The sequence below is a fragment of the Nocardioides sp. genome (assembly GCF_964228225.1).
Taxonomy (GTDB): Bacteria; Actinomycetota; Actinomycetes; order Propionibacteriales; family Nocardioidaceae; genus Nocardioides.
In genome coordinates this window covers 1-53,241 of the sequence record NZ_CAXQZB010000001.1, presented here as the reverse complement: position 1 = coordinate 53,241, position 53,241 = coordinate 1, and the positions used below count along the sequence as shown (strand labels likewise).

At 72.5% G+C, this 53,241-nt stretch carries 61 protein-coding genes, 1 other RNA gene and 1 pseudogene (1 of these 63 only partly in view); 33 read left to right on the top strand and 30 right to left on the bottom strand.

Going from position 1 to position 53,241, the window contains the following annotated elements; genetic code table 11:
• Window positions 1-577, top strand: partial view of a glutamate 5-kinase gene (gene proB / locus ACERUJ_RS00315; RefSeq protein ID WP_370246438.1) — the 3' portion only. 542 nt of this gene lie to the left of the window's left edge; 577 of the gene's 1,119 nt are visible here — the last part of the coding sequence; its start codon lies beyond the left edge, outside the window; it ends in the stop codon at window positions 575-577.
• Window positions 574-1,593 (top strand): endonuclease/exonuclease/phosphatase family protein, encoded by a 1,020-nt coding sequence (locus tag ACERUJ_RS00310; protein WP_370246437.1) that lies wholly within the window; start codon window positions 574-576, stop codon window positions 1,591-1,593. The genes proB and ACERUJ_RS00310 overlap by 4 nt, the downstream gene beginning before the upstream one ends.
• On the opposite strand, the gene ACERUJ_RS00305 is transcribed toward ACERUJ_RS00310, so the two are convergent.
• Together ACERUJ_RS00305 and ACERUJ_RS00300 are read right to left on the bottom strand one after the other, a co-directional pair.
• Entirely contained in the window at window positions 1,568-2,464 is an 897-nt protein-coding gene (locus ACERUJ_RS00305; protein ID WP_370246436.1) for a DUF4394 domain-containing protein, read from the bottom strand. The genes ACERUJ_RS00310 and ACERUJ_RS00305 overlap by 26 nt on opposite strands.
• A 92-nt stretch (window positions 2,465-2,556) precedes the next feature.
• The gene (locus tag ACERUJ_RS00300; protein WP_370246435.1) at window positions 2,557-3,519 is read right to left on the bottom strand and encodes a Ku protein; all 963 of its coding nucleotides are present in this window, start codon (window positions 3,517-3,519) and stop codon (window positions 2,557-2,559) included.
• 100 nt (window positions 3,520-3,619) lie between these two features.
• Here ACERUJ_RS00300 and ligD (ACERUJ_RS00295) point away from each other — a divergent pair, with 100 nt between their 5' ends.
• The 4 genes from ligD (ACERUJ_RS00295) to ACERUJ_RS00280 all read left to right on the top strand — a co-directional run bounded on the left by ligD (ACERUJ_RS00295) (window position 3,620) and on the right by ACERUJ_RS00280 (window position 7,464).
• Complete coding sequence (gene ligD, locus ACERUJ_RS00295; RefSeq protein ID WP_370246434.1) at window positions 3,620-4,594, top strand: non-homologous end-joining DNA ligase; 975 nt, start codon at window positions 3,620-3,622, stop codon at window positions 4,592-4,594.
• Entirely contained in the window at window positions 4,587-5,501 is a 915-nt protein-coding gene (gene ligD / locus ACERUJ_RS00290; RefSeq protein ID WP_370246433.1) for a non-homologous end-joining DNA ligase, read from the top strand. The genes ligD (ACERUJ_RS00295) and ligD (ACERUJ_RS00290) overlap by 8 nt, the downstream gene beginning before the upstream one ends.
• A gap of 84 nt (window positions 5,502-5,585) precedes the next feature.
• Window positions 5,586-6,281: a response regulator transcription factor gene (locus ACERUJ_RS00285; protein ID WP_370246432.1), complete on the top strand. Its 696-nt coding sequence runs from the start codon at window positions 5,586-5,588 to the stop codon at window positions 6,279-6,281.
• Complete coding sequence (locus tag ACERUJ_RS00280) at window positions 6,274-7,464, top strand: sensor histidine kinase (RefSeq protein ID WP_370246431.1); 1,191 nt, start codon at window positions 6,274-6,276, stop codon at window positions 7,462-7,464. Before ACERUJ_RS00285 ends, ACERUJ_RS00280 begins: the two co-directional genes overlap by 8 nt.
• A 49-nt stretch (window positions 7,465-7,513) precedes the next feature.
• Here ACERUJ_RS00280 and ACERUJ_RS00275 read toward each other — a convergent pair whose 3' ends face one another.
• From ACERUJ_RS00275 to ACERUJ_RS00225, 11 genes are all read right to left on the bottom strand, one after another.
• Window positions 7,514-8,653, bottom strand: coding sequence for an MSMEG_0565 family glycosyltransferase (locus tag ACERUJ_RS00275; RefSeq protein WP_370246429.1), 1,140 nt, complete (start codon window positions 8,651-8,653; stop codon window positions 7,514-7,516).
• Window positions 8,650-9,501, bottom strand: coding sequence for a carbon-nitrogen hydrolase family protein (locus tag ACERUJ_RS00270; RefSeq protein WP_370246427.1), 852 nt, complete (start codon window positions 9,499-9,501; stop codon window positions 8,650-8,652). Before ACERUJ_RS00270 ends, ACERUJ_RS00275 begins: the two co-directional genes overlap by 4 nt.
• A gap of 40 nt (window positions 9,502-9,541) precedes the next feature.
• Window positions 9,542-10,891 (bottom strand): MSMEG_0569 family flavin-dependent oxidoreductase, encoded by a 1,350-nt coding sequence (locus ACERUJ_RS00265; RefSeq protein WP_370246426.1) that lies wholly within the window; start codon window positions 10,889-10,891, stop codon window positions 9,542-9,544.
• Complete coding sequence (locus ACERUJ_RS00260; protein ID WP_370246425.1) at window positions 10,888-11,187, bottom strand: MSMEG_0570 family nitrogen starvation response protein; 300 nt, start codon at window positions 11,185-11,187, stop codon at window positions 10,888-10,890. Before ACERUJ_RS00260 ends, ACERUJ_RS00265 begins: the two co-directional genes overlap by 4 nt.
• Entirely contained in the window at window positions 11,180-12,094 is a 915-nt protein-coding gene (locus ACERUJ_RS00255) for a carbon-nitrogen hydrolase family protein (RefSeq protein WP_370246424.1), read from the bottom strand. Before ACERUJ_RS00255 ends, ACERUJ_RS00260 begins: the two co-directional genes overlap by 8 nt.
• Complete coding sequence (locus ACERUJ_RS00250; RefSeq protein WP_370246423.1) at window positions 12,091-13,548, bottom strand: MSMEG_0567/sll0787 family protein; 1,458 nt, start codon at window positions 13,546-13,548, stop codon at window positions 12,091-12,093. The genes ACERUJ_RS00255 and ACERUJ_RS00250 overlap by 4 nt, the downstream gene beginning before the upstream one ends.
• A complete protein-coding gene (locus ACERUJ_RS00245; protein ID WP_370246422.1) occupies window positions 13,548-14,627 on the bottom strand; it encodes an MSMEG_0568 family radical SAM protein in 1,080 nt (359 codons plus the stop codon). Before ACERUJ_RS00245 ends, ACERUJ_RS00250 begins: the two co-directional genes overlap by 1 nt.
• A gap of 10 nt (window positions 14,628-14,637) precedes the next feature.
• On the bottom strand, window positions 14,638-15,162 hold the full coding sequence (locus ACERUJ_RS00240) for an MSMEG_0572/Sll0783 family nitrogen starvation response protein (protein WP_370246421.1): 525 nt from the start codon (window positions 15,160-15,162) through the stop codon (window positions 14,638-14,640).
• Window positions 15,163-15,261: 99 nt separating this feature from the next.
• On the bottom strand, window positions 15,262-16,089 hold the full coding sequence (locus ACERUJ_RS00235) for an amidohydrolase family protein (RefSeq protein ID WP_370246420.1): 828 nt from the start codon (window positions 16,087-16,089) through the stop codon (window positions 15,262-15,264).
• 118 nt (window positions 16,090-16,207) lie between these two features.
• On the bottom strand, window positions 16,208-17,494 hold the full coding sequence (locus tag ACERUJ_RS00230; protein WP_370246419.1) for a DUF222 domain-containing protein: 1,287 nt from the start codon (window positions 17,492-17,494) through the stop codon (window positions 16,208-16,210).
• Between the two features lie 186 nt (window positions 17,495-17,680).
• Entirely contained in the window at window positions 17,681-18,001 is a 321-nt protein-coding gene (locus ACERUJ_RS00225; protein WP_370246418.1) for a hypothetical protein, read from the bottom strand.
• A 193-nt stretch (window positions 18,002-18,194) separates the two neighbouring features.
• Between ACERUJ_RS00225 and ACERUJ_RS00220 the strand changes: the two genes are divergently transcribed.
• From ACERUJ_RS00220 to ACERUJ_RS00210, 3 genes are all read left to right on the top strand, one after another.
• Entirely contained in the window at window positions 18,195-18,656 is a 462-nt protein-coding gene (locus tag ACERUJ_RS00220; RefSeq protein ID WP_370246417.1) for an RDD family protein, read from the top strand.
• A 77-nt stretch (window positions 18,657-18,733) separates the two neighbouring features.
• Entirely contained in the window at window positions 18,734-19,897 is a 1,164-nt protein-coding gene (locus ACERUJ_RS00215) for an acyltransferase family protein (RefSeq protein ID WP_370246415.1), read from the top strand.
• A gap of 118 nt (window positions 19,898-20,015) precedes the next feature.
• A complete protein-coding gene (locus tag ACERUJ_RS00210; RefSeq protein WP_370246414.1) occupies window positions 20,016-20,675 on the top strand; it encodes an ATPase, T2SS/T4P/T4SS family in 660 nt (219 codons plus the stop codon).
• A 12-nt stretch (window positions 20,676-20,687) separates the two neighbouring features.
• On the opposite strand, the gene ACERUJ_RS00205 is transcribed toward ACERUJ_RS00210, so the two are convergent.
• Window positions 20,688-21,197 (bottom strand): hypothetical protein, encoded by a 510-nt coding sequence (locus tag ACERUJ_RS00205; RefSeq protein WP_370246413.1) that lies wholly within the window; start codon window positions 21,195-21,197, stop codon window positions 20,688-20,690.
• Between the two features lie 234 nt (window positions 21,198-21,431).
• On the opposite strand from ACERUJ_RS00205, the gene ACERUJ_RS00200 reads away from it, so the two are divergent.
• A complete protein-coding gene (locus tag ACERUJ_RS00200) occupies window positions 21,432-21,596 on the top strand; it encodes a YegP family protein (protein WP_370246412.1) in 165 nt (54 codons plus the stop codon).
• Here ACERUJ_RS00200 and ACERUJ_RS00195 read toward each other — a convergent pair.
• From ACERUJ_RS00195 to ACERUJ_RS00175, 5 genes are all read right to left on the bottom strand, one after another.
• The gene (locus ACERUJ_RS00195) at window positions 21,521-22,342 is read right to left on the bottom strand and encodes a hypothetical protein (RefSeq protein ID WP_370246411.1); all 822 of its coding nucleotides are present in this window, start codon (window positions 22,340-22,342) and stop codon (window positions 21,521-21,523) included. The two genes, ACERUJ_RS00200 and ACERUJ_RS00195, sit on opposite strands and share 76 nt — an antisense overlap.
• Window positions 22,300-22,551 (bottom strand): transposase, encoded by a 252-nt coding sequence (locus ACERUJ_RS00190; RefSeq protein ID WP_370246410.1) that lies wholly within the window; start codon window positions 22,549-22,551, stop codon window positions 22,300-22,302. The genes ACERUJ_RS00195 and ACERUJ_RS00190 overlap by 43 nt, the downstream gene beginning before the upstream one ends.
• Window positions 22,552-22,696: 145 nt before the next feature.
• A complete protein-coding gene (locus ACERUJ_RS00185; protein ID WP_370246409.1) occupies window positions 22,697-23,569 on the bottom strand; it encodes a hypothetical protein in 873 nt (290 codons plus the stop codon).
• Window positions 23,569-24,852, bottom strand: coding sequence for a DNA methyltransferase (locus ACERUJ_RS00180; protein WP_370246408.1), 1,284 nt, complete (start codon window positions 24,850-24,852; stop codon window positions 23,569-23,571). Before ACERUJ_RS00180 ends, ACERUJ_RS00185 begins: the two co-directional genes overlap by 1 nt.
• Window positions 24,853-24,955: 103 nt before the next feature.
• Window positions 24,956-25,150 carry a hypothetical protein gene (locus tag ACERUJ_RS00175; RefSeq protein WP_370246407.1) on the bottom strand — a complete coding sequence of 65 codons (195 nt, stop codon included), beginning with the start codon at window positions 25,148-25,150 and terminating at the stop codon, window positions 24,956-24,958.
• A 326-nt stretch (window positions 25,151-25,476) separates the two neighbouring features.
• Here ACERUJ_RS00175 and ACERUJ_RS00170 point away from each other — a divergent pair, with 326 nt between their 5' ends.
• The 7 genes from ACERUJ_RS00170 to ACERUJ_RS00140 all read left to right on the top strand — a co-directional run bounded on the left by ACERUJ_RS00170 (window position 25,477) and on the right by ACERUJ_RS00140 (window position 28,747).
• Window positions 25,477-25,626: a hypothetical protein gene (locus tag ACERUJ_RS00170; protein ID WP_370246406.1), complete on the top strand. Its 150-nt coding sequence runs from the start codon at window positions 25,477-25,479 to the stop codon at window positions 25,624-25,626.
• A gap of 26 nt (window positions 25,627-25,652) precedes the next feature.
• Window positions 25,653-25,934 (top strand): hypothetical protein, encoded by a 282-nt coding sequence (locus tag ACERUJ_RS00165; RefSeq protein WP_370246405.1) that lies wholly within the window; start codon window positions 25,653-25,655, stop codon window positions 25,932-25,934.
• Entirely contained in the window at window positions 25,931-26,329 is a 399-nt protein-coding gene (locus tag ACERUJ_RS00160; RefSeq protein ID WP_370246404.1) for a TadE/TadG family type IV pilus assembly protein, read from the top strand. The genes ACERUJ_RS00165 and ACERUJ_RS00160 overlap by 4 nt, the downstream gene beginning before the upstream one ends.
• Window positions 26,326-26,790 (top strand): hypothetical protein, encoded by a 465-nt coding sequence (locus tag ACERUJ_RS00155; RefSeq protein WP_370246403.1) that lies wholly within the window; start codon window positions 26,326-26,328, stop codon window positions 26,788-26,790. The genes ACERUJ_RS00160 and ACERUJ_RS00155 overlap by 4 nt, the downstream gene beginning before the upstream one ends.
• The gene (locus ACERUJ_RS00150) at window positions 26,787-27,236 is read left to right on the top strand and encodes a pilus assembly protein TadG-related protein (protein WP_370246402.1); all 450 of its coding nucleotides are present in this window, start codon (window positions 26,787-26,789) and stop codon (window positions 27,234-27,236) included. Before ACERUJ_RS00155 ends, ACERUJ_RS00150 begins: the two co-directional genes overlap by 4 nt.
• Before the next feature lie 495 nt (window positions 27,237-27,731).
• Window positions 27,732-28,232, top strand: coding sequence for a hypothetical protein (locus ACERUJ_RS00145; RefSeq protein WP_370246401.1), 501 nt, complete (start codon window positions 27,732-27,734; stop codon window positions 28,230-28,232).
• Window positions 28,233-28,384: 152 nt separating this feature from the next.
• On the top strand, window positions 28,385-28,747 hold the full coding sequence (locus tag ACERUJ_RS00140; protein ID WP_370246400.1) for a hypothetical protein: 363 nt from the start codon (window positions 28,385-28,387) through the stop codon (window positions 28,745-28,747).
• A 43-nt stretch (window positions 28,748-28,790) separates the two neighbouring features.
• On the opposite strand, the gene ACERUJ_RS00135 is transcribed toward ACERUJ_RS00140, so the two are convergent.
• Window positions 28,791-29,786: a 5'-3' exonuclease H3TH domain-containing protein gene (locus ACERUJ_RS00135; protein ID WP_370246399.1), complete on the bottom strand. Its 996-nt coding sequence runs from the start codon at window positions 29,784-29,786 to the stop codon at window positions 28,791-28,793.
• Window positions 29,787-29,853: 67 nt separating this feature from the next.
• On the opposite strand from ACERUJ_RS00135, the gene ACERUJ_RS00130 reads away from it, so the two are divergent.
• Window positions 29,854-30,345: a CAP domain-containing protein gene (locus ACERUJ_RS00130; protein WP_370246398.1), complete on the top strand. Its 492-nt coding sequence runs from the start codon at window positions 29,854-29,856 to the stop codon at window positions 30,343-30,345.
• Between the two features lie 38 nt (window positions 30,346-30,383).
• Here ACERUJ_RS00130 and ACERUJ_RS00125 read toward each other — a convergent pair whose 3' ends face one another.
• Together ACERUJ_RS00125 and ACERUJ_RS00120 are read right to left on the bottom strand one after the other, a co-directional pair.
• Entirely contained in the window at window positions 30,384-31,109 is a 726-nt protein-coding gene (locus ACERUJ_RS00125; RefSeq protein WP_370246397.1) for an SIMPL domain-containing protein, read from the bottom strand.
• Entirely contained in the window at window positions 31,106-31,828 is a 723-nt protein-coding gene (locus tag ACERUJ_RS00120; protein WP_370246396.1) for an SIMPL domain-containing protein, read from the bottom strand. The genes ACERUJ_RS00125 and ACERUJ_RS00120 overlap by 4 nt, the downstream gene beginning before the upstream one ends.
• 80 nt (window positions 31,829-31,908) lie before the next feature.
• On the opposite strand from ACERUJ_RS00120, the gene prfB reads away from it, so the two are divergent.
• Window positions 31,909-33,027, top strand: a complete 1,119-nt coding sequence (gene prfB, locus ACERUJ_RS00115) for a peptide chain release factor 2 (protein WP_370246395.1) — start codon at window positions 31,909-31,911, stop codon at window positions 33,025-33,027.
• Window positions 33,028-33,036: 9 nt separating this feature from the next.
• The gene (locus tag ACERUJ_RS00110; RefSeq protein ID WP_370246394.1) at window positions 33,037-34,950 is read left to right on the top strand and encodes an alpha-amylase family protein; all 1,914 of its coding nucleotides are present in this window, start codon (window positions 33,037-33,039) and stop codon (window positions 34,948-34,950) included.
• Window positions 34,951-35,144: 194 nt separating this feature from the next.
• Here the strand turns inward: ACERUJ_RS00110 and ACERUJ_RS00105 are convergent, their stop codons facing one another.
• Complete coding sequence (locus ACERUJ_RS00105) at window positions 35,145-35,792, bottom strand: hypothetical protein (protein WP_370246393.1); 648 nt, start codon at window positions 35,790-35,792, stop codon at window positions 35,145-35,147.
• A 141-nt stretch (window positions 35,793-35,933) separates the two neighbouring features.
• Between ACERUJ_RS00105 and ftsE the strand changes: the two genes are divergently transcribed.
• From ftsE to ssrA, 7 genes are all read left to right on the top strand, one after another.
• Window positions 35,934-36,623, top strand: coding sequence for a cell division ATP-binding protein FtsE (gene ftsE, locus ACERUJ_RS00100; protein WP_370246392.1), 690 nt, complete (start codon window positions 35,934-35,936; stop codon window positions 36,621-36,623).
• Between the two features lie 87 nt (window positions 36,624-36,710).
• Complete coding sequence (gene ftsX / locus ACERUJ_RS00095) at window positions 36,711-37,625, top strand: permease-like cell division protein FtsX (protein WP_370246391.1); 915 nt, start codon at window positions 36,711-36,713, stop codon at window positions 37,623-37,625.
• Between the two features lie 112 nt (window positions 37,626-37,737).
• Complete coding sequence (locus ACERUJ_RS00090) at window positions 37,738-38,997, top strand: peptidoglycan DD-metalloendopeptidase family protein (protein ID WP_370246390.1); 1,260 nt, start codon at window positions 37,738-37,740, stop codon at window positions 38,995-38,997.
• Window positions 38,998-39,082: 85 nt separating this feature from the next.
• Window positions 39,083-39,562 (top strand): SsrA-binding protein SmpB, encoded by a 480-nt coding sequence (gene smpB / locus ACERUJ_RS00085; RefSeq protein ID WP_370246389.1) that lies wholly within the window; start codon window positions 39,083-39,085, stop codon window positions 39,560-39,562.
• A 5-nt stretch (window positions 39,563-39,567) separates the two neighbouring features.
• On the top strand, window positions 39,568-40,506 hold the full coding sequence (locus ACERUJ_RS00080) for an amidohydrolase family protein (protein ID WP_370246388.1): 939 nt from the start codon (window positions 39,568-39,570) through the stop codon (window positions 40,504-40,506).
• A gap of 10 nt (window positions 40,507-40,516) precedes the next feature.
• Window positions 40,517-41,662, top strand: coding sequence for a serine hydrolase domain-containing protein (locus tag ACERUJ_RS00075; protein WP_370246387.1), 1,146 nt, complete (start codon window positions 40,517-40,519; stop codon window positions 41,660-41,662).
• Window positions 41,663-41,735: 73 nt separating this feature from the next.
• Window positions 41,736-42,106: a transfer-messenger RNA gene (gene ssrA / locus ACERUJ_RS00070) on the top strand.
• Window positions 42,107-42,275: 169 nt separating this feature from the next.
• Here the strand turns inward: ssrA and ACERUJ_RS00065 are convergent.
• Window positions 42,276-42,482 carry a hypothetical protein gene (locus ACERUJ_RS00065; protein WP_370246386.1) on the bottom strand — a complete coding sequence of 69 codons (207 nt, stop codon included), beginning with the start codon at window positions 42,480-42,482 and terminating at the stop codon, window positions 42,276-42,278.
• Window positions 42,483-42,545: 63 nt separating this feature from the next.
• Window positions 42,546-43,136 (bottom strand): hypothetical protein, encoded by a 591-nt coding sequence (locus tag ACERUJ_RS00060; protein ID WP_370246385.1) that lies wholly within the window; start codon window positions 43,134-43,136, stop codon window positions 42,546-42,548.
• Window positions 43,137-43,225: 89 nt separating this feature from the next.
• Here ACERUJ_RS00060 and ACERUJ_RS00055 point away from each other — a divergent pair, with 89 nt between their 5' ends.
• The gene (locus ACERUJ_RS00055; protein ID WP_370246384.1) at window positions 43,226-43,933 is read left to right on the top strand and encodes a hypothetical protein; all 708 of its coding nucleotides are present in this window, start codon (window positions 43,226-43,228) and stop codon (window positions 43,931-43,933) included.
• A 126-nt stretch (window positions 43,934-44,059) separates the two neighbouring features.
• Here ACERUJ_RS00055 and ACERUJ_RS00050 read toward each other — a convergent pair whose 3' ends face one another.
• On the bottom strand, window positions 44,060-45,139 hold the full coding sequence (locus ACERUJ_RS00050; protein ID WP_370246383.1) for a UvrD-helicase domain-containing protein: 1,080 nt from the start codon (window positions 45,137-45,139) through the stop codon (window positions 44,060-44,062).
• Window positions 45,136-46,734, bottom strand: coding sequence for an ATP-dependent endonuclease (locus ACERUJ_RS00045; protein ID WP_370246382.1), 1,599 nt, complete (start codon window positions 46,732-46,734; stop codon window positions 45,136-45,138). The genes ACERUJ_RS00050 and ACERUJ_RS00045 overlap by 4 nt, the downstream gene beginning before the upstream one ends.
• 716 nt (window positions 46,735-47,450) lie before the next feature.
• Between ACERUJ_RS00045 and ACERUJ_RS00040 the strand changes: the two genes are divergently transcribed.
• Window positions 47,451-48,053 carry a hypothetical protein gene (locus tag ACERUJ_RS00040; RefSeq protein WP_370246381.1) on the top strand — a complete coding sequence of 201 codons (603 nt, stop codon included), beginning with the start codon at window positions 47,451-47,453 and terminating at the stop codon, window positions 48,051-48,053.
• Window positions 48,050-48,247 carry a hypothetical protein gene (locus tag ACERUJ_RS00035; RefSeq protein ID WP_370246380.1) on the top strand — a complete coding sequence of 66 codons (198 nt, stop codon included), beginning with the start codon at window positions 48,050-48,052 and terminating at the stop codon, window positions 48,245-48,247. Before ACERUJ_RS00040 ends, ACERUJ_RS00035 begins: the two co-directional genes overlap by 4 nt.
• Window positions 48,248-48,256: 9 nt before the next feature.
• Here the strand turns inward: ACERUJ_RS00035 and ACERUJ_RS00030 are convergent, their stop codons facing one another.
• Window positions 48,257-48,616: a DUF4440 domain-containing protein gene (locus tag ACERUJ_RS00030; protein ID WP_370246379.1), complete on the bottom strand. Its 360-nt coding sequence runs from the start codon at window positions 48,614-48,616 to the stop codon at window positions 48,257-48,259.
• Between the two features lie 74 nt (window positions 48,617-48,690).
• On the opposite strand from ACERUJ_RS00030, the gene ACERUJ_RS00025 reads away from it, so the two are divergent.
• Complete coding sequence (locus ACERUJ_RS00025; RefSeq protein WP_370246378.1) at window positions 48,691-49,290, top strand: hypothetical protein; 600 nt, start codon at window positions 48,691-48,693, stop codon at window positions 49,288-49,290.
• Between the two features lie 261 nt (window positions 49,291-49,551).
• Window positions 49,552-50,682: a hypothetical protein gene (locus tag ACERUJ_RS00020; protein ID WP_370246377.1), complete on the top strand. Its 1,131-nt coding sequence runs from the start codon at window positions 49,552-49,554 to the stop codon at window positions 50,680-50,682.
• A gap of 46 nt (window positions 50,683-50,728) precedes the next feature.
• On the opposite strand, the gene ACERUJ_RS00015 is transcribed toward ACERUJ_RS00020, so the two are convergent.
• Both ACERUJ_RS00015 and ACERUJ_RS00010 read right to left on the bottom strand, forming a co-directional pair.
• Window positions 50,729-51,484: an ABC transporter permease gene (locus ACERUJ_RS00015; RefSeq protein ID WP_370246376.1), complete on the bottom strand. Its 756-nt coding sequence runs from the start codon at window positions 51,482-51,484 to the stop codon at window positions 50,729-50,731.
• Window positions 51,481-52,455: an ABC transporter ATP-binding protein gene (locus ACERUJ_RS00010; RefSeq protein WP_370246375.1), complete on the bottom strand. Its 975-nt coding sequence runs from the start codon at window positions 52,453-52,455 to the stop codon at window positions 51,481-51,483. Before ACERUJ_RS00010 ends, ACERUJ_RS00015 begins: the two co-directional genes overlap by 4 nt.
• A 209-nt stretch (window positions 52,456-52,664) precedes the next feature.
• On the opposite strand from ACERUJ_RS00010, the pseudogene ACERUJ_RS00005 reads away from it, so the two are divergent.
• Window positions 52,665-53,241, top strand: a pseudogene (locus tag ACERUJ_RS00005) (hypothetical protein); the annotation flags it as partial.

Below are 53,241 nucleotides of genomic sequence, written 5' to 3'. Positions count from 1 at the left end.
CTACGACGGCGACCCCGCCCGCCCGGGCACCTCGCTCATCCCCGAGGTGCGCGACGACGACGACCTCGCCGGGGTGAGCATCGGCTCCACCGGCGCCGCCGGGGTGGGCACCGGCGGGATGCGCACCAAGGTGCAGGCGGCACGGATCGCGACCGGCGGCGGCATCCCGGTGGTCCTCACGGCCGCCGCCCGCGCCGGGGAGGCCCTGCGCGGCGAGCCGGTCGGCACGCTCTTCCATCCCGCGGCCAAGCGCACGCGCGCCCGTCAGCTGTGGATCGCCCACGCCACCGAGGGCCTCGGCGAGCTGCAGCTCGACGCCGGCGCGGTGGCCGCGGTCGGGCAGCGCGGCGCCTCGCTGCTCGCGGCGGGGGTCACCGGGGTGACCGGTCGCTTCGTCGCCGGCGACCCCGTGGACCTCGTCGGCCCCGACGGCGTGTGCGTGGCCCGCGGGCTGGTGAACTTCGACGCCGAGGAGCTGCCCGACCTGCTCGGGCTGTCCTCGGCCGAGCTGGAGAAGCGGCTGGGCGCCGGCTACGCCCGCGAGGGCGTGCACCGCGACGACCTCGTGCTGCGGTGACCCCGGACGGCGCCGGCCCCGGGGCACGGCCGGGCCGGCTCGGGCGGGTCGGGAAGGTCGTGGGTGCCGTGGCACCGCCGGTGCTGCTCGCGGTGCTCGGGCTGCCGGCGCTGCTGCTCACGCTGCTGCGGGCGCTGCAGCCCGACACGACCCTGGCCGTGGAGGCGGTCGCGCTCACCCCGGTGGCGCTGCCGCTCTATGCCGCGATGCTGCTCGTGTGCGGCGCCGCGCTCGTGCGCGGGCGACGCCGGGTGCTCGAGCTGATCCTCACCCCGGTCGCGCTGGGCGGGGTGCTGGTGCACGTGTGGTGGCTCGGGCCGCTGGCCCTGGGGGAGGTCCCCCCGCCCGTGGCCGGCTCCACGCCGGTGGTGGTGATGATCGCCGCCGACCTCGGCCCGCAGGTCGACCCCGCCGTCGTGGTCGCGGAGGTGGCGGCGCTCGACGTCGACGTGCTCGCCGTCTCCGAGACCGACGTCGACACCCTGGCGCGCCTGGACGCGGCCGGGCTCGCGACGGCGCTGCCCTATCGCGCCGGCGCCCCCGGCCCCGGCAGCCTGGTGCTGAGCCGCACCCCGCTGCGGGAGGTCGCGGCCCCGGCCACGACCTTCCCCTCGGTGGTCGTCGACGCCGCCGGCCTGCGGGTGCTGGCGCTGCACGCCGCCCCGCCGAGCGACGTCGCCGCGTGGCGCGGCGACCTGGAGGCCGCCCGCGCCGCGGCGCAGGCCGAGGACGTCGACCTGGTGCTGGGCAACGCCAACGCCACGATCGACCACGACCCGCTGCGCGCGCTGGTCGCCGCCGGGTGGCGCGACGCCGCCGAGCTCGGCAACGCCGGCCTGCAGCCGACCTGGCCGGCCCACGACGGCCTGGGACCGTGGCCGTTCCCCGCGGTGGCGCTGGACCACATCATGGTCGGGGAACGGGCCACGGTCACCGAGGTCGAGACCCTCGACGTGCCGGGCAGCGAGCACCTGGCCGTCGTGGCCGCGATCAGTCCGCGATCGCCAGGTCGGTGACGGCGAAGCGGGCCGGGAAGTCGCCCACGCGGCTCAGGTCGCCGGTCTGCACGTCGAGCTGCCACAGGGTGCTGGTGCCGCCTGCGCGGGTCACCACGAGCGCCTCGTTCGTGCGGGTCGTGCCGCCGACCGTGCGGGTGCTGTGGATGTCGAACCCGACGTCGCCCTGGACCTTGCGGCTCAGGGCGCCCTGGCCGGTGATGATGCCGGCGTTCGCGGGCACCTGCAGGGCGACGTTGTCGGCCCCGGTGTTGATCACGTAGAGCGCGGTGCCGCTGGTCTCGGACGTGTCGTTGTTGGTGTAGGCCGCCCCGGTGATGCCCGTGACCCGCGGGTCGGTGTCGGGCACGTTGAGCTGGGCGTCGGCGAAGGTCTCGCGGTCGGCCGGCACGTGCCGCAGGTTCTGGCCGCGGTTCGACACGATCCGCAGCGCGTCGGCCGCCGGGTTCCAGTCGATGTCCCACGCACCGCCGCGCAGGCGGACGGTGAGGCGCTGCACCCGCTCGGCGCGCGCGTCGTCGGTGTCGATCACGTACAGCCCGCCGCGGCGGCCGACGCCGTAGAGGCGGCCGTTCGCGGGCCGGACGTCGACACCGACCAGTCGCTCGTCGCGCAGGCCGCGGATCTCGCCGACCACGCGGGCCGCCCCGGGGGCGCCGAGCCGGAACTCGACCAGGGTGTCGCCGGCCAGGCCGTAGGCCACCTGCAGCGGCTGGGCGGGGCGCGGGCTGAGGGCGGTGCGATCTGAGGGGGCGGCCGAGCCGGGGGCCACCACGGCGGTGGCGGCGGTGGCCGCGACCGCCAGCGCGGCCGCGGCACGGGCCGCACGGCGCGCGGGGCGGGAGGAGGGGCGCAGGGACGTCGTCGTCATGGGTGTGCTCCTGATCGGTGGGTGTGCGAGGTACCTCGGACACCCGGTGATACGGAGCCGCCGGCCGATCGGTTCATCCCGGGCGGGCCCGGTCAGGCGCTCTTGCGGGCCGTCTTCTTCGCCGGTGCCTTCGTCGCGGCCGTCTTCTTCGTCGCCGTCTTCTTCGCGGGGGACTTCTTGGCGGTGGTCTTCTTGGCGGTGGTCTTCTTCGCGGTGGTCTTCGTCGGGGGCGCGGTGTCCCCCGGGTCCCCGGCGTCCCCGGGGTCCTCGCCGCGGGCGGTGCGGGCGGCGGCGACCGAGCGCTGGAGGGCGGCGAGCAGGTCGACGACCTCACCGGAGGTCTTGGTGGAGGTGGGGGTGCGCTGGAGGTCGCCGCCCTCGATCTTGGCGGTCACCAGCGCCTGCACGGCCTCGGCGTAGTCGTCGGAGAACTCGGCGGGGTCGAAGTCGCCGGCGAGGGTCTCCACCAGCATCCGGGCCATCGCGACCTCGGCGTCCTTGACCTCCCCGACCTCCACCGAGAAGTCGGGGGTGCGGACCTCGTCGGGCCACATCAGGGTCTGCAGCACGATGACGTCGCCGGCCTCGGTGGGCCGGACCCGCAGCAGGGCGACGGTGGTGCGCTGGCGCAGCGCCACCGTCACCACCGCGACGCGGTCGGACTCCTGCAGCGCCTGGCGCAGCAGGGCGTAGGGCTTCGCGCCGCTGGCCTCGGGCTCGAGGTAGTAGGACTTCTCGAACAGCATCGGGTCGATCTGGTCGCTGGGCACGAACTTCTCCACCGCGATCTCGCGGGAGGAGGCCAGCGGCAGGGCGGCCATGTCGTCGTCGGTGAGCACGACCATCTCGCCGTCCTCGGTCTCGTACCCCTTGGCGATCGCGGCGTACGGCACCTCCTCGCCGTCCAGCGCGCACACCCGCTGGTAGCGGATGCGGCCGCCGTCGGTGACGTGCACCTGCCGGAAGCTGACGTCGTGGCTCTCGGTGGCGGAGTACAGCTTGACCGGCACGTTGACCAGCCCGAAGGACACCGCGCCCTTCCAGATCGCCCGCATGGTGCGTGGTCCCCTCGCTCGTGGTGCTGCCGTGGTGCTGCCGTGGTGCTGGAGGGACCAGTCTGCCCACAACCGGGCCCGGATGGGCAGGATGGGGCGGGTGAACCCCGCCGGCCGCGTCCTGCGCCCCATGCTGGCCACCAAGGCCGACCACGTCCCGCCCGGCGGGGAGTGGTGGCACGAGGTGAAGTGGGACGGCATGCGGATCCTCGCCGACGCCGTGCCCGGGGCCGACCGGGTGCGCCTGACCAGCCGCGCCGGCAACGACGTCACGGTGTCGTGGCCCGAGGTGGCGCAGCCGCCCCACTCCGGCGGCCGCGACCTGCTGGTGGACGGCGAGATCATCGCCCTCAACGACGCCGGCCGCCCCGACTTCCGTGCGCTGCAGGAGCGGATGCACGTGCGCTCGGCCGCCGCGGCCGCCCGGGGTCGGGTCCGCCGCCCGGTCACGTTCATGGCCTTCGACCTGCTGCGCCTGGACGGCCGCTGGCTGCTGGAGGAGCCGCTGGAACGACGTCGCACCCTGCTCGAGGACGCCCTGGCCGGCACGTCGTGGCAGACCCCCGACCCCTTCGACGACGGCGCGATGCTGCTCGAGGCCACGGCCGTGCAGGGGTTGGAGGGGATCGTGAGCAAGCGGCGCGACTCGCGCTACCGGCCGGGGGAGCGCAGTCCCGACTGGCTCAAGCGCGCCCACCGGCATCGCGCGAGCCTCGTCGTCGGCGGGTGGCGGGCACAGGAGGGGTCGCAGGACCGGTTGGCGGCGCTCCTGGTGGGGGAGCCGACGCCGGAGGGGCTGCGCTACCGCGGCCGGGTGGGCAGCGGCATCGGCCCGCGCCAGTCGCGGCAGCTGCGCGCCCTGGTGGCCGACCTGGCGCGCCCCGCCTCGCCGTTCGTCGACGACGTGCCGCGGATCGACGCCCGCGGCACGCACTGGCTGGAGCCGCTGCTGGTGGTCGAGGTCGACTCCCACCGGGTCGGGGGCGGGGACTACGACCGGCTGCGGCAGCCCTCGTTCGTGGGGGTGCGCCCCGACCTGGACCCGGCGGCGCTCGGGAGGGACGACGATGCCTGAGCCGGGCAGCGAGGTGCGGGTGGAGGTCGAGGGTCGCACCCTGCGGCTGACCAACCTGGAGAAGGTGCTCTACCCGGCCACCGGCACCACCAAGGCCGAGGTGCTCGACTACTACGCCCGGATCGCGCCGGTGCTGCTGCCGCAGCTGCGCGACCGCGCGGTCACCCGGATCCGGTGGCCCCACGGGGTGGACGGGGCGAGCTTCTACGAGAAGAACACCCCGCCCGGCACGCCGGCCTGGGTGCGCACCGCCCGCGTGCCGACCTCCGGGTCCCGCGGCGCCTCGCGCCACGGCGACCACCTGGTGTTCCCGGTGGTCGACGACCTCGCCACGCTCACCTGGCTGGCCAACCTCGCGGCGCTGGAGCTGCACGTGCACCAGTGGCGCGTCGGGCCCACCGGCCGGCCGCGGGACCCCGACCGGCTCGTGATCGACCTCGATCCCGGCGAGCCCGCCGGGCTGGGGGAGTGCGCCGAGGTCGCCCTCGCCGTCCGGGAGCGGCTCGGCGACGTCGGGCTCGCCGCGCGCCCGGTGCTCAGCGGGAGCAAGGGGCTGCACCTGTACGCCCTCCTGCCGCGGCCGCGGCCGGCGGTGGAGACCTCGGCGCTGGCCCAGGGGATCGCGGAGGCCCTGCAGCGCGACCGGCCCCGGCAGGTCACGGCCACCATGACGCGGGCCCGGCGCAGCGGCAAGGTGTTCCTCGACTGGTCGCAGAACGCCGCCTCGAAGACCACCGTGGCGCCCTACTCCCTGCGGGGGCGGGACCGGCCCACGGTCGCGATGCCGATCACCTGGGCCGAGGTCGTCGACCTCGCCGCCGACCCCCTCGCCCTCACCCCGCCCGACCCCGCCGCCGCCCTCGCCCGGGTGGCCGCCGCGGGGGACGCCTTCACGGCCGAGGAGTGACCCGCACCGACCGACCGGGCGCGGGCGCCTTCCATCCAGCGTGCGAGACCGCGGACCGGACCCCCTGACCCCTATGCTGCGCCTATGGCGCATCGGGTTCTCGTGGTCGAGGACGAGGAGGACATCGCGTTCCCCCTCGTGCGGACCCTGGAGCGCGAGGGCTACGAGGTGTCCTGGGTCGACAGCGGCGAGCAGGCGCTCGCCACGGTGGCCACGCGCAAGCCGGAGGTCGTCATCCTCGACCTCGGCCTGCCCGACATGGACGGTCTGGAGGTCTGCAAGCAGGCCCGGGCCGCCGGCTACGAGGGCGCCATCATGATCGTCACCGCCCGGGCCGGTGAGCTCGACCGCGTCGTCGGGCTCGACTACGGCGCCGACGACTACCTCGCCAAGCCCTTCGGCCTCGCCGAGCTGCAGGCCCGGGTGCGCGCCCTGCTGCGCCGCACCGGAGGCGCCTCGCTGGCGGGTCCGGCGGCGCCCGACGGCCTGCTGCGCATCGACGTCGACGCCCGCCGCGTGTACGCCGGCGACACCGAGGTCGCGCTCACCGGCAAGGAGTTCGACGTCCTGGCGATCCTGGCCGCGCACCGCGACAAGGTGGTCTCGCGCGGCCGGCTGATGGCCGACGTGTGGGACGAGAACTGGTATGGCTCCACCAAGACCCTCGATGTCACGATCGGGCGCCTGCGGCAGAAGCTCGAGGGCGTCGGCGTGACCGAGCGGGTGGTCGCGGTGCGGGGTGTGGGGTTCCGCCTGGAGGCTCCCGCGCCCGATGCGTGACCGCCTGGTCGTCGCGTTCATCGCCCTCGCCCTCCTGGTCGTCGCGGGTGCCGGCACCGTGCGTGCCATCACGCTGTCGGGGCAGCTGGAGGAGGTCGCCCAGGACTTCGTGGCCCTGGAGGCGCCGCGGCTGGCCCGCGCCCTGGCGCACGCCCGCGAGACTGGCGCCGTCGTGGACGAGGAGTACCTCGCCCCCTACGCCGGCCCGCGGGTCCGGCTGACCTACTCCCGGCCGGGCGCCGCGCCGGTCGTCCTGAGCGGCGCCGAGTTCGACGCGGGCCGCGGCGGCACGGCGAGCGCCACGGTCCTCGACGGCGACGCCACCCTGCTGGTGGAGCGCACGCCGCCGCCGATCAGCACCCAGTGGGGCGGTGACTGGCAGGTGACCGCACCCCTGCTGCTGGTGCTGGTCACCCTCGCAGCGCTGATCGGCTTCCTCATGGCGCGCTGGCTCAGCGCTCCCTTCCGGCGGCTCGCGGTCGCCGCCGCGGCGCTGGGACGCGGTCGGCTCGACCTGGACCTGCCCGCCACCACGATCCCCGAGGCGCGCGCGATCGCCGACGCGCTGGCCGGGAGCGCGCAGGAGCTGCGGTGCCGGCTCGAGCGGGAGCGCAAGTTCACCCAGACCGCCTCGCACCAGCTGCGCACGCCCCTCACCGGGCTCCGGCTCCGGCTGGAGGACACCCTGGCCGACCCGGCCTCCAGCCCCGACGCGCGGGAGGTGGCCCTGGAGGCGCTGCGCAGCGTGGGCCGCCTCAGCGAGGTCGTCGCCGAGCTGGTGGACCTCGCCGCCCGCGACCCGCTCGTCAGCGGCGCGGTGGTGCCGCTCACCCGGCTCGCCCAGGACGTGGGGGCGCGCTGGTCGACGACGTTGGCCGGCGACGGCCGCGGGTTCGGCTGGTCGGTGCAGGGGGAGGGCGGTGCGACCGTGACCCCGGGGCCGCTGGAGCAGGCGCTGGACCTCCTCCTGGCCCACGTGCGCGCGGCCTGCCAGGGTCCGGTCCGGATGGTGTGGCGCGGCGAGGAGACCTCGGTGGAGGTCGCGCTGCACTGCACCCGCGAGGCGGGCTGCCTCACCGAGGCCGTGGAGACCGTCGTCGCGCCGGTGCTGGAGGCCGTCGGAGGGCGCGCCGAGCTGCTGCCGGAGCAGGCGGCCCTGCGGTTGCGGGTGCCACGCCGCTGAGTCGGACGGCCGCAGGCCCCCTCAGCTCCCCTCAGCCCCCTCAGCCCCCTCAGCCCACGAGGTCGCGGTAGAGCCGCAGGTGGGCGGCGGCCGCGGCGTCCCAGGTGCAGCCGGCCGCCAGGGCCAGCCCGGGGGTGGGGTCCGGGGGCGAGTCCAGCACCGCGGCCAGGGCGTCGCGGATGCCGTCGGCGCCGAGGGCGGCGAAGGTGACCGCGCCGTCGAAGACCTCGCGCAGCACCGGGAGGTCGCGGGCGACCACGGGCACGCCCGCGGCCAGGGCCTCCATCGCGGCGAGTCCGAAGCCCTCCTGGGTGGAGACGAAGGCCAGCGCGTCGGCCTGCGCCACCAGGCTCGGCAGCTCGGCGTCGGGCACGACGCCGAGCAGCTCGGGGGTCACGCCGAGGGCGGCGGCGCGGGCGTCGAAGGCGGCCCGGTAGTCGCGGTAGTCGAACAGCGTCTCGCCCCCGGCGAGCACGAGCCGGCGCCCCCGCCCCTGCGGGCCGAGGCGGGCGTAGGCCTCCAGCAGGTCGATGGTGCCCTTGCGCGGCTCGATGCCGCCCAACGCGAGGACGTAGGGCCCCAGCCGCCGCGCCCAGCGGGCGCGGCCGGCGGCGTCGGCGGCACCGGCGGCGAAGCGGGCGGCGTCCACACCGTTGGGGATCACCACCGGGTCCAGGCCCCAGCCGGCGCGCACCTCGGCCGCCACCGACGCCGAGACGCACACCCGTACCCGCGGCTGCACGACGGCGCGCTCATGGCAGGCGGCGAGCTCGGGGGTGGTGAAGTGGTCGAGGTGGTGGATGGTGCGCACCAGGTGCACGTCCGGGAGCCCCGCGGTGACGGCGTTGGCGCTGATGCAGTCCTGGGCGTGCACGACGTCGTAGGCGCCGGGGTGGCGGGCCACGTGGGCGCGCAGGGCGGTGCCGAGGACCTCGATCGAGCGCAGGATCCGCGCCCCCACGGGCTCCTCCACGCCCTCCGGCGGGTCGGGGAACGGCACGGCGTGCACGCGCACCGCCGGATCGACCGGACGGAAGAAGGCGGCGTCGCCGCCGCGGCCCAGGGTCCACACGCTCACCCGGGCCCCGGCGCGGGCCAGCGCCTCGGCGAGGGCGAGCGTGTGCACCACCCCACCGCGGGGGCGGGTGGAGTAGGTGAGCAGGGCGATCCGCAGCCCGGGGCCAGTCATGCCGGGGCTCCCGGACGCCGGTAGGCCGGGGTCTCGAGCTCGGCCAGGTGGTGCAGCACGCGGCGGGCGCGGGCCACCTCGGCGGCGACGTCGAGGGTGGTCACCGCCAGTCCGCCGCGCTCGGTGGTGCGGGCCAGCACGTCGCCCCCGGGGCCCACGACCTTGGCCTGGCCGAGGAACCGCAGGCCGCCGGTGATGCCGGTCTGGTTGGCGCTGGCCCACACCACCTGGTTCTCCGCGGCCCGCGCGCAGTCGTAGAGGTCGAACAGGCGCGACTGGCGGTCCTGCGGCAGCCGGGACGCGCGGTCGGTGACCGAGGCGGGCCAGGCCGAGAGGCAGGTGAGCAGCGTGGCGCCGTCCAGGGCCAGGGTGCGGGCGGCCTCGGGGAAGGTCTTGTCGTAGTCGATGAGCATGCCCATCGGTCCCAGCGGGGTGTCGAAGGCCTCGAAGACCTCGCCGGGGGCGTAGACGGCGGCCTCGCCGGCGGGCAGGTGCACCTTGCGGTGGCGCCCGAGCAGGCCGTCGCCGCTGAGGCATACCGCAGCGTTGAACACCCGACCGCTGCCCTCGGGGCAGGCCTCGGCGAACCCCACGCACACCACCATCGCCCCCGCGGCCCGGCGTACGGCCGCCAGCTCGGGGCCGTGGGCGTCCAGGGCCGGCGGCACCGAGCCCGGGTCGGGGGAGCGCAGGTCGCCGAGGTAGCCGCCGAGCGTGCCGTCGGGCAGCACCAGCAGGTCGCAGCCGGCGGTGCGGGCGTCCTCGATGATCGCCACCACCTTGGCCACGCCCCGCTCGAGGTCGCGCCCGAAGTGGGCGGCCACCGCCCCGATCGTCACCTCGCCCACGCCGTCGCCCCTCCTGCCTCGCTCCCCGGGGTGGCCGGGGTCAGGACACCACCCGCACCCACGACGTCGCGCGGGTGCGGCCGCTGCGCAGGACCTGCGCGGCGAGGTGCTCGGCGTCGCGGGCCAGGCCGTGGAAGCGGCCCGAGCCCCAGGTGTGCTGCCAGGGCAGGCCCAGGAACATCAGCCCGGGCACCGGGCTGACCCCGCGGTTGTGCACGGGTCGGCCGTGGCCGTCGAAGACGCCGACCCCGATCCAGCGGTAGTCGGCGCGGTAGCCGATGGCCCAGATGATCGCGCTGACCCCGGCGTCGCTGAGGTCGAGCTCGCGCGGCTCCTCCGGCGGCGTCCAGACCGGGGTGTAGCGCGACGGCGGCGGCAGGTCCGGGCCGCCGGATCCTGAGGGCCGGCCGGGGGACAGGTGGGGGTGCTGCTCCAGGTAGCGGTCGATGTCGGCGCAGATGGAGTTGTACACCGCGTCGGCGTCGTCGAGGGCTTGGGTGAGGGTGGGGGCGAAGGTGAGGCGGTCGCCGCGACCCGACTCCAGCATCCCGTAGAGCCGCATCCCCTCGAGCGCGAAGGCGCGCAGGTCGATGTCGCGCCCGCCGTCGCGGCCGGTGACGTAGTGGTTGGTCTTCTCCCGCGCCGCGCGGCCGCCGGGGTACTCCGCGACGCCGATGTCGTACAGGCCCATCTCGGCCAGCCACGTCATCACGTCCTTGCCACGGTAGGTGCGCGCCACCCGCGGTGCGTCGCCGAGTGCGAGGTGCACCTGACGCCCGGCGAGGTGGAGGTCCTCCGCGATCTGGGTGCCGGACTGGCCGGTGCCCACCACCAGCACGGCACCGGGCGGGAGCGCGTCGGGGGAGCGGTAGTGCGCCGACTCCAGCTGCACCACGTCGGTGTCGAGCGCGTGCGCCCACGGCGGCATGATCGGCACCTGGTAGCCGCCGGTGGCGACGACGACGTGCTCGCAGTGCCACACCTCCTCGCCCTCGGGGCCCTGCGCGGTGAGCTCGAAGCCGCCGCCCTCGCGCTGGTACAGCGCGGTCGCGGAGGTGTGCTCGCGCAGCGGCGGGTCGAAGCTGGCGCGGTAGCCGGCCAGCCAGGCCACCACCTCGTCGCGCGTCATGAACCCGTCGGGCTCGGGGCCGGTGTAGGCGTAGCCCGGCAGCCGGCAGTGCCAGTTCGGCGTCACGAGGGTGAAGGCGTCCCAGCGGGTGTCGGCCCAGGAGTGGGCGGCGGTCTCGGCCTCCAGCACCACGTGGTCGACGCCGTCGCGGCCCAGGCACCAGCTCATCGCCAGACCGGCCTGCCCGCCACCGACGACGACGACGTCGGTGTGGCGCACCGGCGCAGGTCCGCCCGGGGGGCCGTTCCGGGGGCCGGTCATCGCGCGGCTCCCGGCAGCGGCGGCCAGAGCCGCACCACGGTGACGGCGTCGGCCGGGGCGTAGCGGGCCGCCGCGTGGCGGATCTGGGCGGCGGTGGCGGCCGCGGAGGTGCAGGCGAAGCCGAACTTCTCCTTCACCCGCGCGCTCGCCACCTCCAGGGCCTGCAGCGAGCGCCGCTCGAACTCCGCCACCGGGTAGCTCCCGGGGGCGAGGTAGTCGTGCAGCACCAGCGAGGGGGAGTAGCACTCCTGCTCGCGGCCGTCGGGCCAGCGCACGGTCATGGTCATCTCAGGCATGGGTCATCTCCCGGTAGACCTCGGGACGGCGGTCGCCGAGGTGGAACATCGCGCGGCGCGCGGCGTGCAGGGTCTCGGCGACGTCGACGCGTGCCCAGGCCACGCCGGGGCCGGTGCCGGTGGCGGCCAGCACGTCGCCGCCGGGGCCCACGACCTTGGCCGAGCCCACGAACCGCAGCGAGCCGAAGGTGCCGCACTGGTTGGAGGCCACCCACACCACCTGGTTCTCGAGGCCGCGGGCGCGGTCGAAGAGGTCGAAGCGGTGGCGCCAGCGGTCCTCGGCGACGTCCTCGGCGGTGGCGGTGCGTGACGCGGGCCAGGCCGAGATGCAGGCGATCACCTCCGCGCCGTCCAGCGCCAGGGCGCGGGCGGCCTCGGGGAAGGCCTTGTCGTAACAGATCAGCGCGCCGAGCCGACCGACCGGGGTGTCGATCGCACCGAGGTGGGAGCCGGCGTCGTAGTGCAGGCCCTCGCCGAGGGGTTGGTGCACCTTGCGGTGCACCCCGTGCACACCGTCGCCGCTCACCACGACCGCGCTGTTGTAGCGCTGGGTGCCGTCGGCCTCGCACATCCCGACCACCACGGTGATCTCGCGCGCCAGCGCGGCGATCCGGCGGACCTGCGGACCGTCGGCGTCGAGCACCGGGGGCAGCGACTCGGGGGCGTTGTCGTGGCTGCCGTCGCGGCCGCGGCCGAGCACCGAGAGGTAGCCGCCGAGGCTGGCCTCGGGCAGCACGAGCAGCCGGGCGCCACGGGCGCGGGCCTCGGTGAGCAGGGCTCCGATCTGGCCGAGGTTCTCCTCCAGGTCGCGGCCGAAGTTCGCGCACACCGCGCCGATCCCCAGGCCCGGGCCGCCCGGGCCGCCCGGGCCGCTCGTCGGCATGCTGATCGGGTCCGTCGTGCTCATGCCGCCCCCAGTCCGGTCACGGTGTCGACGGCCTCGGTGACGACGTCGTCGGGCCAGCGCAGGCCCACGCCGTGGCCGGCGGTGGTACGGCCGCACGCGGCGCTGGTGAGGAAGCCGGGCAGCGCGGTTCCGGCCCCGGCCGCCGTCTCGGTGGACACGATCGCGAAGCCGGGGAAGCAGGTGAGCCAGTCTCCGGCGCTGGCCGCCGAGGGGGTCGGCACGGCGGCGACGTCGAGCTCGGCGCGCACACCGCTGGCTTCGGCCAGCATCCCGACGGTGCCGATGATCCCGGCCATGCTCACGTCCTTCGCGGCGGTAGGGGCCAGCGTCGGGACGACGGCGGCCAGGGCACGCAGCTCGGGGCTGCGCCTGCGGGTGGTGGAGTCCCACTGGGTGCCGGTGTAGCCGGGGCGCCAGTCTCCGCCGAGGTCGGCGGTGAGCCGCAGCGTCTCGCCGGGGCGGGCGCCGCCGCCGGGTACCGGGGTGGAGGTGCGTCCCAGCGCGGTCACCGAGAGCGCGGCGGGCACGCCGAGCTGGGTGTGGCCACCGAGCACCGGCACGCCGTAGGCGGCGGCGGCCTCGGCGAGCCCGGCCAGGATGCGGCGGGCGAAGGAGGCGTCGCGGGCGGCGACGGCGTCGAGGATCCCGACCGGCCGGGCGCCCATCGCGTGCAGGTCGTTGAGGTTCACCAGCACCGCGCACCACCCGGCCCAGGTGGGGTCGCGCTCGACCATCGAGGGCAGGATCGCGTCGCACGCGGCGATGAGGTCGCTGCCCGGCACCGGGGCGCCGTCGTCGCCGACGAACCCGGCGGGGGCGCCGGTGGACACCCCGAGCAGCAGCTCGCCCAGCGCCGACTTCGTGTCGTGGGCCAGCCGGGCGGCGCGGTCGATGGGCCAGGTCATCTCCACGTGGGGGCGGCCGTGGGCGTGAACGAGCGCCCGGGAGGTCCAGCCCAGGCGCCGGAACAGCCCCTCGTTCGGGGCCTGCACGAGGGCGTCGAAGCGCAGCGCGCCGCGGGACTCGACCTCGGCGCACGCGGCGCGCACCAGGGCGGCGCCGACGCCGAGCAGCAGCCGCGACCCGGGTGCGACCACGAGCCGACTGCCGGTCCACCAGCCCAGGTCGCGGCTGGAGGTCGGCATCGCGGGGTGGTGCGACGGCGCCACCCGCACCCCGCCGAGCACCTCGCCGTCGGGGGTGCGGGCCACGAGCACGATCGTGCGCGGGTCGTCGTCGACGTCGTCGTGGTCGGACCCGGTGAACAGGCCCTGTTCGCTCACGAACACCGCGCGACGCAGGCGACGGTACGCGGCGAGGTCGCTCCCCTCGCCGGCCCCGTCGGCGGGGTCGGCGCGGCGCACGGTGAAGCCCGGCACCCGGGTGGGGCCGGGGCGACCGCCGGCGAGCACGACGTCGCTCACCAGGGGGCCGCCGGGATCGGGGAGCATCATCACGCCCCCTCGCACGACAGGGCGGAGCAGGCGCCGCAGGCGGCACAGCCCGCGGCCTGGTCCGCGCCGAGCATCCCGGCCTCGCGCAGCGCAGCGGCCACGGCGGTCGTGATGCGGGCGACGTGGGCGGGGTCGGGGGCGGCGGCGCCGTCGACGTCGGTGGCCAGGGTGCCGGCCAGCGGTCGGAACGGCACCACGAAGGGGTACACGCCGCGGGCGATGAGGCCGCGGGCGCCGGCGATCAGCTCGTCGGCGTCCTCGCCGAGGCCGACCAGCAGATAGGTGGACACCTGGTTCCAGCCGAACACCCGCACCGCCTCGTCCCAGGCGGCCTCGTACTCGGCCATCGGCACGCTGCCCTTGCCCGGCATCCAGCGCCGGCGGACGGCGTCGTCGAGGGCCTCGACGTGGATGCCGATCGAGCGGGCGCCGGCGTCGTACAGCTCCTGGATCGTGGCGAGGTCGCCGGGCGGCTCGCACTGCACCTGGATGGGCAGGTCGGGCAGCACGTCGCGCACCGCCCGCACGCAGCGGGCCAGGTGGGTGGCGCCGCGGTCGCGGCCGTTGCTGGTGCCGGTGGTCATCACCATCTGCGTGATGCCGTCGAGCCGGTGGGCCGCCAGCGCGACCTCGGCGATCTGCGCGGGGCTCTTCACCGCCACGGTGGAGCCCTGGGCCAGCGACTCCTCGATCGCGCAGAACCGGCAGCGCTGGTCCTCGGCGTAGCGCACGCAGGTCTGCACCACGGTCGTGGCGAGCACGCGGTCGGAGTGCAGCCGGGCGATCTGCTCGTACGGCACGCCGTCGGCGGTCACGAGGTCGTAGAAGCGTGGGCGCGAGATCGTCTCGACACCCAGGCCGGTGTCGGCGCCGTCGAGCAGCAGCTTGCCGCCGCGCACGCTGTAGGGGCTGCGGGGGTTGAGGGGGATGGCCGCGCCCACGGCCCCGTCGCCGAGGTCGAGCAGCACGTGGCCGTCGTCGGAGGGTCCCGCCCCGGCGCGGCGGGCCACCGGGGCGTCGGCCAGCCGGATGCCCCGGATGGCGACGTCGACGCGGGTCGAGGGCGTGGGCGCGGTCATCGTCCGGCCCTCAGAGGTTGTAGACGCTGTTGATGATGGCGCCCTTGTTGGCGAAGTGGATCACCGCGTCCTGCACGTCCAGCGGGTGGCTGGGGATCACGCCGGCGATCAGGTCCTCCTCGCGGCAGCCGTGCAGCGCCATGCCGAAGCGGCAGCAGAACACGGTGCCGCCCTCGCCGATGAAGGTCTTGATCGCGTCGTTGACGTTCTGGTTGCCCGGGAACGCGACGTCGCCGGTGGTGGGGAAGCCGCGGGTGTCCATGCAGGCCAGGGCGCCGGGGCCGTAGAAGTAGATGGCGGACTCGAAGCCCTTCCGCAGCGCGCGGGTGGCCTGCAGGATCGCCACGAACGTCACCGAGGACTCGTGCGGGATGCCGTGCACGAGGGTGAAGTAGCTCTGGCCCTCGCTGGCCTGGTAGTCGGGGAAGATCTTGGTCGAGCCGTAGAGGTTGGTGCCCTTGGCCTGTGAGGGGTGGGGCACCTCGCCCAGGGAGGTGGCGATGTTCGCCATGATCTCGTCGTCGAAGAGGGCCATGCTCTGCTCCTGGTGTGTGCTGCGGCGGGGTGAGGGGTGCTGCTGGGGTGGTGCTGCGGCGTCGTTGCCGGGTCCGTGGGGTGTCTCGGGGGGTGGGGCCTAGCGGCCGTAGAGGGCGGTGAAGTTCTCGGCGAACACCAGCCGGCCGAGCTCGCCGTCGCCGGCGGCCGCCGCGAGCCGGGCGTGCTCGCCCTCGAAGTCGCCCCAGGGGGTGTCGGTGGCGAACACGACGCGGTCGTGGCCGACGCCGCGGCGCTCGATCTCGGCCATCAGCCAGGTGGGGGCGAAGCCGATGGCCCACGAGCAGTCGGTGTAGACGCGCTTGCCGGCCTCGATCCAGTCGAAGAACCGGCCGCCGATGAGCTTGAGGTGTCCGCTCATCCCGCCGCCGAGGTGCACCAGGTGGATCGCGACGTCGTCGGCGTAGCGCTCCACGAGCTGCCCGACCTGGTCGACGTCGCTGGCCGCGCCGGGGCTGGTGTGCACGTGCACCACGAGGTCGTGGGTGCGGGCGGTGGCGAAGATGCGGTCGAGCTCGACCTGGCAGGTGGGGTCGTCCACTCCGCCGCCGAGCAGGAAGCTGGTCTTGAGCGCGCCGACGCCGGCCTCTCCGGCGAGGGCGAACGCGGCGTCGTTGCGGGCGGCGTCGGACTCCTTCGGCGAGACCCAGAGCCCGGCGGTGATGCGGTCGTCGCGCTGCGCGGCCTCGACCACCAGCGGGTTGAAGGCGTAGGAGACGTCGGGGTCCGGCACGCCGTAGTTCGGCAGCACCAGCGCCCGCTCGGTGCCCTCGGCGTCGAGGGCGGCGATCAGCTCGCCCACGCTCGCCACCGAGGCGGTGTCGGGACTGATCGGCGGGCCTCCGTAGAAGCCGTAGGCCGGCAGCCGACCGAGGTGCCGGTGGGCGTCGTGATGGGTGGCGGGCATGACTCCAGTCGACCCCCCGGATGTTTCAGGCTGGTTCCGAACAGAACACCGGTTCGGTCACCGCACGTAAGTTCCGTGTGACTCGGCCCCGTCGTCGAGACCAGGCGGGCCGCCGGACTCAGCAGCGCGGAGGGTCCTGGCCCTGCTGCCGATGTCGTGCCCGGTGGTGGAAGGGGCAGCGCGGCGCGCCGGTGAGGTCGGTGCCGCCGCCGTCGGCCCACGGCGGGTCGTGGTCGATCTCGCACCAGGTGGCGGGCACGTCGCAGCCACGGTCCACGCAGGTGCGGCGCATGGTCGCGATCGCGAGGCGCTGGGCCTTGGTGTGGAACCGTCTGGTGCGGCCCCAGTCGAGCACCATGCCGACGCCGTCGAGCACGGCCGGGATGATCCCGGCCCGCGCCGCCAGTCGTCGGGCCTCGGTGGCGCTGATCCGCTCGCCGGTGTCGAGCAGGCCGGCCTGCTCCAGCTGGCCGGTGAGGCTCTCGACCGTCATGGTGACGACCACGGTGGCCCCGCAGCCGCCGCGGTCGGGCAGGTCGCTGTCCGTCACCCGGTCGATGAGGTCGCAGAAGGACCGACCCGACCGGTGCGGCGAGCGCAGGGTGGGGTCGTAGCCGCCCCGGCCGTGGCGGGCCCGCTGCGCCTTGGGTGCTGCCAGGGCGATGAGCATCGTGCGCAGTGCGGCGCCGTGGCGCGTGGGGATGCGGAACCAGCCCTCCATGGTGCCGTCGCCGTGGTCGACCATCGAGAAGCGCAGCTTCCGTTCGGCCCGCTTCTCCTGCTCCTCCAGGGCGGCGCACTCGCGGGCGTCGGCGGCGACGGGGTCGACGATCTCCCAGAACCGGGAGGCGAGCCGGCGCAGCGCACCGGCGTCGTGGTGGCGCGCCTGGTCGAGCAGGTAGTCGGTGGCGAGGTGCCGTACCGGGACCGGGGTCGTCGGCGTGGCACCCGCGGCCGCCTCCTGCGCCGTGGGCGGTCCGATGCGTGGGACCACCGCCTCGTCCTCGCGCGGGATGTCGGTGACGGCGAGCGCGATCACCTCGGCCTGGTCGGGCATCAGCCGTCCCGCCGCGAGGCCGTGGGCGACGTCGGGGCACTCAGCGAGCGCCTGCGCCACCCGCACCGCCCGGTGGGAGGACCGCCGGGTCGTGCGGGTGGCCTCGGCCAGCCAGACCGCCACCGAGGGGCAGCCGGACTCCCGGTCCACGCCCGCCTGCTCGGCCTGCACCAGCAACTGGGCCTTCAGCGCCGCTGTCCGGGCCTCGAGGCCGGTCAGCTCGACCAGCGCCGCCGCCACCTCCGCCGTGCCGAGGCGCCACACGTCGCCGGGGTCGCGGAGTGCCGCGTCGGCGACGCTCAGCGACTCCCGGACGCCGTGGGGCTCGGATCGGGTGGCCATCTTCATGTGGCCATGCAATCCGGAGCCACCGACAGTCCGGATCCGCACCGCACCCGGCTGGGGACGACGGCGTCCGCCGGCCGGGCTGGGGACGATCCGCGGTCATCGGGACCGGGCGGTCCTCGCCCGACACGACAGGACGCCCTCGGAGCCGGGGCTCCGAGGGCGTCCGGTGCGGGCGCTCGCCGGGGGTCAGGCGTAGTAGTTGTACGACACGTAGTCGACGTTGGTGCCCGACGGGCAGCTCTTGCGCGACGTCCCGCCGGAGGCGATCACCTTCGGGCCCAGGGTGTTCAGCGAGTTGCCGGTGCAGCTGATGATCACCTGGATGTAGCCCGGGGTGCCGGCGGCGCAGCTGACGGTGCCGGTGGAGAGCGTCTTGGTGAGCCGGCAGTCGCCGGGGGCGGCCTGGGCCGGCGTGGAGCCGGGCCCGAGGAGCAGGCCGGCGGTGAGTGCGGTGGTCAGGCCCGCGGCGGCGAGCGTGGCGGCATGGCGGGTGAGGGTCGTCGTCATGGTGTCTCCCGAGTGAGATGTGAACGGACTCCACCGGTCTACCGTGCCGATCTCCGCGCGAAACCGAACGGCGGATGAACACGGGTCATCGCCGGGATGGCCAGGATCCGGTGCGGATTCCCGGGCACGGGGCGTGTCCGGATCCGCGCGCGGGGAAGGAGGCCGTGGCCCGGCCCGCCGACGAAGCACCACGATGCCCGCCACCAGCCCCGCCACCACGACCGTCCCCGTCTACGCCGGCTTCGGGCGCAGGGTGGCCGCCACGCTGCTCGACGCCGCGGGCCCGCTCCTGCTCGTGCTGCTCGCGCGGTTCGTGCTCTGGCTCTCGGCCTCGAACCGTCCCGAGGACGAGCCGACGATGCTCGCCGTGCTGATCGCCGCCGGCCTGGGCGGTCTCTCGGTGCTGTGCTGGGTGTGGAACCAGATCCTCGTGCAGGGCCCGACCGGCCAGAGCTTCGGCAAGGCCGTCCTGGGGATCACGCTGGTGCGGGTGGCCGACCTCCAGCCGCTCGGGGCGCCGCGGGCCGCCGGGCGCGCGCTGGCCCAGATGCTCAACAGCCTCACCCTGATGCTCGGCTGGCTGGCCGCCCTCGTCGACCCGCGGCGCCGGACCCTGGCGGACCACCTCGTCGACACCGTCGTCGTGACCCGCTGATGACCGTTCCCCGAGCGGTCCGCCGGCCCTAGGCTGCGCACGCGAGGGCCGTCCGGGCCCGGGACGACGGGCCGGTGATGGAGACGCGACAGCGGTTGGCCGCGCTCGAGGCGCTGCGGTTCGGCGCGGCGCTGGCGGTCGTGCTGTGGCACCACCAGCACTTCGCGCCGGCCGGGCGGCCGGCGGACCTGCTCGGGCAGCCGGGCGCGGCGCTGCTGCGGCCCGTCTACCTCTACGGGGCGATGGGAGTGCAGTTCTTCTGGCTGCTCTCGGGCTTCGTGTTCTTCACGCGGTACCTGGAGCCGGTCGCGGACGGCGTGGTCGGTGCGTGGCGGTTCGCGGTGCGGCGCTTCAGCCGGCTCTACCCGCTCCACCTGCTCACCCTGCTGATCGTGATCGCCCTGCAGCAGTGGGTGCAGGCGGTCGGGGCCGCCGCGCGCTACCACTACCGCGCGGGGGAGGAGCTGATCTATCCGACGCCGCCGCAGGGCCTACCCGACCAGCTCACGATGACGTCGGGCTGGCAGGTCCGGCAGACCGCCTTCGACTACAACGGTCCGATCTGGTCGGTCTCCCTCGAGCTGCTCGCCTACCTGCTGTTCTTCCTCCTCGCCGTCACCACCTTCCGTTGGTGTCGGCGCACGCCGGGGCGGCGTGGGGTGTGGTTCGCGACGCTCGCCGTCCTGGCGGTGTCGGCGCTGGTCGCGGTCGCCGACGACCTGCCCCACGTGACCCTCGTCGAGTGCGTGGCGCTCTTCCTCCTCGGCGGCGTCCTCACCGAGGTACGACGCCGGGCGACGCCGTCGCATCGGACCGGCCTGCACCTCGCCGCGGCGGCGACGGTGGGCCTCGCGGTCGCGGTGCTCCTCGGGCGCGATCCCGCGCGGGGCACCGACCTGCTCGGGGGGACGCGGCTGCTGGTCGTGGCCGCCTTCGCCGCACTGATCCTGAGCGCCTCGCTGGCACCGCGCGTGCGGCGGACGGGCTCGCTGCGCCGGTGGGCCGAGCGGGCCGGCGCCTGCACCTACGGCATGTACCTGCTCCACGTGCCGCTGCAGCTGGCGGTGATGGCGGCGTTCGCGACGTGGGACCGGACCGTCCCCGCGGGGAGCCCGCTCTTCCTCGCCGCGTTCCTCGTGGCGCTGGTCCTGCTGGCCGCGTGGGTGCACGCGCACGTGGAGGCCCCGGCGCAGCGCTGGTTGCGGGCGCGCCTGCTCCGTCCCTCCGCCTCGGCGGTCTGAGCCGGGTCGAGGGTTATCCCCAGTCCTCCGATCCGACTCTGGTCAGGTCGGTGACTCCGGATTTATCGTGGGCGCGCTGCGACGCCTCGCGACATCTCGGGAAGGGGGTGCGTCCGCGGTGACCTTGACGACGCCCGCCCCGGACACGGGGGAGAGTGCGGCACTGCTGCTGTTGGAGCAGCAGGTGCGGGAGTGGGTGCGGCGCGACGGCGTCGACCCGCAGCGTGAGGTCGAGGTGGTGCGCCGGTTGGCCGACGCCGCGGTGGCGCGCCACCAGGACCGCAGCCTGACGGGCGTGGTCGCGGGGCTGCCCGATCCCTCGGCCACGGTCGCGGAGCTGGTGTCGCGGGTCGCGGGGTTCGGTGCGTTGCAGCCGCTGCTGGACGATCCCGACGTCGAGGAGGTCTGGATCAACGAGCCCTCGCGGGTGTTCGTGGCGCGGCGGGGCCGTTACGAGCTGACGTCGGTGGTGCTCAGCGCCGAGCAGGTCGCCGAGCTCGTCGAGAGGATGCTGCAGGCCAGCGGGCGGCGGTTGGACCTGTCCACCCCGTCCGTCGATGCGATGCTGCCGGGCGGGCACCGGCTGCACGTCGTGCTCGACGGCATCCCGCGCGGGTTCAGCGCGGTCAACATCCGCAAGTTCGTGGCCCGCGCCCACCGGTTGGAGGACCTGGTGGGTCTGGGGAGCCTGAGCCCGCGCGCGGCCTCGTTCCTGGAGGCCTCGGTGCGGGCGGGTCCCAACATCCTGGTCGCCGGGTCCACCCAAGCCGCTACGTAACTAGGACGTTCGTCAGCAGATCCGAGCGGCCTGGTCGAGCTTCTCGATGCCGTGCGGCGAACGCTCCCAGTGGTTCCCGTATGCGTCGGTGAACACGAGACTCGCGCCGGAGGTGAGCTCGGCGAACGCGACGTCGGTCCGGTCGACCAGGTGCGTGTTTACGAGGCGATCTCCCGGCAGGAGAGTGCCGTAGACGATCTCCATCGGGTACTGCTCGTGGTCGGTGCACACCTTCAGCACCGCGCCGTCGATCGGGTACGGGCCGGTGTTCACTACCTCGACCTCGACGGGCATCTTGCCGTCGTAGCCGTCCGGCACGCCGCCCCGGTCGTTGGCCTGCCATTCCACCTTCACGCCGACGGCGCGGGCCATCGCCTGCTGGCGGTCGAGCTCGGCTTGCTGTTCCTGCTCGCGCGCCCGTTTCGAGTCGTTGTAGCTCAAGCGGAGTTGGAATAGAGCCCCGCCGAAACCGAGAACCGTCGCGATCGCGGCCACCCAGTCTGCCCAGCTGCCCGACTCCACCTACTCACAGTAACGGGCCGCGCGAGGCTTATGTGGGGCCAAAGTGACCGATGTGAGCTGGGACTGTGACATGGCTCACAATCGCTAGACACGGCGGCTAGCAATCCCTTGCACTCACCGGTTTCCCTCCTCACACTGGAGAGGACCAGGGGAAACTACAAACGTGTAGTTACCCACGGAAGCGGGCCTGAGGGGAAGTAGGCGCGCCGAGCAATTGGAGAGGAGGTGAATTCGATGACTTGTCAGATCCGTAAGGCCACCAACGGCCAGTTCTTCGTCCGCGTCGTCGCCAGCAACGGGCTCACGCTCGCGCACAGCGAGACCTACCCGGCGAAGGTGAACGCGATCAACTGCGCTCGGCTGATTGCCGGTGGCGGCACGATCGAGGACTGGGCCTGATCCAGTCTGCTCACTGAAGTGGGCCAACAAGAGAGACCCGCAGTTCCTGGTGTTTGAACGTCACCTGGAACTGCGGGTCTCGTCGTTCGACACCATACGGCTTGTGGCACGGGCCGATTCAGCGAGGAGCTACTACTGGACCCCGCGCACCCATTCAGAAGCACGAGCCTTCCGGAGGTGTTCCGCCCGAGGCAGGCCACCGAGAGGTTGACGCCCGACGTGAGCATGCTCCCCACCTCGTCGGTGCTGAGGTACTGGCTGATGTCCGGACTGGTGGCGAGCGGGTTGTTGCTCTGGCTGTAGCGCGAGCCGAGCGTGTAGAGCAGCGTGTACTCGCTGAGTGCCATCACCCTGTAGGAGTCGAAGGCGGTCCAGCTCGGCACCCACGACTTGCCCGCGTTGGCGGTGAGGAGCGCCTTCTCCTTGTCGTAGGCGGTTCGCGTCGGCTGAGCGACGGTGGCCCACTCGGTGCTGCTCGGGTCGATCAGCACCTTGTAGAGCACGCCCGTGACCTTGTGCTTGACGACGACAGACGGAGAGAGCACCGCCCAGAACTCGAACGTGCCAGCAGCCGAGTCGGCTGCGAGTACGTCGGCCCAGCCGAGCCCTTCGCCCTTGGTGCTCGTGCAGCTGGCGAGTACCAAGTTCGACGTGGGGTAGCCCGCTCCACACCGTTTGATTAGGGTGGTCCGGCAGCGGTCGATCATGGCCTTCGCGGCAGAGGCGTCGGCGTCAATTCCGGGCATGGTCTTCTCTTCGCTGCGAAGAGCTCGCCCTTCTCAGCCGTGGTCAGACCGGGTTGCTCGCCGCGGTCGATACGGTCCTGGCGACGCCAGGTGTAGATCGTCTGGTCGCTGATCTCGAGATCGTGCGCGATGCTGGCCACGCTCCTGCCGTCCGCGAGCAGGTCGAGAACCCTGCGTCGGAACTCCGCCGGGTAGCCCGGTCGTCCCATCTGAACCTCGTGGTGTCAGGCACCAGAATCCAGAAACCCAGACGCCGTGGAGCCCGGGACACACCATGATGGGGCCCGCCCAGACCCACCAGCGCCCGCCAGTGGCCCCGTCCCCAACGCACGGGGGGTGGGGCCGCATCTACATCTACATCTGAGCCTGAAGCCAGGTTGCGGCGTCACTCGCCTCGGTAAAGGCGCCTTCGATTCGGTCGCCATTCGAGAATCGGAGCTGAACCTCGACACGATGGAGTGTTCCAAGGTCCCCTGGCGTGCCCTGATGGTTCATTGTCATTAGCGCAGAGGCGGCCGACTCGGCGTCATCGAAGTAGAGCTCCGCACCGTAGAGCGGCAGAACAACGACTCGCGTGATCTTCCGCTCCAGATGGTTCACAAGTGCCTGCCTGAAGGCTGCGTAATCGTCGGCACACTGCGCCATGAGCGCCGTCGTCAACTCACGTCGGTCGGAATCGGAGAGAGCGTCCCATGCATCGACCTGCCGCTGCAGGTGGTCGAGCGGTGTCCCCTCGTCGAAGTTGACGTCGATGTCGAAGCGGGCGAAGGCTTGCACAATGTGCGTTAGCGGGACGTACAGAACCTCGATGCCTTGGGAACGCAGGTGTTGCAAGCCCCCTTCTGTCCACACCCCGGCCACGACGGCCGCCAGGAACGGACGTGTGCGGGCGTGGGTCTGGCGTAGCGGGATCAGGGCGTTGGCCATCTCGCCGGCCTTGTTGACCGAGTGCTTGGTGTATCGCCGCCACGCCGACTCGATGAAGGCGACCGGGATTCCGACGGATGCCCGACTGCCCCCTCGCTCGAGCACGAAGTCGAGGTTGTGACCGTTGCCCGCCTCGTCGATCCACTTGAGGTGCTTCCGCCCGTTCCGGGCTGGCCTCGGCTCCTGTACGTCGAGGTAGAGATCGAACGCGTCAGCGACGTCGCGCAGCAGCGGAAGGATGCTCTGCTCCAACGCATACCCGATGATTTGTCCAAGCGAGTGCGCCGGGGACTTAGCCATTAACCCTCAATCCAGAGTCGTCCCTCGTGTAGAGGGTGCGTGTGCTTGCGATTCTTCCACTTGGTGTTCCGGTCGCGGACCTTTTCGAAGGACCAGGACTTGAACCCAGCACTGACGGCCAGGTCGCCGAGCCAGCGCTCGACCGGTACATGGATGCCGTAAGGGGCTGAGTCACCAACGACGTAGCAGACCTTGACGCCGTCGCCCGAGGCACGGCGTAACGCATGCCAGATCTGCGCAGAGTCCAGGAAGTAGCCCGCGATCATAAGGTCATAGGCCTTGTTGCCGGCTTTCTCCTTCCGCATGGCGTTCAGCCTCCCGAACACCGCGGTCAGTTCGTCACGGATGGGTTCGACCAGGTCTGAGTCGAGGGACTCACTCGGGTCCCAGCCCCCCATGTGCTGTGTCGCCGACTTCATCAACTTCTTTCGCAGCGGCCGAAGGTCGCCCCAGCCATCGATCTCTCCCAGGAACGATTGCTCAAGTCTTGTCGCATCTGCATAGTCGAAGTTGTTGGCGTATGGGGGCGACGTGACGATCAGGTCAGCCCATCCGTCGGGGACGCCGTCCAGGGTCCGTGCATCCCCTTCGATGTAGACCCCCTCCGGAGAGGAATGAGCAGCCGACTGCATCGCTCGCATATCTGCCGCGAAGATCGCCGCACGAGCACTGAAGGCGCTGTATGGCTCTGCCACCCTGCTCTTCGTCTTGTTTGGCAGGACGTACTGCCACTGCGCGGTGCCAGCCGGAGAACACGCTCGAATGATGCTTACAAACGTGAGCCACAACAGCTCGTCGATGTCGTCGCCCACCCGCAGTTCCTCGATGGCATCGCGAACCCGAAGCAGGTCGGTCAGGGAGTGCTCGTCAGGAAAGCACTTCGCGATCAAGGGTGCCTTGGGAAGTGTCACCGGCCTCTCAAGCTCGACCCGAGCCAACACCGCGTTAGCGCGGGTGACGTAGCCGTCGACGTCCGCCCTCCATGCGAGTTTCGCGCGACCGATTCGACTGACGAACGGGTGCACATCTACCCCGATGCCACGAACACCGCACTCCTCAGCGGCTACCACCGTGGTGCCGGACCCTGCAAACGGGTCGAGAACTCGGCTCGCGTCACTCTCGCGGATTAGGTCGGCTGCCCACTGAGCGGAGAACCCAGCCGAGTACCGGAACCATCCGTGCACCGGCAACCGCATGTTGTCGACGAACGTGGTTGTCGATCGAGCCTTAGCCGCCGTCGGATGGAAGTCGAACAACGCAGGGTTGTTCTGAACGCCGCTCACGGCGTTCCAATCTGGAGGTTGGAGGGCGGGGAGTCGGCGTACGCGGTCAACACGCGCCGAGTCTAGGGCGAGCCGCCGACATCCCCGAGCCGCCGAACTGGCCTTAGTCCGCGGGCAGGGTTCTCGCGACTGTGCAACGAGCATCCGCCAGGGCGACCGCATGGGTCGTCGACATGTCCTCTAACCGCTCGATGCCGTTGAACACGTCCTCAGCCCAGTCGATCGACACCCGCACGCCGCCCACGTCCGACCGGATCGCCGAGACGGTCGCGAACACGGCTCCGTCCACGATCACCATGTCCGGCCCGCACGTCGCCACCTCGCTACCCGGGGCAACACTCCACGTCGACATCACTTCGCACCACTCTCGCGCTTCGCCTTCGCCGGCGCCTCGGTGCGCGTGTCACGGCATGACCGGCACTCCGCCACCCGCACACCCGCGGCCTTCGTCGTAGCGGACTTACGCACTGGCAGGCGCAGGCCGCACGTTTCCGAACACTTGTGCGTTTCGCCGTCGGTGCCCTTCGGCGTGAATGTCCCGAGCGACCCGCGCACATGCTGCTCGGGCATGGCCTTCGTTGCCGCCTGCTTATGGGGGAGGGCTTCCGCGCGGCGGGCGTCTTGGTGGCGACGGCCTTCTTAGGCGTCGTGATCATCGGTGCTCCTAGAAAAACCGCCGGGTCGAACATGGTCCCGATCGTGTTCCTGATCCTGCCCGTGACCGTGCTCTTCGCCTTCTACCCCGGCGTGTTCGGTCTCTCGCTCACCACCTGATGCACCCCTCTCGGAAAGGCACGACCATGCACCACGACCCCGTCCTGCGCGATCCCCTCCCCGCCGACGCCCCGGCGGCACGCCCCTCGCGGTTGCTCGCGCTCAGCGTCGCGCTCCACCTCGCGCTGATCGCCGGCCTCACCCGCGTGGTCGCGGGCGGCCGCCGCGGAGGCCGCGACGATCGCGGCGACGTGCCGGGCTGGGTGCTGGTCACCGCGATGAGCGCCGGTCTGGTCGTGGCCATCGGTCAGGTCGCCGAGGACGAGTTGAGGGCGCTGCTGCAGCGCGTGCTGCGCCAGGTCACGTGAGGTCGAGCGGTGGGAGGCGGCGCGACGACCGCGGCTCGGCGGTCGTCGACATCGTCCTCGTGCTGGTGATCCTGATCCCGCTCGTGCTCGGCATCGCCCAGACCGTGCTGGTCATGCACGTGCGCGCGACGCTGGCCTCCGCGGCCGCCGAGGGCGCCCGTGCAGCGGCGGTGCAGGGCGGCACGGCCGAGGGAGCGGTCGCCCGCACCCGCGACCAGGTCCGCGACGCGATCGCCGCCCGCTTCGCCCGCGACATCGCGGTGCGACGCGTGCAGGTCGGCGGGCAGCCGATGATCGAGATCACCGTGCGGGCCGAGGTCCCCGCCCTCGGGCTGGGCGGCCCGGCGTTCACCGTCGAGGCCGTGGGCCACGCCGTCGTCGAGCCGGCGCCGTGAGGTCGCGACCCGTGCCGCGGCCGCGCGACGACCGCGGCACCGCGGTGGTGGAGTTCGTGTGGCTGGGCCTGCTCCTGCTCGTGCCGCTGGTCTATCTTGCCGCCACCCTCATGCGGGTGCAGGCGGGTGCCTTCGCCGCCGACACCGCCGCCCGGGCCGCGGGACGCGCCTACGCCCTGGCCCCCGACGACGCCTCCGGTGAGCGTGCGGCCCGGGCCGCGGCGGCGCAGGCGCTGCGCGACCAGGGCCTGGCCGAGGTGCCGGTACGGGTCGCGATCAGCTGCACCCCCGACCCCGGGCAGTGCCACCAGGGTGCGTCGGTGATCACCGTCCGCATCGAGGCCGAGGTGGACCTGCCGCTCGTGCCGGTGCTCCTCGGCGACGGTGCGGCGGCGGTCGCCGTGAGCAGTCGACACACCGTGCCGATCGGGCGCTACGTCGCGGTCGGGAGCCCCGGATGAACCGGCTCCGGCGGCGCCCACGCGACGAGCGTGGGGCGACGACGGTCCTGGTGATCGGCTTCGCCGGGGTGCTGCTCGCCCTGGTCGTGGCGGTGGTGGACGGCAGCGCCGCGTACCGCCAACGGCAGTCGCTGACGACGCTGGCCGAGGGCGCCGCACTGTGGGCCGCCGACGCCGGCGCCCAGGGCCGCGAGGTCTACCTCCGCGGGGTCACCGACGCACCGCTGGAGCAGACCGCCTCCGCCGCGCGGGCCGGGGTGGCGCAGTACCTGCGCGCCACCGGTGCCGTCGCCGACCACCCCGGCCTCGCCTCCCAGGTGCGGGTCAGCGGCGACCGGGTCGAGGTCCGGCTCTCCGCCCCCGCCGACCTCCCGCTCACCTTCCCCGGCCTCGACGTCACCGGCCGCGTCGCGGCCACGGGTGTCGCGCTGGTGCGCCCGGAGTGAGATCCGACCGCGCGGGCCGGCGGACTCCGCCCTCGCGTGCGCGGGCACCGGCGATCCCGGTGCTGACTCGGACCCCGTCACTAGCCTCCGGCACCGGCCGGAGGCGGACGTCGCTCCCGGCCATACCTGACCGAGGAGACGACGGTGACCACACCTGATGACGAGGGGACGCACGAGGACCGCGGTGCGCCGCACGCGGGCGAGGGAGGTGTCGACGGCCCGATCGCGGCTGGTCCGCACACCGCTCCAACGGTGGACCCGGTGCCCCGGTTCGTTCCCGTCACCGGTGCCCCGCTGGGCGAGGACGGTCGCCCGATGCGGCCGCGGTTCGATCCGTACACCGGTGCGCCCCTGGCCGATGGTCCGGCTGTCGGAGAGGGTGACCGTGGTCAGCCGTCGACTCCGATCCCGCCACCTCCGCCTCCGCCCCACCCGTTCGTCCAGCCTCCCGGGAGATCCTCGACGCGTGCCCGATCGGCGCTGCGATCGCCCGCGGTGCTGGTGCCGATCGCGGCGGTCGTCCTCGTCGCCCTCGCCGTCGGGATCTGGGCGTACACCGGTCCGATTGCCGACGCGCGTGCCCGGGATCGGGCCGAGCGCGCTGAGGCGGCCGCGGAGGCCGCCGAGGCGACGCGGCTCGAGGTGTGCGAGGACGAGCTCCAGGAGTCCTACGACTCCCTGAGCGAGCTGGACTCCCGTCTCGACGTCGGGGTGACTCAGAGCGATTTCGGCGGCTTCGTCGGCGACGCGCAGGTGCTGTTCGACCAGATCGACTCCGACGTCGTCGAGGCGAACTCCTGCGCGGCCTACGAGGAGATGGAAGCCGCCATCGCCATCTACATCGCGACCAACAGTGCCTGGAACGACTGCATCTTCGACGACTACTGCGACCCGGACACCGACCTCTCTCTCGGCTCGGACTGGGTCACGGCGTCGGAGCACCTCGATCGGGCCGCTGACGGAGGACTCGGCCGAGCCGACGGGGAGCCCGCGTAGGGAAGGACGCCACGACCGTCGACTCCTCTGATCGGTCCCCTGGTGCCGCGGGCCGGTACCTGAGGCCGAGGTGCGGTGAGGTGCCGCGCTCCTACGGTCGAGTCGACACGGTGCCGAGTGAGCACGGTGTCGGAACTGGGAGGAGTGGGCGGATGTCGAAGGTGATGGCGTGGGGGTCGGGGGTGCTGGTGCTGGCACTGGTGCTGGCCGCGGTGGCGTTCGTGCGGGGGTGGACGCCGTCGTGGGTGGGGTCCGACACGGCGCGGCCGCCGTGCGAGTCGCTGCCGGTGCGGGCCGACGTCGTCGCCGCGCTGGAGGAGCACCAGGACGTGACGCGGCGGCTCGCCGAGGTCGCGCCGGGGACGTCGGTGGAGTTGCAGACGCCGTGCGAGGGCGCGGAGGCCGGCCGCGCGCTGCTGCGCGTCACGGTGCCCTCCGCCGGTCGGGCGGCGCTGGAGGAGTGGATCAACACCCACGACGGGTACGGCGTGCCGCTGGAGATCGTCACCGGCTGACGGCGGCGTCCGCTGCGCGTCCGGCCGGGGTCGGAGGCGCGCGTCAGCGGGTGGAGGCGGGGTCGGTGGAGAGCACCCGGACGGCGAGGTCGGTGGTGGCCTGCAGGTCGAGGTGGCCCACGACGCGCTGGACGCGCAGCGGGTCCAGCGGCAGCAGGCCGGGGGTGCCCGGGACGTCGGGGGTCAGGCCCAGCGGCAGGTCGGTGCGGGCGGTCATCAGGGTCAGGTTGAACTCGTAGCGCTCGCGGGCGCCGGGGGCGGCGAGCCGGTCGCGCACCGCGCTGCCGATCCGCCGTCCGCCGGTCTCGGCCGCCCAGGAGTCCAGCGCGGCCACGATCGAACGCCCCTCGTCGGCGTCGAGGTCGGCCCACACCGCCTCCATCGGCCCCACGTGGGAGAGCAGGGCGGCGGCGTACTTCTCCCCGATCCCGGCGACGCCGGGCAGGTTGTCGCTGGCGTCGCCGCGCAGTGCGGCGAACTCGAGGTAGCGCGCCGCCGGCACGCCGTACATCGCTTCGATCCGGGGCGGGGTGAGCAGCGGTGAGCCGTGGATGCCGCCGTCGATGAGGCGCAGCACCGAGGTGGCCTCGGAGATGTGGGCGAAGGAGTCGCGGTCGGAGGTGATGAGCACGCACCGCCAGCCGTGCTGCTCGGCCCACACGGCCGCCGAGGCGTTGACGTCGTCGGCCTCCAGGCCCGGTGGGGTCACCGTGGCGAGTCCGAGCGCGTCCAGCAGCGCACCGGTGCGCTCGAGCTGCTCCACCAGCTCGGGGTCCTTCTCGGCCCGGCCGGCCTTGTAGTCGGGGTAGAAGTCGCGGCGCAGCGAGGCGGTGCGATCGTCGAGGCCGAAGATCACCGCGTCGGGGGCGAAGGCGTCGATCGACTCCAGGATCTGGCGCACCATCCCGTGCAGCGCCCACGCCGGCCGCCCCGACCGGTCGCGGTGCCGGGTGTGCTTGCGCGCATGGTGGTGGCGGTGCAGCAGCGAGGGGGCGTCGACCGCGAGCAGCAGCCGCCGCCCGTCAGCCCGCCCGTCCATGCCCGCGAGGATAGGTGGATCGGCGATTCCGGTGCGCGCGGGCCGCGATGGTCATACCCTGTGGGGCATGCATGCGCGCCGCTTCCTCGCCTCCGTCGCCGTGCTGGCCTCGGCGCTGTCCCTGGCCGCCGGCCTCCCGCGCGCCGACGCCGCGCCCGCGGACCGGCCCGGCCCGGCCGCCGCCCGCAGCGCCGCGCTCGACTACGCCGCCGACGCCCACGTCGCCACCAACCGCCAGCGCACCACGCGCGGCGTCGCGGCCCTGGGCCGCCACCAGTGCCTCACCACCCTCGCGCTGCGCCAGGCCCAGGCCATGGCCGGCCGCGGCGAGCTGTTCCACCAGGACCTCGCCGGCGTCCAGCGCCGCTGCGGCATGGGCTGGGTGGGGGAGAACGTCGCCTACGGCTTCCCCGACGGCCTCGCGGTCGTGCGCGGCTGGATGGACTCCCCGGGACACCGCCGCAACCTGCTGCGCCCCCAGTTCCGGCTCGAGGGCATCGGCGCGGTGCAGCGCGACGGCGTCTGGTACGTCGCGCAGGTCTTCGGCACCCGCGCCTGATCCGGACCCGGCGCAGGTCCGAGCCGACGCGCCCCAGGTCAGCGGGCGGAGAACCGCGCGTCGACCGTGCCGGCGACCTCGATCTCGGCCGGGGTGAACACCAGCCCGCCGTCGGGGCCGTGGTCGGCGAAGCGCGCCTTGGCCAGCATCATCCCGCCCCCGCCGCCGGTGGGCCCCGCGCCGAGCAGCCCCTCGTCGGCCACCGCCACGCAGCGCACCTCGCCCAGCCCCAGCGCGGCGGCGTACCGCCCGGCGCGGGCGACGGCGTCGGCCACCGCCTCGGTGTGCACGGTGTCGAGCAGCGCGGTGTGCGTCGGGTCGCTGAGCTCCCAGGTGAGCCCCTGCACGCGGATGTCGCGATGGCGCAGCAGCGACTGCACCAGCGACCCGACGGCGGCGTCGGCGCGGAAGGTCGCGCGGGTCAGCGCGGAGGCGTGGTGCTGCTGCCGGATCGGCCGGTCGAGGGAGTCGACCGGGGTGCTGGACCACACCTGCACCTGATCGGCCGACCACGCCGTCACGACGTCGCCGAGCCGGCCGAGGTCCTGCGCCACCGCCGCGCAGGCCCGGGTGACCTGCGCCAGCACGGCGTCGCGGTCCTCGCCGTCGGCGGCGGCCTCGACCAGCACCGTGGCCAGCTCCGGTGCCTGACGACGGCGGGCGTGCCCGCGCACGGTGATCTCCACCGGTCCGGTCGCGGCACCGGTCGTGGAACCGGTTGCGGACCCGGTCGCGGGGTCGGGGGTGACGGGTGTCGAGGTCATGGCGCCGAGCCTGCCACCGCGACGAAGCGGGCCTCGACCGCCGCGGAGGCGCCGATGTCGGGCGGGGTGAACTCCAGCCGGCGTTCACCACCGCCCCCACCGGCCGGGGCACCCGCCGCCCGGCCCGCGAACGGCGGCGGCCCGCCCGAGCCGGCCGACGTGCCCGGCAGCAGCATGCCGGGGTCGGCGATCGCGGTGCACACGACGTCGACGAACCCGAGCGGCTCGACGTAGGCGCGCGCCTTGTCCACCGCGTCGGCCACCGCGGCCGCCCGGGCCACGCGCGTCAGCTCGGTGCGGGTGGGGGCGGTGAGGCTCCACGCGATGCCGTCGATCGACACCCCCGGATACCCCGCGGCGCCCTCCACCCACGCGGCGAGGGCCGCGACGTCACGGAACCGGGCGCGGGTGAGCGTGGAGGCGTGGTGCACGGGGTCGAGCCGGCGCCCGTCGCGGTCGGTGGGTCGGGTGACCCAGGTGCGCAGCCGGTCGGAGGAGAACCACGTGACCGGGCCGGCGGCGGGGTCCTCGGGGGAGTGGCGGTCGTGCAGCCCCGCCACCAGGGCGGCGGTGCCGCGGGTGGTGCGGCTGAGCACCGGCTCGCGGTCGGGCCCCTCGAAGCCGAGGGTGACGGTGACCGTGGCGCGCTCGGCGGTGCGGAACAGCTCGGCGGCCCCGCGCACGGTGACCTCCGGCGGCGTCGTGGCGGCGATGTCCATGACCGGTGCTGTTCCCCGTCCGCCCCCGCGCCGAACCAGGGTTCGCGGCACCCTCGGCCCGGGCCGTAGGCTGAGGGATTGTGGCTGGCCCCGATTACGACACGCAGATCAAGCAGCTCCAGGCGACGATGAGCACCATCGGCCAGGTGCTCGACCTGGAGCAGATGCGCACCGAGATCGCCGACCTCGGCGAGCAGGTGGCGGCGCCCGACCTCTGGGACGACCAGGCCAACGCCACGCGGGTGACCGGCCGCCTCTCCCTGTTGCAGGGTCAGCTGGAGCGCTACGAGGGCCTGCTGAGCCGCATCGACGACCTCGCGGTGCTCGTCGAGCTCGCCCAGGACGAGGCCGACGCCGACACCCTCGCCGAGGCCGACCGCGAGCTGGCCTCGCTGAAGAAGTCCATCGACGCCCTCGAGGTCCGCACCCTGCTGTCGGGGGAGTACGACGAGCGCGAGGCCATCGTCAGCATCCGCGCCGGCGCCGGTGGCGTCGACGCCGCCGACTTCGCCGAGATGCTCATGCGCATGTACACGCGCTGGGCCGAGCGCAACAAGTACCCCGTCGAGGTCTACGACGTCTCCTACGCCGAGGAGGCGGGCATCAAGTCCGCCGAGTTCGCGATCAAGGGCCCCTTCACCTACGGCACCCTCTCGGTCGAGGTCGGCACCCACCGGCTGGTGCGCATCAGCCCCTTCGACAACCAGGGCCGCCGCCAGACCTCCTTCGCTGCCGTCGAGGTCGTGCCCGTGCTCGAGCAGACCGACGAGGTCGAGGTGGACGAGAACGACATCCGCGTCGACGTCTTCCGCTCCGGCGGCCCGGGCGGCCAGTCGGTGAACACCACCGACTCCGCGGTGCGCCTCACGCACCTGCCCACCGGCATCGTCGTCAGCTGCCAGAACGAGAAGAGCCAGCTGCAGAACAAGGCCTCGGCGATGGTCGTGCTCAAGGCCAAGCTGCTCGCGCTGAAGAAGGCCGAGGAGGCGGCGCTGAAGAAGGACCTCAAGGGCGACGTCGCCGCCAGCTGGGGCGACCAGATGCGCAACTACGTGCTCAACCCCTACCAGATCGTGAAGGACCTGCGCACCGGCTTCGAGTCGGGCAACCCGCAGCCGGTCTTCGACGGCGAGATCGACGGCTTCCTCGAGGCTGGCATCCGCTGGCGCCGCAACGCCGAGAAGGACACCGAGAGCTAGGAGTGACCGGTGCCGCTCCCCGCCGGCGTCACCAGCGCTGCTGACGCCACCTTCGCCGACCACCCCGACCTGCCCACCCACCGGCGCGCGACCTTCGCCCGCCGTCTGGAGCGCTACGGACCCGACCTGCTGGCCGGGCTCGAGACGGTCTACCCCGGCCGGGCCGAGGAGGTCGCGGCGCGTGCCGTGGAGATCGCGGCCGCCGGGTTCGCCGCGCGCAGCGAGGAGCTGCACGACCTCGACGAGCGCCGGCTGCTCGAGCCGGACTGGATCCAGCAGCCGCGGATGTTCGGCTACGCCTGCTACGCCGACCGGTTCGGCGGCACGCTGCGCGGCGTCGAGGAGCGGCTGGAACACCTGCGCGACCTCGGCGTCACCTACCTGCACCTGATGCCGCTGCTGCAGCCCCGCGAGGGCGACAGCGACGGCGGGTACGCGGTGGCCGACTACCGGCGGGTGCGCGAGGACCTCGGCACCAACGACGACCTGGCGTCGCTCGCCACCACCCTGCGCGGCCACGGCATGAGCCTGGTGGTGGACCTGGTGCTCAACCACGTCGCCCGCGAGCACCCGTGGGCGGCGGCCGCGCGGGCGGGGGATCCCACCTACCGCGACTACTTCCTGGTCTTTCAGGACCGCACGGTGCCCGACGACTACGAGCGCACCCTGCCCGAGGTGTTCCCCGACTTCGCGCCCGGCTCCTTCACCCACGACCCCGACCTCGACGCCTGGGTGTGGACGACGTTCAACTCCTTCCAGTGGGACCTGAACTGGGCCAACCCGGCGGTGTTCGCCGAGTTCGCCGACATCGTGTGCCACCTGGCGAACCTCGGGGTCGAGGTGCTGCGCCTGGACGCTATCGCGTTCCTGTGGAAGCGGATGGGCACCGACTGCCAGAACCAGCCGGAGGTGCACGCCCTCACCCAGGCGCTGCGCGCGGTCGCCCGGCTCGCCGCGCCGGCCACGCTGTTCAAGGCCGAGGCGATCGTGGGCCCGCGCGACCTGGTGCCCTACCTCGGCGTCGGCGACCACACCGGCCGCGTGAGCGACCTCGCCTACCACAACAGCCTGATGGTGCAGATCTGGTCGATGCTGGCCACCCGCCGCACCGACCTCGCCCGCCACGCCCTCGCGGGGCTGCCCGCCACGCCGCCGGCCGGCACGTGGATCACCTACGTGCGCTGCCACGACGACATCGGCTGGGCCATCGACGACGCCGACGCCGCGGCGCTGGGCCTCACCGGCTCCGGCCACCGCCACTTCCTCGCCGAGTGGTACTCGGGGCTGTTCCCCGGCTCGTGGGCCGAGGGCCTGGTGTTCCAGCACAACCCCGCCACCGGCGACCGTCGCATCTCCGGCACCACCGCCTCCCTCACCGGTCTGGGCGCCCAGCGCCGCGACCCCGACGGCGCCCGGGCCCGCACGTTCCTGGCCCACGCGATCGCGGCCGGCTGGGGCGGCGTGCCGGTGGTGTGGAGCGGCGACGAGCTGGCGCTGCCCGACGACCCCGACTGGGACACCGAGCCCGGCCACGAGAGCGACAACCGCTGGGCCCACCGCCCGCGGCTCACCGACGCCGACCTCGCCCGGCGGCACGACCGCGACAGCGACGCCGGCCGCACCTTCGCCGCGCTCGCCCACCTCGCCCGGGTGCGCGCCGGCCTGCCGCAGCTGCACGCCTCGGCACCGGTCACGGTGCTGCCCGACGTCGCCGACGGCGTGCTGGCTGTCGCCCGCCACCACCCCAGCGGCCCGTTCCTCGGGCTCTACAACGTGACCCCCGACCCGCAGCCCTTCCTGGCCCACCGCGCCTATGGCGTCGGGCTGCGCCGGCTGCACAACGTGCTCGGCGGTCACGACCTCACCCACGGCCCCGACGGCGTGCTCTGGCTGCCGGGCTACGCGGCGTGGTGGCTGGTCTGAGCGGCGCGGACCGGCGGTCCGCGCCGTCCGACCGCTGCTCCGAGCGGCCCGAAACATCGTCGATTACCTGACGAATTGCACCGTCCGGGCCCCGCTTCACGGCGTGTCGGGTGAACAACGTCAGGTACCTGACGTTTGTCACCCGGGGCCGCCGGGAGGCCTCCGGGGCGCTTGACCCCATGGCGGGCCCGGCGTCAGCCGGCGGCGACCTGCACGACGGCGGCGCACCAGCGGTCGGCGCGGTCGGCGGCGCCGGCGTCGTCGCCGCGGGCCAGCAGGGTGCAGGTGAGCCAGGCGTCGCCGAACAGGCCGCGATAGGACCACTCGTAGAGCGCGCGGGCGGGGGCGCGGCGGGCGGCGGCGGGGTCGGTCGGGCACCGCAGGGCCACGCTGGGGGAGCCGAAGGCGGCGCCGCCGACGACGCGTCGGCAGCCCGGGCCGGCGGCGTCGTCGACGAGCTGCTCGGCGTTGCGCACCGTCACCGGCGGGGCGAACAGCCAGGCGCGCACCGTGCGGGGGCCGCGGGCGAAGGTGCAGCCGAACTCGTGGGAGACGTCGCGCACGTCCGCGGTGAGCACCGCGGTGTCGCCGTTGCCGTAGGCCACCACCCGGGTGGGGTCGCCGCCGAGCGCCGCCGCGACGGCGTCGGTGGGTACGCGCGTGCAGAGCTCGGCCCGCGGCACCGCGAGGGTGGTGGTGTCGAGCTCGGCCAGCGCGACGGGCGCGACCTCCACCGGGGCCGGGAGGGCGGGGGTGACCGGATCGCGCACGAGCACCCCGCCCAGCACCACGCCGAGGGTGAGACCCACGGCGATCAGCAGCAGGGTGACCGGACGAGACACGTCCGCCAGCCTAGGCACGCGGGGGCCGTCCGCGCGGGGGAGTCGCGAAGGTTCGGCGGCCGACGTGGTCTGCGCCACGACCCCGCCCCACGCCGGTCCGGCTGCCCGGGGGCCCGGTCGTCGTCGCGTAGCGTGGGGCCGGTGATTCGGTTCGAGAAGGTCACCAAGTCCTACCCGGGGCCGGGCCGACCCGCCCTGTCCCAGGTCTCGATCGACGTCGAGAAGGGGGAGTTCGTCTTCCTCGTCGGCACCTCGGGGTCGGGCAAGTCCACCGCGCTGCGCCTGATCCTGCGCGAGATGCGTCCCACCAGCGGCCGGCTCTACGTCGCGGGCAAGGAGATCAACCGGCTCGCCACGTGGAAGGTGCCGCGGCTGCGGCGTCAGATCGGCACGGTCTTCCAGGACTTCCGGCTGCTGCCGAGCAAGACCGTCAACGAGAACGTCGCCTTCGCCCTGCAGGTGATCGGCAAGTCCCAGCGCGAGATCTCCCGGCTGGTGCCCGAGACCCTCGACCTCGTGGGCCTGGCCGACAAGGGCAACCGGATGCCCGACGAGCTCTCCGGCGGTGAGCAGCAGCGGGTGGCGATCGCCCGCGCGATGGTGAACCGGCCGATGATCCTCATCGCGGATGAGCCCACCGGCAACCTCGACCCCGCCACGTCGCTGGACATCGTGGGGCTGCTCGACCGCATCAACGGCACCGGCACCACCGTGCTGATGGCCACCCACGACCACGGCATCGTCGACTCCATGCGCAAGCGGGTGATCGAGCTCGAGCACGGCCAGGTCGTGCGCGACGAGGCCACCGGCGTCTACGGCTTCTCCGGCTGACGCCGCCCCCTCGCCGGCCCGCCCACCGCCCGCCCTCACCGGCCGTCCAGGCCCCTTCGCCCCCTCAGCCAGGAGCACCCCCGCACCATGCAGCTGTCCCACCTGTTCACCAACCTGCGCCAGGGCCTGCGCCGCCATGCCTCGATGCACGCCGCCGTCGTGCTCACGCTGTTCGTCTCGCTCAGCCTCGCCGGCCTCGGCGCGCTGCTCGTGCAGCAGGCGACCCTGATCCGCGACGACATCGGCGACGAGCTCACCGTCGAGGTCTTCCTGTGCGTGGGCGGGGAGACCCGGTTCCCGCAGTGCACCGGCCCGGTCACCGACGAGCAGCGCTCCACGATCGAGTCCGCGATCACCGCCAACCCCGAGGTGGAGTCGTACCGGCGCATCACCCAGGCCGAGCAGTACGACATCCTGCGCAAGCTGGCCTCGCCCGACGTCTTCGAGGGCCCCAACCCGATCATCACGGTCGAGAACACCCCGGAGTCGTTGCGCATCACGCTCAAGGACGCCGACGAGTACGACGGCGTCGTGAGCGCGGTCAGCGACCTCGACGGCGTGCGCGACATCCGGCTGGCCAAGGACCTGGTGGACCAGGTGTTCCGCACGATCGGGGCGCTGCAGTACCTCGCCTGGGGTGCGGCCGCCGTGCTGCTCGTCGCCGCGGTGCTGCTGGTCGGCAACACGATCCGCCTGGCCGCGCTCGCGCGGCGCAAGGAGATCGAGATCATGCGGCTGGTGGGCGCCTCCCGCATCTTCATCGCCACCCCGTTCCTCCTCGAGGCGCTGTTCACCGGTCTGCTGGGTGCGGGCCTGGCGGTCGGGGCGCTCGCGGCGTTCACCGAGTTCGGCATCGTGCGCGGCCTGGACCCCGCCATCGAGGCCATCCCGCTCATCGGCTGGGACGAGTTCACCCTCTCCAGCATCGGCGTCGTGATCATCGGCCCCGCCCTCACGATCCTGCCGACACTCCTGCTGACCCGGAAATACCTGCGTCTGTGAGCTGACTGGCCTACCGTCGAGGAGGTCCCTCCAGCACCACGGGTACCGCCAGTCACACCCGCACCACCCGAATCACCGATCTGTCCATCCGTCACCGAGACGAAGGCTCACCGTGCGCTCCTTCCCCAGCGCCACGCGCCAGCGGCTCGCCGCCTGTGTGGTCGGCGCGCTCTCACTGGCCGCGCTCGCGTTCCCACTCGCCCATGCCGAGGACGACGACGACCTGCGTGATCAGCAGGACGCCGTCCAGGGCCGGATCGAGGAGGTGAGCGGCGACCTCGCCGAGGCCAGTGCGCAGGCGGCCCGCGCCGCCCGCCGGCTCTCCGCGGCCCAGACCCGGCTGGTCGACGCCCGTGCCGAGCTGGCCGCCGTCAAGGACCGGCTGGTGGACGCCCGCGAGGTGGAGGCCGCGCTGACCGCCGACCTCGAGGCCGCCCGGGGGCGGCTGGCCGAGGCCAACGACGACCTGCGCGAGGGCCGCGCGGCCGTGGACGCCCAGCGCCTCGCCGTGCGCGACCACACCCTGGGCCTGCTGAGCGGCAACGACCCCACGGTCTCGGCCGTCGAGGCGTTCATGTCGGGCGGGTCGCTGCAGGACGTGTCGGACCAGATGCTGGCCGACGAGCTCACCATCGGCAACGGCGCCGACCTCTACGACGTCCTGCTGGTGACCGAGGCCGACCTCGAGCAGCGCCGGACCCGGGTGAAGGAGGCCACCACCGAGGTGGCCGACAAGCAGGCCGCGGCCGAGGACCACCTGGCCACCGTGCGGGGGATCTACGAGGAGTCCCAGGCTGCCGCGGCCCGCGTGCGCGCCCTGGTGGCCGGGGCCCGCGAGGCCAACCGCAGCGCGGTGGCCGCCCGGCAGCGCGACCGCGCCATGCTCACCGCCCTGCGCGAGCGCGAGCAGCGCATCGAGCAGCGGCTGCGCGAGCTCGCGGCCCGCGACACCTCCGCCGGTTACACCGGCAGCTCCGACGGGTTCCTCACCTGGCCGGCCGACGCGCCCGTGACCTCGCCCTTCGGCTACCGCACCCACCCGATCTACGGGTACTACTCCCTGCACAACGGCACCGACTTCGGCGTCCCGTGCGGCACCCCGCTGCGTGCCGGCGCGGACGGCACCGTCATCGAGACCACCTACGACTCGGTGTACGGCAACCGGCTGTTCCTCGCCGTCGGCAACGTCAACGGCAAGAACCTGGTGCTGATCTACAACCACCTCACCTCGTTCTCGGTGAGCCGGGGGGCGCGCGTGGAGCGCGGGCAGACCGTCGCGCTGTCGGGCACCACCGGCTGGTCCACCGGCTGCCACCTGCACTTCACGGTGATGGCCGACGGCGTGGCCGTCGACCCGATGACCTACCTCTGAGGTTCGCGCCGCCCGGGCGCCGCTCAGGGCCGCTCGGCCTCGGAGGCGGCGAATCCCCGTTGCGCCGGTCTGGGAGGATGCCGGTATGGCCAGGGAGCAGGGGCGCAAGCTGATCGCGCAGAACAAGAAGGCGCGACACGACTACGCCATCGAGGACGTCTACGAGGCGGGCCTGGTGCTGCAGGGCACCGAGGTGAAGTCGCTGCGCCAGGGTCGGGCCTCGCTGGTGGACGGGTTCGTCGACATCGACCGCGGCGAGGCGTGGCTGCACGGCGTCCACATCCCCGAGTACTCCCAGGGCACCTGGACCAACCACGCCGCGCGCCGCAAGCGCAAGCTGCTGCTCAACCGCGCCGAGATCGAGAAGATCGAGCGCCGGGTGAGCGAGAAGGGCCTCACCGTCGTGCCGCTCTCGCTGTACTTCCTCAACGGGCGCGCGAAGATCGAGATCGGCCTGGCCAAGGGCAAGAAGACCTGGGACAAGCGGCAGACCATCGCCACCCGCACCGCCCAGCGCGAGGTCGAGCAGGCCATCGGGCGCCGGCTCAAGGGCATGAAGGACTGAGCCGGGTGGACGCCCCGGCGCCGACCCCGCTGGACGCCCCCGAACCGATCGCGCGAGCCCGCGCCTTCTGGGGCGACCTCGGCCTGCCGGGCCTGCTCGACGTGCACGTGCACTTCCTGCCGCCCCCGATCGAGCGGGCGGTCTGGCAGGTCTTCGACGACGCCGGCCCGCTGATCGGCCGGGAGTGGCCGATCCGCTACCGCCAGCCGGTGGCCGAGCGGGTGCAGTTGCTGCGCGACCTCGGCGTGCGCCGCTTCCCGACCCTGCCCTACGCCCACAAGCCCGGCGTGGCGACCTTCCTCAACGACTGGTCGCGCACCTTCGCTGCCGAGACCCCCGAGGTGTGGTGGTCGGGCACCGCCTACCCCGAGCCCGACGCCGTCGACTACCTCGCGCCGCTGGTGGAGCGTGGGCTGCGGCTGGTGAAGCTGCATCAGCAGGTGGGCGGCTACCTCCTCGACGACCGGCACTTCGACGCCGTCTGGGACCTGCTGGCCGCCACCGGCACGCCGGTGCTCGTGCACGCCGGCTCGGGGCCCGTGGGCACCGAGTTCACCGGCCCGGAGTCGTTGGGGCGCGTGCTGGAGCGCTGGCCCGACCTGACGGTGATCGTGGCCCACCTGGGGGCGCCGGAGTCGGTGGCGTTCGCCGAGATCGCGCGTCGCCACGAGTCGGTGTACCTCGACACCTCGATGGCGGTGAGCCCGTTCTTCGGCGAGCACTTCGACCCCGAGGTCGTGCCGCTGCTGGCCGACCTGCAGCCGCGGGTGCTCTTCGGCTCCGACTTCCCGACGCTGCCCTTCGCCTACGCCGACCAGCTCGACGCCCTGGCGGCGCTGGGGCTGGGGGAGGACTGGCTGCGCGACGTGTGCTGGCACAACGCCGCGGCGCTGTTCGACGAGCCGGAGCCGGTGCCCGCCCTGCAGGAGCAGACGGCGCAGTAGGTTCGGGGGCGTGGTCCACGGAACGCACGAGCCCCGCTTCGCCCCGCTGCGCGACCTGTTCGCGGCCCATCTCGCCGACGGCACCGACGTCGGCGCCTCGATCGCGGTGGTGCACGACGGCGCCGTCGTCGCCGACCTGTGGGGCGGCGAGGCCCGCCCCGGGGTGGCGTGGGAGCGCGACACGATCGTGCAGGTCTGGTCGGTCACCAAGACGATGGCCGCGCTGGCGGTGCTGGTGCTGGCCGAGCAGGGCGCGATCGACGTCGACGCCCCCGTGGCGCGCTACTGGCCGGCGTTCGCCGCGCACGGCAAGGACGACGTGCGGGTGCGGCAGGTGCTGGGCCACACCAGCGGGGTGCCGGGCTGGACGCGGCCGGTGTCGGTGGCCGACATGCTCGACCTGCCGCTGAGTGAGGAGTGGCTGGCCGCCGAGGAGTCCTGGTACGAGCCCGGCTCGGCGCCGGCGTACCAGATCCTCAACCACGGCCACCTGCTCGACGCGATCGTGCGCGGGGCCACCGGCCGCACGCTCGCGCAGGTGCTGCGCACCGAGATCACGGGGCCGCTGGGCGCGGACTTCCTGCTCGGGGTTCCGATGGAGCAGCAGCACCGCTGCGCCGACCTCATCAAGCCGCCGCCGATCTCCCCGGACTCCCCGCAGCTCGCGCTGCCGCCCGACCACTTCCTGTTCCGCACCCTGCTCAACCCCAACCTCAGCCCCCGGCTGTGCAACGGTGCGCAGTGGCGTGCCGGGGAGGTGGGTGCCGCGGGTGGGCACGGCGGCGCTCTCGGTGTCGCGCTGGCGCAGGCGCCGGTCTCCCACGGCGGAGCGTTCGACACGCCGTCCGGGCGGGTCCGGCTGCTGGGGGAGGAGCTGCTCGGGCGGCTGTTCGAGGTGCAGGCCAGCGGCACCGACCTGGTGCTCGACGTGCCGCTGACGTTCGGCATCGGCTACGGCCTGCCCACCTCGCAGGCACCGGCCGTCGGCAGCGGCCGGGTGCTGTGGTGGACCGGCTGGGGCGGGTCGGTCGTGGTCAACGACCTCGACCGCCGCGCCACGATCGCCTACACCCCCAACCGGCTGGTGGAGCACTTGGTGTCCTCCCCGCGCACCGACGCCGTGCTGAGCACCGCGTTCGCCTGCCTCGACGCCTGAGCCGCACCCGCGCCCGCGCCCGCGGGAAACCGTTGGACAGGGCGCGGTACGCTGGAGGGGTTACAACTCAAGAGGGGCTGATCGGTTTCGACTTGGGACGTGAGTTCCAGGGGAAGCGGGTCGAGAAGCCAGCGTCATCTCGTAAACGATCGCTGGGAACCAATAACTGCCAACGCTAAGCGCAGTTCCTTCGCTCTCGCCGCCTGAGCGGTGATCGAAGCGTCCACCCGGGTATCCGTCTCCGGCCCGGTGCTGGGCGTCGACTAGGAGACTTGCTGTCCCCCTGCTGTCGGGGTGGGGTGACGGGACTCAAACCCGACTGAGCCCGTCGGCGACGTGTCTGTGCGAGCGCCGGGGCCGAGAAAATCGACATCACTGACTGCACCCGGAGAAGACCTGGTTCCGCGCTCGAGGACGCGGGTTCGATTCCCGCCAGCTCCACCGCGAGGGCTTGACCGAATTCGGTCCAAACAGTTCACCGAATTCCGGCGGCTGTCCGGACCGGACTCGGCGGTCCGGTAAGCGGTAGACGAAGGGCCCCGACCAGGGTTGGTCGGGGCCCTTCGTCGTTGGCAGCGCCACGCCTGCACGCGTTAGGAGGTCACGCGGCTTCCTAACGGTACTTCTCGACGTACTCAGTGACCTCGTCGTCGCGCAGGAGCAGACCCTTGATGAGCTGGCCGCTGTGGGGGTGGTTCATGAGGGGGTGGTCGAGTGTCTGGCCTGACTCTCGGGCGTGCTTTTCGATGATGCGGATGTTGTAGCAGGCGGCCGCGGCGGCGACGGCGAGGGTAATGAGGGGGAGCCCGGTGATTTGCATCTAGCCGCGCCAGACGTCTTCGGTGCCGCGGTTCTTGATGTTGCCGAAGACTGCCTCGACCGCCTACCGGAGTGAGTAGAGGCCGGCCCACTCGGCGCTGCCCCAGTACTCGTCCTGGAGGTACTTCATCGACTTGTCGGGTCGGATTTGGATCGTCTCCTGGGTGCAACACTTCGGCAGCGTGCCATCGGGATCGGCGACGGGCGGGCGCGGGACGATTGGCAGACCGAGGTCGCGCGCGACGGTGACAGTCCCTTCACGCAGGGGACAGCCGACCTGACCGGCACTCGCGGGGCACTGCCAGCGGGTGATGCCGACCTTGGGGTCATTTTCGGCGTTAGCCGCCTTGGTGGGGGAGGCCAGCGGCCCCTTAACCATTCGGAGGACGAACTTCTGCCGGTGATCGATCTGATGGACGAACAGCGCCCGTTCGGTGGGGTCGTCGGTGAGGGTGAGGTTCTCCAGATGCGGGGCCAGACCGGGACAGTGAGGTCGACCGTCGATGACCTTGCTGCCGAACTGGTCGACGGGGCCGGGCTTGTCGGCGCGTAGGTCCAGGACCTGGTGGATGCGGCGCTCCCACAGCTGCATGGCCCACCGGTCGAACTTCTTGTAGCCGTAGTGGCGGTCACCGATCAGGCGCTGGTGCGGCACGCGGCACCGCTCTGGCGACGACCTGTACAGAGGAGTTGTCGGCGATGCGAGCGCCGCGCCTCCCGTCGCCCAACCGATAGCGTCGCGCCGTGGATCCGAACTGGTTCGACTGGCTCACGCTAGTCGTCACAGCGCTGGCCGCGGTCGTTCCGGCTTGGCTGGCGATCGCCCTTTGGCGATCTGATCGGACGGAGTCGATCAAGGCTCGCCGAGATGCGGCGACCAGAGAGTTCACGCACCTCTTGGCGACAGGCGACGGCGTTCTTGTCCGTTTCCGGGATTTCAGTCATTTCGCCGATGCGATGGGACCCGGATCCGCGGCACTACTGGGCCTGATCAACCAGTACCTCGAATGGGACCGCGATGACGAGATGAACGCAGCGCCCCAACTACCGCGCGAGCCTCGGATCGACCTCTCGGTCGACGTGACCGACGCGATTCGCCGCTGGAACCTGGACCCGAGGTACCGCGCTGACCTCACCGAGGTATGGCTAGCGAACGGGTGCGTGTTCCCTGAGCCAGAGGACAACCGGATCATCTCGCCGACCACCCGACGTGCTGCTGAAGACGAGATCCTGGGCGACCGCGCATACCGTCCGTGGCTCACGGGGACGAGGCTCGCGCGAGGTCGGATCCGATGGCGTCGGCTGCGTGGACGGCTGCCGATTCGCCAGGGGCCGGTCGATGAGCCGCTGAATCCGTTGGCTACGCAGACTTACCTCGAAGAAGAGGACCTGTCCGGTGACGAATGGCTGCGGGCCCGGACGACCGCCGTGCTAGAGGATGGCGACGAGTGAGCCTGAAGACGGCTGGGGCCTCACCGATCGGTCACCGGACACTGCGCACGAGGGGAGCGTCAACGTGCAATTTCGCGGCGGGGCCAGCTGAGCAGCCTGAGCTCGGGGATCTTGACGCTCCGGGGCCTATCGCCGGTCCGGGACGCGAGACCAAACAGTGAGGTTGGGAAGCTGCTGGTCGGTTATGAAGGCGACGCTGTGCTTGGCCCGGGTGACGCCCACGTAGAGGGCACAGGCGGCGAGGCCCTCAAGCGGTGCACCGTCGGCGAGGAACTGAAGGATCCTCGCCGTTGGATAGATCAGCACATGGTCGACGGTGCGTCCCTTGGCAACGCCGAAGGTGATGAACGGAAGGTCCAAGTGTTTGGCGACGGCCTTGCTGTGACGGAGGCAGAGGGCCTCCTGACTTCGGGCGTACTCGATCGCGTCGGACTCCCTTACGGTGAAGAGTCCCGTGTGCTTGTGGGTCTCCGTGGAAGCCGAAACAGTCGGCGCGTACCCGAGGCTCGGATCGAAGATTGAGTCAGACAGGGTGGCAATGATCTGATTCGATCTGTAGGTCGTTGGCGCCTGCTCGATCTCGAGGAGGTTGCGGCGCTCCATTAGTCGGAACCAATCGAAGATCTTCTCCTTGCGGTACTGCGCGTTCTTGGGGTCTCTGATGTTGGTGGAGAGCAGTGCCTGCCGCATGTCGCCGACCATCGTGATCTTGAGTCTTGCCCTGAGGAGGAGTTCGATGATGTCGAGGTCCCATCCGCCGAGGTCCTGCACCTCGTCGATGTAGATCTCGTCGTAGATGTGCTCGAGGCGGTTGATCGCACTGCCGTTGCTCGCGGTCGCCACGTCGTGGGCGAGCTTCGCGAGATGGAGCATGTATGCACGGTCGTCACTGTCGAGGAACCGCTCGGCGCCCTTCGTGTAGCGGCCCGGATCACCCTCGAAATTGAGGCCAGTCAGCCGACGGCCCTCGTAAAGGAGGGGGAGGTAGGGGCGGACGAGGTGCTGCAGGAGGAACGCGAACCAACCCATCACCTCCACCCGGTGGCCGTAGACGCCAGCCGCCCGAATCCGAGTCGCGAGCTCGTTCTGGCTTGCGATGGTGTACCCGAGCACAAGGATGCGGCGATCTTCCGGGCAAGACTTGCAGTCGTCGACGATCGACTGGGTCTTGCGTCCGCCGGCGACGGCCAGGATTACCCGGTTCATGCGAAGTGCTCGACGGCCTGCTTGATGTAGTCAGGCATCACCACGGTCTTGGGTGACTCAAGGATGCGCAGGGCGCCTTCGGTTTTGTGGTTCGGCATCCAGGTGTCCGGATTGTCCTGCGTGCGCAGCCCCAGCACTGTCCGCATGTGATCGACACCGTTGGCCTTGATCAGCTGTGGTTCAAGAGTCTTGCCCAATGCAGGGTCGCCAACGAACATCTTTCGGCTAGCCGATAGGTATTCCGTGAGCTCGGCGAGGATGTCGGCAACTGGTGTTCCGTCGTTGTCCTGCAGGGCTACGACGTCGCGGTCCAGGCGCGTGCATAGTTCGAGGGCCCGTTTGAAGGTGATCCCGTTCATGGATATGACGTCGATGCCGTCGGCCTCCGGGTATCTGTGGAATCTGTCGACGTAGGCCCGCTTGAAAATCATCTCGTCGGAGGGGCCCTCGACGAGAACCAGTCGGGTAGCAAGGACGAGACGCAATGTGTCGTATCCGGACAGGTGCTTGAAGTAGGTGACGGTGCTTTCGTCCAGGTCGGTGATGCGACTGGGGGTGTCGCCATGCAGACAGATCAGCTTGTCGAGGCCGAGGCGGTTCAGGACGAAAGAGCTGTGGGTGGTGACGAACAGTTGCTGGCTCTCGCCTGCAAGGGTCTCGACCCGATCGATCAACTTATGGAGTCGGCTGTAGGCAAGATGTGTCTCCGGTTCCTCGATCAGGACGGTGCGAGCAGACTCGGCACGGCGCTTCATCGCCAGCGCCACCTTGATCGATGCCTGCTGGCCCTGCCCGGCCATGGCGAATGGAATGTTCTCCACCTGGGGCACGACGCCGGCCTCCCAGGACGCCCGTGCGGACTGGTCCATCGTCAATCCGAGTGGAGCGTCATGAAGGGCCTCCGACCCGTCGCGCACCTTCTCGTTGAGGCCGTTGAGTGCTGAGGTCGTCATCTCATGGCGCGACTTTCGGTGGGCCACCGAGATCGCTGCTCGTTCCTTCGGCTCGAGGAACGAACTGAGGATCTCCCGGGTGTGGTAGTCGACGCCCGCCTTCGACCGGATCGTGCGTGAGTCGATTACTGACACTCCCAGGGCCGCCGGCCGCCGGCTCAGCGGCATGTCGTTGAAGTCTTTCCACACGGCCTCGAAGTACTCGGTCGGCATCACATCGGGGCGGTCAGGATCGGCCATGTAGGCCGCGAACTCCTCGTCGTAGTCGGGGTTGCGGACGACTTCCAACCTGGCGCCAGGACAGTCGAGTCCCAGGGAGTTGTGGACCCCGCGCATCCGCTGGACGTCGGGATCCTCGGAGTCGAAGTAGAGCTCAATGCGGATCGACGGGGCAGGCGTCTGCGAGTCCTTGGCGTAGGCCGCGAGGTAGTCGCGCACGTCCTCGGCGTTGAACCAGTACGGATTGAGTTCCTCGTTCGCCCAACGGCCGTCGATCTTTCCGCTGAGAGCCAGAGTGATGGCCTCCAAAAGCGTCGATTTACCGGTCTCGTTGTCGCCGACGATGATGTTCGTCGCGGCATCGGGCGCGATCGAGAACGAGCGGAACTTGCGGTATCCCTGAATGATGACCTTCGTGATCATGGTGGTTATATAATCCCGGGGACATCGGACCCGTGGGCGTCCGCCGCGCCGCTGTCGTCGGATCCGCCGACACGATGTGCGCACACGATGCCTAGATTCGCGGCGGCCGCGACCACAAGTGCAGTTGTTCACTTAAGTGCGGCCAAGGTTCCGCAGGTTCGCGCTGCTGACGTTGCCCATAGTGGGCGGTAGGGTCAAAACTACAGCTGATCAGCGAAGTCGAGTTCCGGCAGAGCCCGCAGTGCTCGCCCCTTGAGGTTGGACGGGCGTCCCGTTTATTTGGGCAGAGTGCGGTTGTGTGCAATCTCGGCGCAGGCCGTGTGCAACTGGAGGAACTGCAGGTTCGAATCCTGGCGTTGACCTGCGCGTCTTCGAATTTGCGAATACCCCACCGCATCGCGGCCGTCCCCTCGGGACAGCCAGTGCGTCCGACCGCCTCTTGAGCATGGTGCCCGGGCCCGCCAGGGTCCCGGGCACCATCCGTCTTCGCGGCACCGCGGAAGATCCTCGACCATCCTGCAGACGGCCTGCTCGTGCCGGCGGCATCGAGGTGGCAGGGTCTGCCCCATGGAGGTCGTGGGTGCTCGGAGTCGGAGGGACCGTCGTCTCGCGCCGCGCCGGTGCCTGAGCGATCACGCCGTCCCCACGATCGTCGCGCAGCCATGACGCCCTCGACGGCCGGACGGGGGACGGGGTCGGAGGCCCGACCGACGCTGGTGTTCCTCCACGGCACGGCCGGCCCGAAGAAGAAGTCGAAGTGGCTGGCCGCGCTGTCGTCCCGGCTCGAGGACGAAGGGCTCTCCGGTTGGAGGCCCGAGGAGGTCGTCGCCGTCGACTATCGCCAGCCCCTGCAGGCCAAGCGCCGCCGACACGCGCGGCCCCCGTCCCGGAGCGTGGAGTTGACTCCGGCGCGCCGACGGGTGGTGAAGGCGAGGCGCAAGCAGCTCCAGCGGGCCCTTCGCGGTCACCGCTTCCGGGGTGGCGCCGCGGTGCGGCGCCTGCCGGCGAGCACCTTCCGGGGGCCGGCGATCGCGCTGCGCAGGGTCCGCAAGGACTTCCGCCGCACCGCCGCGCGCTACCTCCGGGTTCGGGGGCAGGTGATCTCCCACGTCCTGGACCGGCTGCCGGACGGGGACCTGATCATCATCGGCTACAGCCTGGGCTCGGTGGTCGCCGTCGACCTGCTGCCGCACCTGCGGGAAGGTCAGCGGGTCCGGCTCCTGCTGACGTGGGGGAGCCCGCTCGGGGTCGAGGGGTGTGGAAGGCCACCGCGCGCCGGGTCACACCGTTCCCGAAGGACCGCGTCGACGCCTGGGTGAACGTGCACAACGTCGTGGACGTGATCACCGGGTTCCGCGGGGTCTCCGATCGGTTCCCGGTGGCCGTCGACGTGCCGATCGCACCCTTCGGTCGGGGCAAGGAGATGCACGGCAGCAAGCGGTACGCCGCGCATCCCGCCTCGGCGGCCGCCATCGCCGTCGTCCTCCGGGACCCGGCGCCTGTGCGCTCCTGAGTCGGGTCCTCACTCCGCCGCAGCGGCCCGCGTGCCCTGGTGGAAGCGCAGTCGCCAGCGGCCGTCCTCGCAGCGCACCCAGACCGAGCTGCGCAGGGAGGTGTGGTGCTCGCTGAGGAGGCGGAAGGTGACCAGCACGACCCCGTCGGCCAGGCGGTGGGCGGTGAACCCCTCCCCGGTCCCGTCGAGGGTCGGGCTGGCGGGGAGGCGGGCCACGACGCCGTCGAAGGTCCACACGGTGCCCGAGGCGCCGTACTCCAGGAAGTCGGGGTGCAGCAGGTCGCGCAGACGGTCCTCGCTGGCCCGGCACGCCGGGTCGAGCAGCTGCTGCTCCTGCGCGACGACGGTGGTCAGCTCCTCGTCGTCCACCCGAGCGACCCTACGCCCCGACCAACGTGCCTCGATCCGATGCGTGCTCGGCCGGCCGGTCCTAGACTCCGCGCGTGGCGCACCGTCTCCCCGCCGACGTCGGCCCCTCCCTGCCTCTCCGGCCGCTGTCGGCGGTGGCGTGGGGACTCGTGGTCGTGATCCTCGACTTCCGGTACAACGGCGTCGACCTCGTGCCCGACCCGGTGGGCTGGATGTTCGTAGCCGTCGCGCTGACGTCGCTCCAGGGCGTGCATCGAGCGTTCGGAACGGCGGGCCTGCTGGCGTGGGTGGGTCTGCTCCTGTCGATCCCGGAGTGGTTCCGCGCCGGTCCGGAGCTCCTCGGCCTCGCCCTCGTCGTGGTGGCGGTGGTGCTGCAGGTCGTGGTGTGCACCGCGGTGATGGCGGTGTCCCCGCTACGCCGGTCGGCTGCGGAGACGATCCGGTGGCTGAGTCCGTCGCTGGCTGTCGGCCTCGTGCTGGCGATCTTCGCCACGCGTGACGACGCCGGCTCCCCGGCGCTCGTGCTCGCGCTCGGGGTGGCCGGGTTGATCGTCATCCTCTGGTTCCTCGTGCTGCTCCTCCAGGTCGCGCGTGAGCCCGGGCCGGTCGCCGGCGGCGATCCCGGGCAGCCCGACGACGCCTCGGTCGACCAAGCCGCTGACCCTCCGGCCTGACCGCACCCACAGCCCGATCGACGCCGGTGGTGGAGCCGAGCCGGGCCGAGGCATCCAGGGCCGATGGACACCCCGTCGCCTGAGCGATCGTTCAGCCGGCAACGCCGTGGTGAGGCGGGATCCAGCGGATCCAGGGATGGACTTTGTCGCATCCGAGCGATCTCGCGTGACGAGACGGCCCTCGATGGCGTTGCCTTGTCGCGCCGCGAGCAGCGGTGCCCCTCAGGTCCACGTGGACCCGGGATCGAGGAGATCAAGGTGATGAAGATGCAGCACGACCGGGATCCGGCGGTGACGGCGCCCCGGCTGAGGGGACTCTTCCCGCTTCTCATGCTCGTCCTGGTGGGCCTGGCCGTCATCGTGCCGGGGCTCGCCGGCGGCTCGTCTTCCGCCGCCCCGGGGGCACTGCCGGCGCCCCTGGTCGAGCGCATGGAGGCCCCCCGGCCCGTGATCGCCGGGGTCGGCCCGCTCGAGCCGGGTCCCTCGGGCCCACAACAGGTGGTAGTCGGGTTCTACGTCAACAACCTCCAGGACCTCGACCAGGAGAACAGCAGCTACTACGTCGACTTCTTCCTCTGGCTGCGCTGGACCGGTGACAACGACCCGTCCGCCACGATCGAGCTGACCAACAACATCGAACGCTGGGGACTGACGCAGAACCCGGTGTATGAGGAGCCGAAGACCCTCGAGGACGGCCAGAAGGTCCAGGCCTTCCGCATCCAGGGCCGCTTCTTCGAGCCCTTCGACCTCGCGGCCTACCCGCTCGACCAGCAGCACCTGACCCTGACCGTCGAGGACATCGCCTCGCCCTCGACGGCCGTCCAGTACGTCGCCGACACCGAGCAGTCCGGGGTCGACGCCAGCGCACGGGTGCCCGGCTGGACGATCACCGACGACCGCGTGACCACCGGCCTGCACACCTACGAGACCGACTTCGGCGAGCCCGGCCTCACCCCCGACGACGCGACCTACTCCACCGCGTCGCTGACGATCACGATCGACCGTCCCGACACCTTCTTCGTCTTCAAGCTGCTGCTGCCGCTGGTGATCGTGCTGCTGCTCGCCGGCAGCGTCCTGCTCACCCACCCCTCGCTGGTCGAGGTCCGGCTGGCTGCGCCCGGCACGGCGCTGCTGACCCTGGTGTTCCTCCAGCAGGCCTACTCCTCGACGCTTCCCGAGATCGGCCAGCTGGTGCTGCTCGACAAGATCTACGCCGTCGCCTACTCCCTGGTGATCGTGCTGATCGCGACCGTGATCCTCACCTCGCACTGGACCAAGGGGGATCCCGACCCCGCGACGGTCGCTCGAGCGCGGCGGCTGGACAGGGCGGCCGCGGCCGGTGCCGCGCTCGTCTTCGTGGGCGCCACCGTCGTGCTCCTGGTGCTCCGCTGACCGGGCCCGTCCGGGGGCGACGGCGCGAAGGATCGCCTCCGGCGGGCTACTTCACCTCGGCCCGGCGCAGGGTGAGCAGACCCGCGAGCAGCGGCAGCACGATCCACAGGCCGGTGGTGGAGGCGAACCGGGCCCACGCCTCGGCGGTGGTGGTGGCGCCGTCGAAGAGCGCGATCTGGGCGGTGTTCCAGTCCAGCCACGGCTGGGCGTCGCGGAAGGACTCCTGCACGAGCGCGAGCAGCTCGAAGACGCCCGAGAGCACGAACGACACCACGAAGTAGCCCACCAGCGCGGCCGCCGAGGACCGCAGCACGACGCCGAGGGTGAAGCCGATCGCCATGCCCATCAGGTTGCCGAGCATCAGCTGCGGCGCGTCGCGCAGCGAGACGTCCCACACGAGGTCGACGCCGGCGAGGGCCGAGCCGGCCAGGTTGCCGACCGCGCCGACGGCGAGGGCGATCAGGGTCGAGCCGGCGCCGACGACCAGGGTCGCCAGGGCCTTCGCGCCGATCACCCGACCGCGGTGCGGCACGAGGGTGAACGTGGTCAGACCACTGCGCTGGCTCCACTCGCTCGTGACCGCCAGGATCGCGATCACCGGCAGGATCACCGACATCGGCAGCCCGATCGCCGCGGTGAAGGTGGCGTAGGTGACCGACTCCTCGGGGGCGAACAGGATCGCCGCCACGGTGGCGACCACCGCGAGCACTCCGATGCCCGTGAGCAGCCAGAACCCCGAGCGGGTGTCGAACATCTTGCGCAGCTCGACCCGCACCAGCCGGGTCAGCGGCAGCCCGGTCATGCCGCCACCCCCGCCCCGGATCGGTTGGACCGGCCTGATCGACCTGAGCGGCCGGAGGGATCGGGGGCGGCGCCGGCGACGACGTCCTCGCGCTGCGTGTCGGCGGTGAGGGACAGGAACATCTCCTCCAGGCCCGCGCTGTCGGCGGTGCGCAGCTCGGTGAGCGCCAGCCCCGCGGCCTGCGCGATCAGCCCGACCCGGGCGGGGTCGGCGTCGGTGCGCAGGCTGCCGTCATCGGCGGGCGTGGCGGTGACGCCGGCCCGCTCCAGGGCGGCGGCGAGGTCGTCGGGTGCGGCGGCGCGCACGACGGTGCCGGCGCGGGCGAGCAGCTCCTGCTGGGTGCCGGAGGCGACGATCCGGCCGCGGCCGATCACGACGAGGTCGTCGGCGACGATCTCGATCTCGTGCAGCAGGTGCGAGGACAGCAGCACGGTGCCGCCGCGGCCGGCGAAGTCGGTGAGCAGGTCGCGCATCCAGCGGATGCCCGCGGGGTCGAGGCCGTTGGCGGGCTCGTCGAGGATGAGCACCGACGGGTCGCCGAGCAGGGCGGCCGCGATCCCGAGCCGCTGACGCATGCCGAGGGAGTAGTGGCGCACCCGTCGCTCGGCCTCGGCCGGGGTGAGGCTCACCAGGTCCAGCATCGCGTCCACCCGGCCCCGCGGCAGCCCCATCGTGGACGCAGCGACGGTGAGGATCTCCCGGCCGGTGCGCCCGGCGTGCTGGGCGGAGGCGTCGAGCAGGACGCCGACCTCCAGGCCCGGGTTGGGCAGGTCGGCGAAGCGCCGACCGTCGATCCGCACCTCGCCGGAAGTGGGCGTGGTGAGGCCGACCATCATCCGCATGGTGGTGGACTTGCCGGCGCCGTTCGGACCGAGGAACCCGGTCACGCGGCCGGGACGGGCGGTGAAGGAGGCGTCGTCGACGGCGGTGAAGCCGCCGTACCTCCGCGTTAGGGACGAGACGGTGATCATGGGTCCAGCCTCGCGAGCGGTCGACGGCGCGACATCGGTCGTGCGGCCGCGATCTGCTCGTCCCTTCGACCGGTGGCGGCCTCCGACTTTTGGCCGATGCGCGCTGAGGATGTCGGCCGATCCTCCCCAGCGGGAGGTCCGCGTCGGGTCGTCCCCAGGTCCACCTCGGGCTGAGCGGGATCGTCGGTGCCCTCGTGTTGAGTGGTCATATGCAGATGGGCACGGGTGGGGTGCGGGAGTGGGCGCGGGTCGCCGACGACGCGCTGGCCCATGCCCTGGCTGCGCCGGCGTGGTCGACCGGGGCGGAGGACACCCGGGAGGCGTTGCTGGAGCTGGCGCGGGTCGAATCGCGGGTAGCGGCGTTGAGGGCGCGGTTGCTGGTGCATGCCGAGGAGATCGGGACGCACCAGGAGTCGGGGGCGGAGTCGGTCGCGGTGTGGCATGCCCGCGCGACGCGGACCACGGTCGCTCAAGGTCGGGCGGCGCTGCGGGAGGCGGTCGCGCGGGAGGGCCGGCCGGACGTCGCCGCGGCGCTCGCCGCAGCGGGGGTCACGCCGGCGCAGGCGCAGGTGATCGTCGACGCGGTGGCTGACGGGCCCGCGGCGGACCAGGCCCGCGCGGCCGCGGGCCTGCTGGCGCCGGCCGCGGCGCAGCCCGCGCCTCCTGACGCTCCAAGGCCGCCGACTCCCGGGCGTCTGCTGCCACCGGATCCAGCACCGCCCACACGCGCCGGCCGAGCACCCGCAGGTCCGTCGCGTGATGCGCCGCGGCCTTCTCCAGCAGGAA

What these genes read in the sequence shown, in the direction of transcription:
- ACERUJ_RS00305 (WP_370246436.1), bottom strand. Translation starts at nt 2,464, where the DNA reads ATGACGACGACGTCCCTGCGCCCCTCCTCCCGCCCCGCGCGCCGTGCG.
- ACERUJ_RS00300 (WP_370246435.1), bottom strand. Translation starts at nt 3,519, where the DNA reads ATGCGGGCGATCTGGAAGGGCGCGGTGTCCTTCGGGCTGGTCAACGTG.
- ligD (WP_370246433.1), top strand. Translation starts at nt 4,587, where the DNA reads ATGCCTGAGCCGGGCAGCGAGGTGCGGGTGGAGGTCGAGGGTCGCACC.
- ACERUJ_RS00285 (WP_370246432.1), top strand. Translation starts at nt 5,586, where the DNA reads ATGGCGCATCGGGTTCTCGTGGTCGAGGACGAGGAGGACATCGCGTTC.
- ACERUJ_RS00280 (WP_370246431.1), top strand. Translation starts at nt 6,274, where the DNA reads ATGCGTGACCGCCTGGTCGTCGCGTTCATCGCCCTCGCCCTCCTGGTC.
- ACERUJ_RS00275 (WP_370246429.1), bottom strand. Translation starts at nt 8,653, where the DNA reads ATGACTGGCCCCGGGCTGCGGATCGCCCTGCTCACCTACTCCACCCGC.
- ACERUJ_RS00265 (WP_370246426.1), bottom strand. Translation starts at nt 10,891, where the DNA reads ATGACCGGCCCCCGGAACGGCCCCCCGGGCGGACCTGCGCCGGTGCGC.
- ACERUJ_RS00260 (WP_370246425.1), bottom strand. Translation starts at nt 11,187, where the DNA reads ATGCCTGAGATGACCATGACCGTGCGCTGGCCCGACGGCCGCGAGCAG.
- ACERUJ_RS00255 (WP_370246424.1), bottom strand. Translation starts at nt 12,094, where the DNA reads ATGAGCACGACGGACCCGATCAGCATGCCGACGAGCGGCCCGGGCGGC.
- ACERUJ_RS00250 (WP_370246423.1), bottom strand. Translation starts at nt 13,548, where the DNA reads ATGATGCTCCCCGATCCCGGCGGCCCCCTGGTGAGCGACGTCGTGCTC.
- ACERUJ_RS00245 (WP_370246422.1), bottom strand. Translation starts at nt 14,627, where the DNA reads ATGACCGCGCCCACGCCCTCGACCCGCGTCGACGTCGCCATCCGGGGC.
- ACERUJ_RS00240 (WP_370246421.1), bottom strand. Translation starts at nt 15,162, where the DNA reads ATGGCCCTCTTCGACGACGAGATCATGGCGAACATCGCCACCTCCCTG.
- ACERUJ_RS00235 (WP_370246420.1), bottom strand. Translation starts at nt 16,089, where the DNA reads ATGCCCGCCACCCATCACGACGCCCACCGGCACCTCGGTCGGCTGCCG.
- ACERUJ_RS00230 (WP_370246419.1), bottom strand. Translation starts at nt 17,494, where the DNA reads ATGAAGATGGCCACCCGATCCGAGCCCCACGGCGTCCGGGAGTCGCTG.
- ACERUJ_RS00225 (WP_370246418.1), bottom strand. Translation starts at nt 18,001, where the DNA reads ATGACGACGACCCTCACCCGCCATGCCGCCACGCTCGCCGCCGCGGGC.
- ACERUJ_RS00220 (WP_370246417.1), top strand. Translation starts at nt 18,195, where the DNA reads ATGCCCGCCACCAGCCCCGCCACCACGACCGTCCCCGTCTACGCCGGC.
- ACERUJ_RS00215 (WP_370246415.1), top strand. Translation starts at nt 18,734, where the DNA reads ATGGAGACGCGACAGCGGTTGGCCGCGCTCGAGGCGCTGCGGTTCGGC.
- ACERUJ_RS00200 (WP_370246412.1), top strand. Translation starts at nt 21,432, where the DNA reads ATGACTTGTCAGATCCGTAAGGCCACCAACGGCCAGTTCTTCGTCCGC.
- ACERUJ_RS00195 (WP_370246411.1), bottom strand. Translation starts at nt 22,342, where the DNA reads ATGCCCGGAATTGACGCCGACGCCTCTGCCGCGAAGGCCATGATCGAC.
- ACERUJ_RS00190 (WP_370246410.1), bottom strand. Translation starts at nt 22,551, where the DNA reads ATGGGACGACCGGGCTACCCGGCGGAGTTCCGACGCAGGGTTCTCGAC.
- ACERUJ_RS00185 (WP_370246409.1), bottom strand. Translation starts at nt 23,569, where the DNA reads ATGGCTAAGTCCCCGGCGCACTCGCTTGGACAAATCATCGGGTATGCG.
- ACERUJ_RS00175 (WP_370246407.1), bottom strand. Translation starts at nt 25,150, where the DNA reads ATGGTGATCGTGGACGGAGCCGTGTTCGCGACCGTCTCGGCGATCCGG.
- ACERUJ_RS00165 (WP_370246405.1), top strand. Translation starts at nt 25,653, where the DNA reads ATGCACCACGACCCCGTCCTGCGCGATCCCCTCCCCGCCGACGCCCCG.
- ACERUJ_RS00150 (WP_370246402.1), top strand. Translation starts at nt 26,787, where the DNA reads ATGAACCGGCTCCGGCGGCGCCCACGCGACGAGCGTGGGGCGACGACG.
- ACERUJ_RS00140 (WP_370246400.1), top strand. Translation starts at nt 28,385, where the DNA reads ATGTCGAAGGTGATGGCGTGGGGGTCGGGGGTGCTGGTGCTGGCACTG.
- ACERUJ_RS00135 (WP_370246399.1), bottom strand. Translation starts at nt 29,786, where the DNA reads ATGGACGGGCGGGCTGACGGGCGGCGGCTGCTGCTCGCGGTCGACGCC.
- ACERUJ_RS00130 (WP_370246398.1), top strand. Translation starts at nt 29,854, where the DNA reads ATGCATGCGCGCCGCTTCCTCGCCTCCGTCGCCGTGCTGGCCTCGGCG.
- ACERUJ_RS00125 (WP_370246397.1), bottom strand. Translation starts at nt 31,109, where the DNA reads ATGACCTCGACACCCGTCACCCCCGACCCCGCGACCGGGTCCGCAACC.
- ACERUJ_RS00120 (WP_370246396.1), bottom strand. Translation starts at nt 31,828, where the DNA reads ATGGACATCGCCGCCACGACGCCGCCGGAGGTCACCGTGCGCGGGGCC.
- ftsX (WP_370246391.1), top strand. Translation starts at nt 36,711, where the DNA reads ATGCAGCTGTCCCACCTGTTCACCAACCTGCGCCAGGGCCTGCGCCGC.
- smpB (WP_370246389.1), top strand. Translation starts at nt 39,083, where the DNA reads ATGGCCAGGGAGCAGGGGCGCAAGCTGATCGCGCAGAACAAGAAGGCG.
- ACERUJ_RS00065 (WP_370246386.1), bottom strand. Translation starts at nt 42,482, where the DNA reads ATGCAAATCACCGGGCTCCCCCTCATTACCCTCGCCGTCGCCGCCGCG.
- ACERUJ_RS00050 (WP_370246383.1), bottom strand. Translation starts at nt 45,139, where the DNA reads ATGAACCGGGTAATCCTGGCCGTCGCCGGCGGACGCAAGACCCAGTCG.
- ACERUJ_RS00045 (WP_370246382.1), bottom strand. Translation starts at nt 46,734, where the DNA reads ATGATCACGAAGGTCATCATTCAGGGATACCGCAAGTTCCGCTCGTTC.
- ACERUJ_RS00020 (WP_370246377.1), top strand. Translation starts at nt 49,552, where the DNA reads ATGAAGATGCAGCACGACCGGGATCCGGCGGTGACGGCGCCCCGGCTG.
- ACERUJ_RS00015 (WP_370246376.1), bottom strand. Translation starts at nt 51,484, where the DNA reads ATGACCGGGCTGCCGCTGACCCGGCTGGTGCGGGTCGAGCTGCGCAAG.
- ACERUJ_RS00010 (WP_370246375.1), bottom strand. Translation starts at nt 52,455, where the DNA reads ATGATCACCGTCTCGTCCCTAACGCGGAGGTACGGCGGCTTCACCGCC.